Annotated in this window: 48 protein-coding genes (1 of these 48 only partly in view); 24 read left to right on the top strand and 24 right to left on the bottom strand. The window is 43.1% G+C overall.

From position 1 onward, the window contains the following. Window positions 1-151 precede the first annotated feature (151 nt). Window positions 152-4381, bottom strand: a complete 4230-nt coding sequence (locus H6F98_RS25915; protein WP_192221591.1) for a Hachiman antiphage defense system protein HamA — start codon at window positions 4379-4381, stop codon at window positions 152-154. A gap of 490 nt (window positions 4382-4871) precedes the next feature. Between H6F98_RS25915 and H6F98_RS25910 the strand changes: the two genes are divergently transcribed. Together H6F98_RS25910 and H6F98_RS25905 are read left to right on the top strand one after the other, a co-directional pair. Beyond that, window positions 4872-5228 carry a hypothetical protein gene (locus tag H6F98_RS25910; protein WP_192221590.1) on the top strand — a complete coding sequence of 119 codons (357 nt, stop codon included), beginning with the start codon at window positions 4872-4874 and terminating at the stop codon, window positions 5226-5228. A 1-nt stretch (window position 5229) separates the two neighbouring features. Beyond that, window positions 5230-6957: an SUMF1/EgtB/PvdO family nonheme iron enzyme gene (locus tag H6F98_RS25905; RefSeq protein ID WP_192221589.1), complete on the top strand. Its 1728-nt coding sequence runs from the start codon at window positions 5230-5232 to the stop codon at window positions 6955-6957. Between the two features lie 41 nt (window positions 6958-6998). On the opposite strand, the gene H6F98_RS25900 is transcribed toward H6F98_RS25905, so the two are convergent. From H6F98_RS25900 to H6F98_RS25880, 5 genes are all read right to left on the bottom strand, one after another. Then, the gene (locus tag H6F98_RS25900) at window positions 6999-8333 is read right to left on the bottom strand and encodes a DUF4041 domain-containing protein (RefSeq protein WP_192221588.1); all 1335 of its coding nucleotides are present in this window, start codon (window positions 8331-8333) and stop codon (window positions 6999-7001) included. Window positions 8334-8743: 410 nt separating this feature from the next. Further along, window positions 8744-9217, bottom strand: a complete 474-nt coding sequence (locus H6F98_RS25895) for a tetratricopeptide repeat protein (RefSeq protein ID WP_192221587.1) — start codon at window positions 9215-9217, stop codon at window positions 8744-8746. Window positions 9218-9485: 268 nt separating this feature from the next. Continuing rightward, window positions 9486-9734, bottom strand: a complete 249-nt coding sequence (locus H6F98_RS25890) for a hypothetical protein (RefSeq protein ID WP_192221586.1) — start codon at window positions 9732-9734, stop codon at window positions 9486-9488. Then, entirely contained in the window at window positions 9688-10203 is a 516-nt protein-coding gene (locus tag H6F98_RS25885) for a hypothetical protein (protein ID WP_192221585.1), read from the bottom strand. Before H6F98_RS25885 ends, H6F98_RS25890 begins: the two co-directional genes overlap by 47 nt. Then, window positions 10142-10516 (bottom strand): PadR family transcriptional regulator, encoded by a 375-nt coding sequence (locus tag H6F98_RS25880; RefSeq protein ID WP_192221584.1) that lies wholly within the window; start codon window positions 10514-10516, stop codon window positions 10142-10144. Before H6F98_RS25880 ends, H6F98_RS25885 begins: the two co-directional genes overlap by 62 nt. A gap of 516 nt (window positions 10517-11032) precedes the next feature. On the opposite strand from H6F98_RS25880, the gene H6F98_RS25875 reads away from it, so the two are divergent. Continuing rightward, on the top strand, window positions 11033-11197 hold the full coding sequence (locus H6F98_RS25875) for a hypothetical protein (RefSeq protein ID WP_192221583.1): 165 nt from the start codon (window positions 11033-11035) through the stop codon (window positions 11195-11197). A gap of 664 nt (window positions 11198-11861) precedes the next feature. Continuing rightward, complete coding sequence (locus H6F98_RS25870; RefSeq protein ID WP_192221582.1) at window positions 11862-13622, top strand: nucleotidyltransferase domain-containing protein; 1761 nt, start codon at window positions 11862-11864, stop codon at window positions 13620-13622. Between the two features lie 240 nt (window positions 13623-13862). Here the strand turns inward: H6F98_RS25870 and H6F98_RS25865 are convergent, their stop codons facing one another. The 4 genes from H6F98_RS25865 to H6F98_RS25850 form a co-directional block, all read right to left on the bottom strand. Next, window positions 13863-14378, bottom strand: coding sequence for a TniQ family protein (locus tag H6F98_RS25865; protein WP_192221581.1), 516 nt, complete (start codon window positions 14376-14378; stop codon window positions 13863-13865). A 14-nt stretch (window positions 14379-14392) separates the two neighbouring features. Next, window positions 14393-15313, bottom strand: coding sequence for an ATP-binding protein (locus tag H6F98_RS25860; RefSeq protein ID WP_192221580.1), 921 nt, complete (start codon window positions 15311-15313; stop codon window positions 14393-14395). A gap of 6 nt (window positions 15314-15319) precedes the next feature. Next, on the bottom strand, window positions 15320-17227 hold the full coding sequence (locus H6F98_RS25855) for a Mu transposase C-terminal domain-containing protein (RefSeq protein ID WP_206759678.1): 1908 nt from the start codon (window positions 17225-17227) through the stop codon (window positions 15320-15322). 194 nt (window positions 17228-17421) lie between these two features. Continuing rightward, on the bottom strand, window positions 17422-18234 hold the full coding sequence (locus H6F98_RS25850) for a phospholipase D-like domain-containing protein (protein WP_192221578.1): 813 nt from the start codon (window positions 18232-18234) through the stop codon (window positions 17422-17424). Between the two features lie 585 nt (window positions 18235-18819). On the opposite strand from H6F98_RS25850, the gene H6F98_RS25845 reads away from it, so the two are divergent. The 6 genes from H6F98_RS25845 to H6F98_RS25820 all read left to right on the top strand — a co-directional run bounded on the left by H6F98_RS25845 (window position 18820) and on the right by H6F98_RS25820 (window position 25907). After that, window positions 18820-19227, top strand: a complete 408-nt coding sequence (locus H6F98_RS25845) for a hypothetical protein (protein ID WP_192221577.1) — start codon at window positions 18820-18822, stop codon at window positions 19225-19227. Between the two features lie 291 nt (window positions 19228-19518). Beyond that, on the top strand, window positions 19519-20682 hold the full coding sequence (locus H6F98_RS25840) for a cysteine desulfurase family protein (RefSeq protein WP_192221576.1): 1164 nt from the start codon (window positions 19519-19521) through the stop codon (window positions 20680-20682). A 30-nt stretch (window positions 20683-20712) separates the two neighbouring features. Beyond that, window positions 20713-21444: a DUF1995 family protein gene (locus H6F98_RS25835; RefSeq protein ID WP_192221575.1), complete on the top strand. Its 732-nt coding sequence runs from the start codon at window positions 20713-20715 to the stop codon at window positions 21442-21444. 154 nt (window positions 21445-21598) lie between these two features. Further along, window positions 21599-22324, top strand: a complete 726-nt coding sequence (locus tag H6F98_RS25830; protein WP_192221574.1) for a cyanoexosortase B system-associated protein — start codon at window positions 21599-21601, stop codon at window positions 22322-22324. A gap of 121 nt (window positions 22325-22445) precedes the next feature. Continuing rightward, the gene (locus H6F98_RS25825) at window positions 22446-23678 is read left to right on the top strand and encodes a polysaccharide biosynthesis/export family protein (RefSeq protein WP_192221573.1); all 1233 of its coding nucleotides are present in this window, start codon (window positions 22446-22448) and stop codon (window positions 23676-23678) included. 36 nt (window positions 23679-23714) lie between these two features. Continuing rightward, on the top strand, window positions 23715-25907 hold the full coding sequence (locus H6F98_RS25820) for a P-loop NTPase (protein WP_192221572.1): 2193 nt from the start codon (window positions 23715-23717) through the stop codon (window positions 25905-25907). A gap of 5 nt (window positions 25908-25912) precedes the next feature. Here the strand turns inward: H6F98_RS25820 and H6F98_RS25815 are convergent, their stop codons facing one another. Both H6F98_RS25815 and H6F98_RS25810 read right to left on the bottom strand, forming a co-directional pair. Then, window positions 25913-26992 (bottom strand): WG repeat-containing protein, encoded by a 1080-nt coding sequence (locus tag H6F98_RS25815; RefSeq protein WP_192221571.1) that lies wholly within the window; start codon window positions 26990-26992, stop codon window positions 25913-25915. Between the two features lie 72 nt (window positions 26993-27064). Beyond that, a complete protein-coding gene (locus tag H6F98_RS25810; protein WP_192221570.1) occupies window positions 27065-28024 on the bottom strand; it encodes a hypothetical protein in 960 nt (319 codons plus the stop codon). A 301-nt stretch (window positions 28025-28325) separates the two neighbouring features. Between H6F98_RS25810 and H6F98_RS25805 the strand changes: the two genes are divergently transcribed. From H6F98_RS25805 to H6F98_RS25780, 6 genes are all read left to right on the top strand, one after another. Next, window positions 28326-29231: a glycosyltransferase family 2 protein gene (locus H6F98_RS25805; RefSeq protein ID WP_192221569.1), complete on the top strand. Its 906-nt coding sequence runs from the start codon at window positions 28326-28328 to the stop codon at window positions 29229-29231. A 190-nt stretch (window positions 29232-29421) separates the two neighbouring features. Then, window positions 29422-30576 carry a glycosyltransferase family 4 protein gene (locus H6F98_RS25800; RefSeq protein ID WP_192221568.1) on the top strand — a complete coding sequence of 385 codons (1155 nt, stop codon included), beginning with the start codon at window positions 29422-29424 and terminating at the stop codon, window positions 30574-30576. Between the two features lie 56 nt (window positions 30577-30632). Further along, the gene (locus H6F98_RS25795) at window positions 30633-31709 is read left to right on the top strand and encodes an NAD-dependent epimerase/dehydratase family protein (RefSeq protein ID WP_192221567.1); all 1077 of its coding nucleotides are present in this window, start codon (window positions 30633-30635) and stop codon (window positions 31707-31709) included. Further along, window positions 31709-32572, top strand: coding sequence for a WecB/TagA/CpsF family glycosyltransferase (locus H6F98_RS25790; protein ID WP_242058696.1), 864 nt, complete (start codon window positions 31709-31711; stop codon window positions 32570-32572). The genes H6F98_RS25795 and H6F98_RS25790 overlap by 1 nt, the downstream gene beginning before the upstream one ends. Window positions 32573-33115: 543 nt before the next feature. Beyond that, window positions 33116-33532, top strand: coding sequence for a hypothetical protein (locus H6F98_RS25785; RefSeq protein ID WP_192221566.1), 417 nt, complete (start codon window positions 33116-33118; stop codon window positions 33530-33532). A gap of 164 nt (window positions 33533-33696) precedes the next feature. Next, on the top strand, window positions 33697-34569 hold the full coding sequence (locus H6F98_RS25780) for an S-methyl-5'-thioadenosine phosphorylase (protein ID WP_192221565.1): 873 nt from the start codon (window positions 33697-33699) through the stop codon (window positions 34567-34569). A gap of 92 nt (window positions 34570-34661) precedes the next feature. Here H6F98_RS25780 and H6F98_RS25775 read toward each other — a convergent pair whose 3' ends face one another. The 4 genes from H6F98_RS25775 to H6F98_RS25745 form a co-directional block, all read right to left on the bottom strand. After that, on the bottom strand, window positions 34662-36419 hold the full coding sequence (locus H6F98_RS25775; protein ID WP_192221564.1) for a GMC oxidoreductase: 1758 nt from the start codon (window positions 36417-36419) through the stop codon (window positions 34662-34664). A gap of 498 nt (window positions 36420-36917) precedes the next feature. Continuing rightward, a complete protein-coding gene (locus tag H6F98_RS33740) occupies window positions 36918-40217 on the bottom strand; it encodes a response regulator (RefSeq protein WP_242058695.1) in 3300 nt (1099 codons plus the stop codon). Next, window positions 40210-40608, bottom strand: coding sequence for a response regulator (locus H6F98_RS25750; protein WP_192221563.1), 399 nt, complete (start codon window positions 40606-40608; stop codon window positions 40210-40212). Before H6F98_RS25750 ends, H6F98_RS33740 begins: the two co-directional genes overlap by 8 nt. Further along, window positions 40601-46636, bottom strand: coding sequence for a trifunctional serine/threonine-protein kinase/ATP-binding protein/sensor histidine kinase (locus tag H6F98_RS25745; RefSeq protein ID WP_192221562.1), 6036 nt, complete (start codon window positions 46634-46636; stop codon window positions 40601-40603). The genes H6F98_RS25750 and H6F98_RS25745 overlap by 8 nt, the downstream gene beginning before the upstream one ends. A gap of 49 nt (window positions 46637-46685) precedes the next feature. Between H6F98_RS25745 and H6F98_RS25740 the strand changes: the two genes are divergently transcribed. Beyond that, window positions 46686-47555, top strand: a complete 870-nt coding sequence (locus tag H6F98_RS25740; protein WP_242058694.1) for a dienelactone hydrolase family protein — start codon at window positions 46686-46688, stop codon at window positions 47553-47555. Window positions 47556-47649: 94 nt separating this feature from the next. On the opposite strand, the gene H6F98_RS25735 is transcribed toward H6F98_RS25740, so the two are convergent. Beyond that, window positions 47650-48498, bottom strand: coding sequence for an alpha/beta fold hydrolase (locus tag H6F98_RS25735; RefSeq protein ID WP_192221561.1), 849 nt, complete (start codon window positions 48496-48498; stop codon window positions 47650-47652). A 154-nt stretch (window positions 48499-48652) separates the two neighbouring features. On the opposite strand from H6F98_RS25735, the gene H6F98_RS25730 reads away from it, so the two are divergent. Beyond that, entirely contained in the window at window positions 48653-49084 is a 432-nt protein-coding gene (locus H6F98_RS25730; RefSeq protein WP_192221560.1) for a hypothetical protein, read from the top strand. 257 nt (window positions 49085-49341) lie between these two features. Next, on the top strand, window positions 49342-50058 hold the full coding sequence (locus H6F98_RS25725) for an SAM-dependent methyltransferase (RefSeq protein ID WP_192221559.1): 717 nt from the start codon (window positions 49342-49344) through the stop codon (window positions 50056-50058). A 222-nt stretch (window positions 50059-50280) separates the two neighbouring features. Here H6F98_RS25725 and H6F98_RS25720 read toward each other — a convergent pair whose 3' ends face one another. From H6F98_RS25720 to purS, 7 genes are all read right to left on the bottom strand, one after another. Next, window positions 50281-50499 carry a hypothetical protein gene (locus tag H6F98_RS25720; RefSeq protein WP_192221558.1) on the bottom strand — a complete coding sequence of 73 codons (219 nt, stop codon included), beginning with the start codon at window positions 50497-50499 and terminating at the stop codon, window positions 50281-50283. A 416-nt stretch (window positions 50500-50915) separates the two neighbouring features. Next, complete coding sequence (locus tag H6F98_RS25715; RefSeq protein ID WP_192221557.1) at window positions 50916-51860, bottom strand: SH3 domain-containing protein; 945 nt, start codon at window positions 51858-51860, stop codon at window positions 50916-50918. Window positions 51861-52084: 224 nt separating this feature from the next. After that, the gene (locus H6F98_RS25710; protein ID WP_192221556.1) at window positions 52085-52384 is read right to left on the bottom strand and encodes a hypothetical protein; all 300 of its coding nucleotides are present in this window, start codon (window positions 52382-52384) and stop codon (window positions 52085-52087) included. Between the two features lie 293 nt (window positions 52385-52677). Next, window positions 52678-52911 carry a hypothetical protein gene (locus tag H6F98_RS25705; protein ID WP_192221555.1) on the bottom strand — a complete coding sequence of 78 codons (234 nt, stop codon included), beginning with the start codon at window positions 52909-52911 and terminating at the stop codon, window positions 52678-52680. Window positions 52912-53214: 303 nt separating this feature from the next. Beyond that, window positions 53215-53940 (bottom strand): TVP38/TMEM64 family protein, encoded by a 726-nt coding sequence (locus H6F98_RS25700; protein ID WP_192221554.1) that lies wholly within the window; start codon window positions 53938-53940, stop codon window positions 53215-53217. 29 nt (window positions 53941-53969) lie between these two features. Then, entirely contained in the window at window positions 53970-54689 is a 720-nt protein-coding gene (gene purQ / locus H6F98_RS25695; protein ID WP_192221553.1) for a phosphoribosylformylglycinamidine synthase subunit PurQ, read from the bottom strand. A gap of 2 nt (window positions 54690-54691) precedes the next feature. Continuing rightward, window positions 54692-54967, bottom strand: a complete 276-nt coding sequence (gene purS, locus H6F98_RS25690) for a phosphoribosylformylglycinamidine synthase subunit PurS (protein ID WP_192221552.1) — start codon at window positions 54965-54967, stop codon at window positions 54692-54694. Window positions 54968-55063: 96 nt separating this feature from the next. On the opposite strand from purS, the gene H6F98_RS25685 reads away from it, so the two are divergent. The 5 genes from H6F98_RS25685 to H6F98_RS25665 form a co-directional block, all read left to right on the top strand. Beyond that, complete coding sequence (locus tag H6F98_RS25685; protein WP_192221551.1) at window positions 55064-55483, top strand: Fur family transcriptional regulator; 420 nt, start codon at window positions 55064-55066, stop codon at window positions 55481-55483. Between the two features lie 154 nt (window positions 55484-55637). Beyond that, complete coding sequence (locus H6F98_RS25680) at window positions 55638-56003, top strand: LapA family protein (RefSeq protein ID WP_192221550.1); 366 nt, start codon at window positions 55638-55640, stop codon at window positions 56001-56003. 92 nt (window positions 56004-56095) lie between these two features. Beyond that, complete coding sequence (locus H6F98_RS25675) at window positions 56096-57013, top strand: segregation/condensation protein A (RefSeq protein WP_192221549.1); 918 nt, start codon at window positions 56096-56098, stop codon at window positions 57011-57013. 10 nt (window positions 57014-57023) lie between these two features. Next, window positions 57024-57272: a hypothetical protein gene (locus H6F98_RS25670; protein ID WP_192221548.1), complete on the top strand. Its 249-nt coding sequence runs from the start codon at window positions 57024-57026 to the stop codon at window positions 57270-57272. Window positions 57273-57505: 233 nt separating this feature from the next. Next, window positions 57506-57671, top strand: partial view of a sugar phosphate nucleotidyltransferase gene (locus H6F98_RS25665; RefSeq protein ID WP_192221547.1) — the 5' end (the start) only. The gene runs 995 nt beyond the window's last position; 166 of the gene's 1161 nt are visible here — the first part of the coding sequence; it begins with the start codon at window positions 57506-57508; its stop codon lies off the right edge, out of view.

The following is a 57671-nucleotide window of genomic DNA, read 5'->3' as shown; positions in this document are numbered from 1 at the left end:
TTTTCTCACAGTAAAAATTAGATAACTATGTAGGTAGAGTTTTTTCTTGGCGCACTTCACAATTTACAAAAATATTTTTTGGAATAGCAAATCAACCGTAAAGTCCCAACAACATAGATCTGTACCGATGCAGTGAAACCTCTCAACTTGTTCAATAGGCTTGAATTTTGACGAACTTTTGCTGTGGCTTAAATTCAGTAACAATCAAATCAGACATTTTTCGATTAAGTTGCTTCAGCCTATCTATATCGAGTCCTTCTAACTGCCAAAACTGACTGTAGTCATAAGTCGTTAGCAATAGTTGATCCTCATAGTTAATAACAATTAATTCTTCCAATTCAATTGGAGATTCAGTTCTTTGATAAACCTCATGAATAATTTCATTTAAAGAAAGCGAAAACGTTCTTGAATTCGTTTGCAATGCTCCTTTTCTACGTTGAATACTCTCAAAACAATCTATTATTCTGAGAGTCTTACTATCTTCATTGTCAAAAAGAGCAATCCATTGAGCAAGATCTAAATCGAATAACCATTCCTTAAATAAAGAGTACTCTACTGTAGAGTGTTCGCTTCGGTAAACCTTACTTAGATTAATCGCTATTTGACGATCATATGCGCCTAAGCTAATTGCATATACTGCGGCGGCATCCGGTACGCCATGTGTAATAAAAGAAGATAGATTGTAAAAAATATTAGGAAGCTTTGCTTCACCAAGGTAAAAGTCTAAATGTCTAACTAATGAATTAGTTCCCCATGCAAAAGCGTAGCTAACTTTTTCAAGTTGGCGGACAACAGCTTCAGTTTTTCCATCAAAATGAGTATTGGCTAAGTCTTGATAATCCTTCCCTTGAATCCAATCGATAAGAGCATCTGCGTTTCTATCATTTAAATCTTTAGAAATTTCAGGAATACCTTTAAATACAGCATAAGTGGTCTTCCAAAAGTTAGCTGATAATTCATCGCACGTAGAGTAACTATCCATAGAATTGCATAATTCTTGAGCGTAAGAGTTAATAATCTCATTACTTTGGACACTTAGCCCAGTGAAATTAAAAAGTTTTCTCTTAGAGAATTCAGGAATTCTACTTCTAATTGCTATTGCTTTTGCTATAATTGCATTTTTAAAGGATATCAACTCATTTTCAAAATCTAATACTTGAACATTACAAAGCAACTTGTTAAAAATTAGTTCTAACTTTTCGTCTTTTACTTCATCTATGCAGGTTTCTAGAATCCAAGCTAATAATTGAGAATCCAATGTTGCAAGAATTCTTTCTTTGCTCTTATTCGCATTTGTTTTTTTCCCTTTCAACCACTTATCATAGGGTTCGACTGCTTGCCTCAATTGGCTCGTTGAAGCAAGCGCCCAATTATCAAGAAAATCATTTGTTGTTTCGAGAGAAAGTAATCTTGACTCAACTAATTGCCTCAGCCCTGACGCGATAAAACTCTCTGACTTTTCCTTATCTAATTCACTCTGAACCCGTAATAAATCCTTATTATCACAGAAAATAATATGCCCTTCAGTTTCGCAGCCAGCCCGACCAGCGCGACCCACGGCATTCGCGTACTGTGTCATACTAGTGGTGCCATACAACGATAAAGAATGTACAATGACATTCTTTATTGGCAAATTAACACCTTGAGATAAGGTGGTTGTAGAGACAATCAATGAGAGAACATTGTCTCGAACTCCATTTTCAATTAGTTTTCGGATATTTGCAGGTAAGTCACCGTGGTGGTAACAGAAGCCTAGCTTAATTGATTGAGAAAGGAGATGAGTCTTACCAAGAATGCTGGTACAAGCAGCAGCAATTTTATCTCTTTCAGGATTAAGAGGTAGAGATTTACTAGCTAGTAATGCAATTAAACAGTGTACAATCTCTTCAACTAGATGCTTTGTTGTTGTAAAAACCAGAGTGGGTCCAGTTTCTGTGTAATAAAGAGCTAGCCTTGCTGCAACTTCTATGTTTAGTATACGCTTTCCGTTTCTATTTCTAAAGCTAATGTCTCCTTTTTTAAAAGGAAGAGGAACGAAAAAATTTTCAAAAGGATATTCATTAGGTTGCGGAAAGTATTGTACCTGCGCTTTTTTGCTGAACCAGGACAAGCACCCTAATCTTTGTCTTGTAGGTCTCCAATCGATCTGAGTAACACTGTCTTCGCTACCAGACACCCATTTAGCAAAATCGGATGGATTGTTAATTACAGCAGAGATACATATAATCTTGACTTGATTTTTCTCAGCAATATAAAGAAGCCGTGAGTAAATCAGTTCAGCAGTTAGACTTCTAGGACTTGGAGACGCGGAATCATGAGCTTCATCAATAATAATTAAGGAAAGTTTATTCTTGAACTCATCGCTGTTGCGGATAAGAAGATCTAGTTTTTCTGGTGTTAGAACAAAAACCTGGTTGTCCTTTAGAATGTCCTCTTCCAAGTGGCTAAAATCATAGCCTCCATATAAGATAGAAACCCCTATACCGACTCTAGTTAAGCTTTTTGACAGGCTATCTTCAACTTCACATGCTAAGGCTCTTGTTGGAACAACATAAACACAGGTTCTATTTGAATCGTCTTTTAGTGCTTGATAAATTGCTAGCTCAACAGTTTTTGTTTTTCCAGCGCTAGTTGGCATTGCAATGACTAAAGATTTTTCCCCTAATAAATTCTCTTTTAATGCCTTCTGCTGCGATTTCCATAAGGTTTGCATAGGAAACTTCCCAAGTGTGCTAAGAAAGCGTAAATAAAGTTTCCATTCCTCATCAAACTCGCTCAAACTAGATTTCACTAACTTATGAGTAGAGGAATTGATAATGCTACAAAAATATTTACTCAGAGAAGTTAAAAGGATAGAAGAACTATAGTCGCTAACTGTGGCATATTGTTTAGCTGCTAACTGAGAAAATTTTATAATGTTTTCTAAATAATCGTCATTTCCTGTTCTTAAGTACTGTATAAATACTGCAAAACTTTTAGCAGTTAACAAATCGCCAATACTATAAACTTTGTCAACAATCGCATCCATCCACTCCTCGTCTTCCAGTTGTTTATATTGCTCATCATCTAATTTTTGCTGCTGAAACTTTAGAAAGAAGTTTGCTAAAATATTTTGTAGTTTTGCAATATCACCAGTAAATAAATAAGTTATAAATGAACGAGGAACATTTGAGATTAATTCATCCTTAATCTCATCTCGGTTAAGTACTTTTTCAACCAAAACTTTTGCGTTTGCATTGTATCCAGCAATGCTGTATAGCAAGGCGCTCTCAATGATATTTTCACACGCTTTTTGGACTTGACCATCCTCAAGATTCAAGATTGCTAGCCTTTCATGGATAACTGCGGCTTCTTTAAGTGCTTTCTCTGCTTCATCCTCCCGCTCATCCATCAAATTCAAGCCTGATATTGACAGGTAATGTGCAGCTTGTTCAAGCTTACGCCGATCATAAACGTAATTAGCTCGCTGTTTAATCTTTAAATCAGAGGCTAAGGCTTCTGATGCTAACTGATTATGCTCATTCTTAAACGCTGGGTGGTTAAGTAGATTTCTGATGTCCTCTAGCTCATTCACTTCAATGGAAGGAAAACTCAGCTTGGTAGGTTCTATATTCTCTGATAAAGTCAGGTTTGTTTGGTGCAACTCCCAAAAAGGAACTAGAAAAGCATTAACTGTTAAAGGAGTAGCATACGTCTCTCCTATTTTATCAAAATAGTCATCTTTCCACTTCTCTTGTTCACTAACAATAAATGCGTAATATTTTGTATGATATGAGTAAGTGTAGGTGTTGAGAAAATTTTTAACTGAAATTGCTTGTTTGTACTTGCCTTTCTCATTTAAGGCATTAATAATAAAATCGAATAAAGTAGGAAATGATTTCTGTGTGTCTAGTAACCCCTTACTAGCATTTATTACCGCTTGACTAGGATTTTGATAGTTTTTAGCCTCTAATACAAGTAAGGCTTTTGGTGTACCATCACTTTTAAATTGGAAGCCCAATAAATCATCTCCGTGCATTGCTAATTTTCTATTTGGGGCTAACCTAAGCTTAAAAATAGGAATTTGATAGTCAGTACAGCTTAAAATATAAGCAGTAGCAATAGCCTCACCTATCGTTCCACGCCATACATTGGAGTTATCCCTAGTTAATCTCCGTAACTCTTGAAGCGTTGAATCTAGCCCATTTTCTTTAAGCTTCTCAATTTCATCAATGATGCTACGCGGATGACGGCAAAAGTATGGAATGAGAATCTTTAAATGTCCAATAAATGCTTCAACACTTTCTGGTGTAGTTGTATGTTTCTCAAAATTGCTATAGTCTGATGACCTACCGATAATAACAGTTAAGTTACTTGTAAACCTTTGAAGAAAATCTGTCATATTAAGTCGTCTATCTAGTAAAGAGTATCTATAATCTGCTTAAGGACTATCGGTAAAGGATTGTCCTGCCATGCTCCCAACGGGTTCACTGATTGAAAAGAAACTCCCAGATCTTGAGCAAACTGTACTTGAGCCAGCCAAAACGCTTCCAGATTTTCTTTACAAGTACAGCAGTTGATAGCGATTGGTTATAGGCATGACGTGAATGCCTCATAGAGGGTCTTTATCGAAGCTAACTGAATAGCCACTGCCTTGCATATGGTACATTTACGGAATTTTAGTCAGCTAAATGGCGGAGATTAAGTGTTTTTATCGTCTTTGTGATAAACCTCAGACAGTAATTGGAAGAGTGTCTCAAGTGATGTGTTTTACTTTGCAGTAATCTTTCGTATAAAACACTATCGTTTATTCTCCACATTTAGCAGTGCGAGTACATTTAGAAACAATACAATGAGGGAGACCAGTTTTAAGTGCAAGTGACAGAATGTTCATGACAGACGAACCCATCTGGATAGTAACTCGCGATGATGTTGCAGACGAAACTATTGAGGGAGCAAAGGGCTGGGGACAAGAGTTAGCTGAGAAAGTTTCGGTATTGAAGTCCAAAGCTATTGATCCTGAGAAGCTTAAGCAGGAGTGGAGCCGAACGATGCAAGTGGTGGGACAATTGGTTCAGCAAGCAGAACAAGAAGCTGGTGGAAACTTCGGGATGCAGTTGGATGAGGTGACGTTAGCTGTAGAGATTAATGGCAAGGGTCAAGTAAATCTACTGGGAGCTTGCAGTAGTGAAATGAACGGGAAAGGGGCAATTACCCTAAAGTTCAAGAGAGCTGAACCGAAGAAGTGAAATGGCGAATAATTTCGCGCTTGTCATAGGAGTCAACCATTACGAACATCTTCACCAGGCACGATATTTAAACTATGCGGTGGGCGATGCTGAGCGCATCAAAGAGTTTTTGTGCAATCAAGCAGGCTTTAAGCCTGATAATGTGTTGCTTTGTTCCGATAATTCAGAACCTATTAGTTCTAGACAAATTCCAACCCGCCCAAATCGCTCTAACTTGCGACGCTTATTGCTTGATGAAATCCAAAGTGCTAAAGGAGCGGACAATTTTTGGTTCTTCTTTAGTGGACATGGAATGATTGGCAGCGATAACCACGATTACCTCATGCCACGAGATGGTTATGGCAGAGATTTAGAGGGAACGGCAATTCCTGTTGATTTTGTGATTCGCTGTTTAATGAACTGCCAAGCCAAAAATGTGGTAATGATTCTGGATATGTGCCGTTGCTCAGATGGAAGCAAGGGCTTTGGCGACGTGGGAGCTTACACAGCAGAAAAAGCCAAGCAACAAGGAATCATTACAATTTTTTCGTGTAGTCGAGGGGAGGAATCTTATGAAATTCCAGAGCTAAAACAGGGTGCATTCACCTATGCATTATTAGAAGGGTTAACTAATCATGGAACACCAGGAGCTTTGGAGCAATACCTGCAACATCGTGTGCCAGAGCTTAATCGTTATTATGGAAAACCTCATCAGTTTCCACAGATTAGTTTGAATTCTGTATACAAATATGATTTCCCTTTGTTGCCAAATTTGAGTGACCAAGTACGTTTAATAGACACGGGATTTCTCCAAGAAGATCTATTTAGTCAGTCTGTTCCCACGCAAAATGCAAAAAATGCTGGACATTTACTGAATCAGAAATTAGTTGAACCATTGCTTCTTGGTGCTGCAATATTTGATTTTAAAGTTGTAACGCTTGATCCTCGCGGTTACGAAAACAATTGTTATCAAGGGCAAGCTCAGTATTTTATTGAAAATCTTGACAATAGAGCGACGTTAGAAATGGTATACATTCCAGGAGGAACCTTTCTTATGGGTTCCTCAGAAATGGGACGTGGAGGACAGCGATACTCAAGTGAGAGACCTCAACATTCAGTAGCAGTCAAACCATTTTTAATAAGCAAGTACCCTATTACACAAGCACACTGGAGAGAAGTTGCTTCTTTGCCTGAAGTCCATCGAAACCTTAATCTTCGTCCATCACGTCCTGGAGGCAAAAGTCACCCTGTTACCCAAGTTTCCTGGCATGATGCGGTTGAGTTTTGCTGTCGCTTATCTCAAAAAACAGGTCACGAGTATCGTCTCCCCACCGAAGCTGAGTGGGAATATGCCTGTCGTGCTGGAACTACAACCCCTTTTCACTTTGGCGAAACCATTAACTCCTATCTAGCTAACTACGACGGTCGTTACCCCTATGGTGGAGAAGGCAGAGGAACTTATCGTAAAAAAACTAGTTCAGTAGGCACCTCTGAATCAGCTAATGCCTTTGGACTATTCGATATGCACGGTAACGTTTGGGAATGGTGTTTAGATCATTGGCATGAGAATTATGATGATGCACCTATAACGGGAGAAGCTTGGATAGATGACAGTAATAATCAAAAGCGTCTAATACGAGGAGGTTCGTGGTTTAATGAACCCTTTCTATGTCGCTCTGCTTCCCGTTGGTATGGCGATATCAACCAAAAGTCTCACAATATTGGTTTCAGAATTATTCGTTCTTTATAGCTTATTTAAAGTTAAACAGATTGTTGATTTTGTTCCTATTTTTAAGCTATTTCACCCTCTTCTTCTACATAGGTATCGGTTGAGTTTGTCTGAGAATCACTTTTTCGCTCAGCAGCTTGGGTTCTACGGTATTCAAGAGCTTGAGGCACTTTTTCAAATTTTTCAATCGTTAAACCTCCAGCCTCCCTTTTAATTTTTTGTACAACTTGCTCAATTTCATCTAATCTAACCTTAAAAAACTCTCTTTTTTCATTAACTATATTTACTCTTTTGTGATTAAAGTGCTGATGTAAATACTCTACTGTTTCTGAAGCATCTTCTGAATAAAGTTTAAACTGAACATCAAAAGGAAATGGAACGGAAGGATTCATTGTTCTGACATATCCATCTGGGTTACTACTCTTAGTCATAAATATTCTATAGATGTCTCGTCCAATAGAGCCAATATTTGAAATTACATAAATGTGACCAGCTTTATGTCTTTTTAAATCGGAATTAGCTTTTTCTTTATTGATTTTAGCTTTAGAAAGTTCCTCCTGTAAATATTTAATTCTACGGTTATAGTCAGCTAGCTGTGTCCCTACAGCTTGTTCCATTTCTTGACGAAATTTGGCAATATCTTCCTCATATTTCTTCTCTATTTGTTCAGCTTCTTCAACCTCTCGCATTGCTTTTTCAAAGTTAAGACGATCTTTCTCCTCCCGCTTCATCTGTTCTCGAATTTCACGCTCTTTTTGTTTCTCTTCTTGTTGTTTCTCTTCTAACTCATACTTAAGATATAGCTCTTTTATCTTTAGCTTTAAATACTCTAGCGAAATTTCACAACGAGTTATATCTGACAGTTTGTTTAATTTGTTGAAGATATTGGTAATCTTCTTTTCTAAAGTAGAGACATTATTGTACTTGACTTCTCTTATCGCATAGTCGCATTGAGTTTCAAAAGCTACTTTTATTAAGTTAAGGAGACTTTTTGTCATTTTATCTCCTTTCCTTTGACTGCCATCCAATTTCAACTTGACGTTACTAATAAATGCCTTGCCAGACTTCCGCATCCTTTCCTGGTCTAACTTTATATTTTTTAGATGAATTACATACTCACTAGATTGAATAAAATCAAATTTTGGTTCATAATAATCTATAGCATGAAGATAAACTTTTGCATCAAGCTCGCGCAACTCCTGGTGAAGATTAGTGATTTGAGTATTTAAAAATTCCTGTTGCCTTTCAAGATCTGCAATATCTAAATCCAATTGCCTTTCTCGCTCTTCTTTAGAAGAGAGACTTTCATACCTACGCAAAGCCTTCTGTAACTTATCCTGCTTACGCTGTTGTATTTGTATCCAGTAACCACAAAAGATTAATAATGTAGCTAACAAGAGTGTTAGGAACATACACCTCAGTATTTATACTTAAGTATCTTAAAACTAGTTTAGAGGATATTTAAGAAGGCAAGGCAATATAACCTTAGCTAATCAGCAAATCTTTGTGCCGTTTGGTTTTAGCTATGTATAAGTCTAAGCAGTGCCACTCTGAATCGTGCCTATCTAATTCATGTCAATCAGAAAAATGCCAATTTAATTGATGTTGGTATAAATAGTACTAAACTGTTTTGAGCTAACCAAAAACGTGTTACTGTGGGAACCATAGATCAGCATTTTGAGTGATTCACAAACAAACTTAATATAAAAGGTAATTGATTGAAGTTTCCAAGATTCTAAGATGGAACTGGCTTACAAAATATTTCTAAGCCAATACCAAAAGCAATAATTAATTGCTGGTTGTCTTCTTACGAGGACTTTTTACTAAGTTTTAACAACAAAGCTTCTCGATTTTGTCGAGCCAGTTCATAAGTGGAGTCAAGTAGTAACGCTTGTTCATAAGATGAAAGCGCTTGCTGGTTTTCACCCAATTTTTTTAGAGCGTCACCGCGACTGTTCCAAAATTTAGCTTGGTTACGGTCAATGTCGATTGCTTGTTTGAAATAATCGAGAGCTTCACGATTTCTCTCTAGTCTGAGTAAATCAGAACCTTTTTGGTAAAGAGCTTCTGCTTTACTTGAAACACTTCCAGGACACGACTCAGACTGTAAGCGAATTAGGCATCTTATCTCTGGGATAGTTAAGCTAATAGGGATTGCCACTATCGCAACAATTAGGCTAGCTATGGCAATTAGCTCTTTTGGTTCTTTTGGTTCTTTCGGAGGTAATTGCTTAGGTTTATTGTAAAATGGTTTATTGGGGTGATTGAGAGACTTTGACATCTTGAAATATCTCCTAAAAATTTAAGGCAAGGAACAGACCTACTTGGTCAGCCTGTAGAACTCCCAGGTAGGTTTTGTTTTCCAATTCAATGCTGAGTTTAGCCCTAGAGAATAGAGCCTAGTTCAGTAAAAGCACACAGACCTGTTGATGAGTTGCTATTACTAGCTTCTCGAAACGGCTAGCTAAGGACGTGGTGGATATCTCCTCTATGATTCATCCTTAACTGTTTTCAAAGACAAAGAAAGACAGACTTTCCTATTGCAGAAGTTATTTATTGATGTTCTGACTCCTGAGAAGCCAGAGGTTATCCCACTGGATTTGGATATCAGCCGTAAGGAGTTCTAGCCAATATTGGATAGCCTTGAGCCAGATAAACCAATGAGGTTTTTTTGCCTTTCTTAACCGCCGAAGTTTTGTGGTTACATCGTTGCGCTGTTCTTCGGGAAAAAAGGAGAACAGTTGGTTAAGCTTACTGGTTGAGGACGACTGCTTCAGCCCCAGCACCATCCACATCATCAGCTTCGACACCATGCACAGTAACATCCACAGTATTATCACTAGCATCATCACCAGTGAAATCCATTGTGGCTGCCCCACTGCGAGATACAGCATCAGCCACAGCATCAGCCCTAGCCCCATCACTGAAGTCAGTTTCGTGAACCGTATTACCATCTGCATCAGTATCAGCCTCAGTTCCAGGCAGAGCCTCAGTTCCAGCCATAGCCTGTGTTCTAGTATCAGCATCAGCACCAGGGCTTGTACCGACCCCATCCTTCGCGTTAATGCCAGCCCTAATACTACGTTTGATACTAGCCCTAGCCTCGTTGCCAACAACCTCTCTAGCCTCCCTGCCAACTCCCGCTGTAGCACCACTTGCAATTTTCCCGTCATCTCGTTGTTGGGTAAATCCATCCAAGACATACTCAGACTCCTTCCCAAGCGGTTGAGTTTTGCATAGCCCCAGCGCGTGCAGCGAGTGAGGCACGATACTGTTGGATATCACGCAGCGAGGTTGCACCCAGAGCTGTCACTTTGTAGTATTTTCTTCTTGCTCCCCCTGAGACTTCCTGCTCGTCACCCCAGCGCCAAGAAATCAATCCTTTCTTTTCCAATCTGTTTAAAGCAGGATACAAACTACCGAAGCTTAGCTCTGTTGCTCTATCTAGATTCAGTTCATCGAGAATTTCTAATCCGTAGAGTTCGCGTGCCCCCAAACCTGTGAGAATATCCTCGTCTATGGCTGAGAGCTTTACGGCTGGTTTTTCCTCTTCCTTTTTAGGTTTAGAGTTCCATCCCATTTCTGACTCCTCTAGTACTAAGTTTTTTCATGGTACTATAAAAACATAGAATACTAGAAAAATAATCTGAGGGAAGGGTTTCTAGCCAAGAATTTAAACGGGGAGGGTCAACCGCTGGTAGCAGTGGTTGGTTTAACCGGATTAAAGAGTTTAGCTTTTCGTTGCAAACCTAAGCAGCTCCAGTGGGGTCATGCTCTTTGCAGTAATCAGCAAAGGAGGTATACGAATTGACTGAGGAAGAAATCGCTATTGTAGAGGGTGCAGTTTAATTTTTTTTTGATATTTGTTTTTATCGTTCTCAATTTGAGTTTGAGATACAACCGTGATTGTCAACTAGATAATGTGAGGCTGGATGATTCGTTCTCTGCCACCGTTCATTCTCCACCTCCAGAGCGTGTGCTCACTCCTACGTTAAGATGTGATTGAGCGGTAGCTGAATAGGGTTGTTATGAGCTAAGTCCAAGCTAAACTGCAAGCCGATATCTGGGTAAATGCTACCTGGGACGAATACTTCAGGTGAGCAACGATTCAGTCTACGAAAAAGCCAAAGCCTACTACTATAACGGACGCATAAGGATTAACAGGCTTCGTTTGGTAATGCTTATTAGCAAGGCTGAACTGATTGCTCAAGTTTCTCAGTTTCAGCAAGCAATCTATCCTTGCCATGCCCTCTCGCTTTGATTAATCGTTGTAGGTGAAATCTCATCTTGACCCAGATAAAAAAAACTGTGGCTCTCAAAGTAGATGTAGTTTAATCAAATAACCAAAATCTCTATCTTAAGGATAATTTTCGAGTGTTATGCCATCTAATCTAAGCTTAAACCAAATCCTAAATAAGAACTATGAAACTGATCACAAGAACCTCCTCTTAGAACAGTACAAAATGTATGTAGAGATGCATGACAGGATTAGCGCAAGAAGGAATCAAGTTAATAGCTTTTTTATTTCCCTTCTGTCTGGGTTGCTAGCTATTTTTTCTATAGCTAGCAACCAGGGACATATTCTTAGTTCCCCTATGGTTGGGCTAGTAGTAGGTTTTTTGGGTTCCATTTTATGTATCTTATGGAATTTTAATATTCGGTCCTATAGAAGATTAGTTGAGCGAAAAATCCAGGTAATTTTAGAAATGGAAGAGTTTTTGCCATTTTATTGTTACAACAAAGAGAGTTTTTTAAGGGAACAGGATTTAACCGGAAGGACTTATCTAAGACCTACAAGCATTGAACAGTATGTTTCAGTTGTTTTTGGAATTGTTTACATAGTATTGATGTTTTATTCATTGTTTGATCTCAAATAAATCTGTCTTACTCTCTCATTTGTTCAAAGGAATGATTACCCACCCAAAATGGCAGGAGAATTAGTTACGCAAATTATAAATATTTTAAAGAGTTGGGCTAAAAAGCACAATACTAAGCAACTTAGTAAGTTTTATCTTTTTGGTAGTCTCATCAACGGAAGTGGCAATCAATTTCTTCCAGACGAAAGCGATATAGACTTAATTGTTATTCTCCAAGATTTGGGTCCTTTAAATAGAGCTAAAATATGCCAGAAACTTCAAAAAGCTAAACATGAGCTTGAAGAACTTTTACTATCAATCCTCAAACGAAAAAGCAAAAGCAAATCTAACGCGCTCGTTAGTTTAGTTTTAGTGACTAGCAATGAAGTGATTTGGGATATACATAAATCACAAAAAATAAAATTTTTTCGAGATAACAAATTTTTAAATCTCCTAGATGAAAGTGATACATCAATCCCCATAGAGATTGATATTCCCATAGGACTTGATAATAGAGAAGGCCTATCATATATCATTCAAGCTCTTGAAGAAGCTCAAAAATATAGAAATAAGTATCTTTCTATTAATCCTAATAAATCTAAAGAGTATAAAGAAAAAGATATTTTTCCTAAAGATTTAGCGCGTAGTGCTGCTCAGGTTCGCTCTTTTGATATAAAAAATGAAAAGAAGAAGTTTGATATCAACTTAGGGAATAGTTACCTGATATCCTTACTCGAGCAAAAGGCTCGTACAAAAAGTGATGAATGGTCTAAGTTAAACAGTAAAGTTGGAGAACGATATGGTCGCAGCAGACAAAATCCTGCCCTGAACGATTTTGATTTATTACTTCTTCATGAATTACTGTTTGATAAAGCATATAAATTGCTGAAGCAAAACTATTCAACTAACCTAAGTAAAGGTGGGCATCCTGCAAGAGCTAAGGGTGATCTACCTGCTCCTCCTGCTGCTAAAGCGCAGAGTAAGAAAACATTAGAGACAAAAACAAAATCCGAATCTTTGACTGTAGCCCGTAAGTATGAGAAAACAACATTAGTAGATCCAGCAAAGCTAGCTACCGCAAAAAAGAAGTCAACATCCCGAAAAACTCCTGTTTCAAAAACTAGCACGACTCGCAATTCTTGGACAGTGAAAGATCCTAAAAATTGGGTCATGTTGAATAATAATTTTTTCCTAAGAAAGTCATTTGAAACTCAACAAGATCAAAGTCTTGTTCTTCAACTGTTACCAACGGATATGGAGCAAGTCGCCGAGTTAAAGTCCCTTCATTCACGAGAGCCTTATAATAGAAATCCGATTGCCTACGCAGATCAGTATGAAGCTTGCATTATGCAAGTGTCGTCCGTGCTACCTGAATCGAGCGAAGGAAAAACTATATTTAAGATTACGCTTACGCCAACTCAGCAATCGCAAAATAGTGGCTTTCCAATGGAGATGAGCTATTACAACTACAGTGCAGACTACAGTGAAGACGCAATTGCTAGATTACGTGCCCGTAGGATACTCTTGGGGGAACCACTTCCCACAGACCTCGAACCGTGGTTTTCTACTACTCAAGTCGAGAAAGAGATTTTTTCTGAATTGTGGGTAAAGCTGCAAACACAACCAAGGTTTTTTTTGCCAAAAGCATGGTTAGCAGCAGTGTATTGCCTGAAGATGAACAGAATTGTTGACGATGTCTTAGAGTTAGAATTGGGTCCAATCAAGAATAAGGTGATGCGTGTCCGATTTCGGGGGAGGAGAAGGCAAGCCTATGCCAATCAGAATCCTAGCATCATCAAATTTGAAGGAAGCTGTGCTCTCGGTGAATAAACAACTTGTATCTTGCTATAAAGATTGCAATGTTCTTCAAGCTTCTAACCTTCATTAAAGACTGGTTTGTTAGTGCTGAGCAATAACAGCGTTTATCTGACTTGATGCATCTATGACGAACATCACGCGATTAAGAACAGACACTTCATCACAACTTAAGAATACAGTAAGTGAGCATTTATACTAGATTCAAACACCAGGTTTTCACCCCTTTATGGACTAGAAAATGTTTAAGTACCACTAATCATAGGGTTTCTGCCGCTTTGCCATCGAGCTAAACTTCATACCACAGCGCTGACAGTTACCCTCTTTCCACTCAAAAGGCAGTGATATTTTCTCATCACAGGCAGGACATCTCGATATCAGCCGCAGTTGGTGTTTCTCACACCCTTCCGTTGACTGGAACTGCCACTCGATCCGGTGATAGGGAGCTTCACGGTAACATACAGCACATAGGCGAGTTGAGCGATGTACCATTGCCACACCATTTGGCGGACACAAGGCTTCAAGCTTGTTGACTTCTACACCAATTAGCTTGCTTATCGCCTCCAATTCTTTCTGAGTCGGACGCGGATTGAAGCGAAACTTCTCCCAGCGAGATAGAGCTGTACCAATTCCTGCTGCCTTGCTCAAACTACTAGGAGCAGATACGCTGATAATTTCCTGACGGCGAAATCGTCCGAAGTAGTGGCTGATGCTTTCTCCTTCAAACGGCTCTAGATACCAAGGTGGATGTTGGGGGGCTTCAGTTTCCATAAACAACGACACAATCAGGCTCTAAGCTGAGATGCATTAATGGGTGATCTTCTCGTTGCCAGTATCAGATCGAGACTAGACGAATTCAACTGAGTATTAGGATTCTCCAACAGGTAAATTGCGATTTGGCGAAGGCAGTCGTAAAGCGGTTCAGCTTGTCCATTACACTTGTTATAAAGAAAGTTACAGAACCCAGGAATGGATGCTAAATTGAGTTGTCGCTCCAAAGGCACAAGAACTTGCTCCTCCCAACTGGCAACCAGTTGAACTGTCTCTTTCTTGGAGAAAGAAACGAATTCATGACTATCTAGGAACGTATTGTAGATATCCGCATATCTCCTACTTTGGCGATTGAGAATCTCATCTAAGTACAATGAACCTGCCGGAATTACGGCAACCTTTAGATGGCGAACAATCTCAACCAGCTCATTGAAAGATTTGTAGGGCAGATAATGAGCATTCCCAAGAATGAGTAACTTCACACCATATGCTTTGAGCGTCCCCGAAGTGCGCGAACGCAAATCTCTCAGGGAACCGACTCCAGCCAGAGGATGCCCCAACGTTGTGAGTATTGACAGGAATAAGTCAGTTGGGGCACCGTATTGCTTAACTTCTGCATAGACCACTGGCATGGGAATGGCTTGCAAACCCCCCCGTCGTCTTGCCTCCTTCATTCGATAAAATTGACAAGCTTTCTGCAAATCTGCACCATTGAGCGCTTTAATATAGCCGCTGCATCTGGCATCTCGTTGTTTGTCAAACCACTTAAACAAAGCTTCATCTCGTTGAACAGGGCAATAGATGTCGCTATTACGAATATGCTCAACCTCTGATTGCTGTTCGGGCAATCGTTTAGAGTCAACAGTGCCCTTCGCTTGAGGCGATTGCTGTAATTGGTTATCGATTGGCTGTGAAGCTGGGTTAGGTTGTGCCATCTCGAATTACCAGTTCTCCTCCATCAGTTGATTCCAGTCGTAGGCAACAATCTTTGTTGGTGGGGTGTACTCGGTAGATGAGTCATCTAATGGCTCTACAGCTATGGGATGAGCCTGTTCCACAGTTGATTCTGATGCCACTGGTGGTACTGGCGTATCACCAACAGTAGCATTTTGAGGAAATAGTTCAAGCACCTTTGATTGATTAGTCTCCTGCTCATGCCGTTTTTGAGCCTTCTTACGGCGCTGCCGCTTGGATTTACGCTTCTCCTCCACAAATTCATACAAGTCCAGACGCTCGTTCAAGATTGAACTATTGTCAATTTCCTTAGCTTGCTCACGCAATTTCTGCTTGCGCCACTTCAACTCCTCCAAAGACATCTGCTTTTCTTTGGCATCTCTAGCAAGAACAACTCCAATAAACTCTCCAGGTTGACCGTCTTTTGGGCGAGTGTAGGCAAGAAGGACAAGGATATTACGTTGGTCGTATCTTAAGGAAATCGGCTCACCCTGATAGTCCACTAAGCAATCTGCTCGGTAAATCAAACCCTCAAACCTGACACAACCATACTTTTCCACCTTACGATGAGCCACCTTCATCAAGCAGATGTCTAGGTCACGTTCATTTACCACTTCTGGCTCTACCAGCAATCCTGAGTGCCATCGTTGGGTTCGCTTTTGGTTTGCCACCCTCGGATAATCATGTTGGTTGTAGTGATCAACGAAGTACCTCACCAACCTCTTCTCTAACTCATCCAGTGTTAGAGAGGCGTGTTTCTCACAATTGTCAGGACGCTTTGCCACCCTTGAGCCTGTATAACCGGGAAGCAGTGATAAAACTTCTTTGTTGATTTTGTCGAAAATCGACTCAATTAGTCCACCTGCTGAGGGAAACGCCCGTAGACGGCGCTGGAAATCTAGCTGCATTGAGATTTGTTTCAAGTGATGGGACTTGAACTCCTTTGCACGGTCAGTTACCCAATACTCTGGGATTCCGTAAACATTCCATTTTTCCTGGAGTTCGTACTCTGGTTCATATTGCTTGGGCAGAATTGCATGACGCAACGCTAGACCTACCTCATGCGAGCCTGCTGCTTCAAATCCCAGGTGAAAGCCTGCAATACAGCCAGAATAGCTGTCCATTATTAGCGTTATGTAGGGACGACCAATAACCTCTTCACCTTTATCGTCTAACTGAAAAATCACCTCACCCTGCTCGTCAACCAGAAAGACATCAAGTTTCGTGTGGTCACACTGCCAAATTTGATTACTGTGAGTGATTTCTAAAATCCCTTCAGTGGTTTGGATTATCTGCCCTTCAGCCGGAGAACCCGGATGACGAACCTTCTTGTTTTCTTGAGCCAGATGAAAATTAATTACTTTGTAGACAGTCGGATGGGATGGATATTTTCCCACCACAAGGTCTTCTAATACCTCTGGGTAATCCTTGAAGCGCTCAGCATATTTTTTCTGTCGCAGTGCTTCTCCCTTGGATGCAAGAGCCATCAGATGCACATGAACTTGGTTGTGATTCATCCGAGAACCAGCTTTCTGCCCCCAGATATGCGTACCAATAATAAATTTGAACCACTGCTCAGAAATGCGAAACTGCCCTTTGTCCTTGCGACCAACCGCAAAAGTGGCAACTCCCTCAGTCTCTAGTCTCTTTACGATCCGTTTGATAGTGCGAGGGGATTTTCCAAGCTTTTCAGTCGCCTCTTGAATTGCTTTCCTCCGAACTGCTCTATCGGGAGCTTGCAAAATAGCATCAATTAAATCAATCTTTTGTTGAACTTCCAGTGAAACATCGTTTAAGAGCATCAATGGCTTGTCTGGAGCCTGGTCTTTCTCCAGCTCTGGAATGAGGGCTTCCTCTTGGGGAGTGGAAAAAGTATCCGAGTTTACAGACTGCATAGACATATTTATTACCCCCCGTCAGCCATTTGATAAAAAGTGACATCATTTACTTTAAAAGTATAAAGGTAACTTTAGAATTTATGACACCATTTGATTTAAAAATGACAAAAAATCTTAGAAAGAAAAAAATCGCCTGAAACCAGGCTGTAAAATGGTTTCAGGCTTTTTATAAGCGAAATTCAAAGTGGACACTAATTTTTTAAACTGGACAATAATTCTTTAATGGACATATGGATTTTGAATAATCCCTGCCACATATAGTTAAACTCTGACGTAAATGCTTTAGCCAGTTCAGTGTTATCTAAAACAACAACCATATTGTTAGGATTACCCCGACTTTCAAGACTATTAAAGTCTCCATGCAGGTCAGAGGTAGTTAAGTTAGAACTAGTTATGATGGTGTTTTTTCCATCTACAACGATGAACTTGTGGTGCATTAGTCCACTACCTTTGGTAGCACCACCAGATGTATCATCCCTTATCTCGATACCACTTTCACGCAATAAAGATATAGCATCAGCTGGATATCGCTTCAACTCCTCAAAAGCCGATTTATCATGCTGATTCATTTTTGCAATTTCTTCTGGCGTGTAGTCAGCTAAGGCTTTGTTGTACTTATTGTCAATCAGCAGTCTGACTTTGACCCCAGCTAAATGTTGAGCGATTAGTGCTTTAGCCACATTAGGCAGTCTAAACTCCATAACTGCCAGATCTAAGGTAGAGTCTGCCTGGTTGATAGCATCAATAATTTGTTGCTCCAAATTATCTCCCTTGCGCTTCAAGTGTCGATAAGGGTCTTCATAAAGGGAGGCTTGATTGTGGTTGAAATAAACTTTTACAGCAGGGTCTTGGGGTAGAGGTTGAAGCAGTTCGGTTTCTGGCGCAGGTCTAAGGCTGTAGACCAGTAGGAACCCACAGATTATCAATATGACGAACAGGGTTACTCTTGTTACATACCGATACTTGCGACGCAAGGCAGTAAGAGAATTCGTTCCCAATTTCATGATTGTGTGGTGGTGATGCTATGAGTGTGAGTTTCACCAATCAGCAAACCAATTGATGTTGTCTATCAGTCTTCCCTTTGATAGATGTAAGAGCTATGTAGATATTGCGGAACTTAATCAGGGGAGTCTGATGACCCTAAGTAATTACACGGCAAAGTAATCGAGACATTCAGCTAGTGCAGTGTGGCGGAAATAACTATCCAGTTGAAAAAGGTTAAAAAGCTTACCTTACAAGCAATACTCATAAAAGCCTTCTTGCACTAGGTTGGTTATTGTCAGCCGTTTGTGACCTAAAACCAGCTTGCAGACAACATCTAGCAGATGGAGAAGACTAAAATTGCTCAAGATCTACCTAAGTCAGGGAAAGTCAAGGCACAGTTATTTCTGATGAAACAATCCAACTGCTGTATGAGATTATTAATTGCCCAATTCTAGAGAACAATTCTCAATGCAGCGCTCTTGAATTAACATGAATTGCAAGCGGACTTGTGTTCGCACCTTGTTCAACTGCCTTAGTTACGGGAATTGATTGCAGGGTAGCAATGGATTGTGAGGTTGTGAGGCGACAACCCATCTTACTGTTTTATGTCGAGAAGAAAGAAGATATTTTCGTGTGGTCATAAAGGGTACGGTCAAATCTGCCATCGGTGCGCGAATGAGGCAGAACGCGATCGCATCCTTCAACATGATCGAGTGCGGGAAGAAAAACGACAGCAAAAACAGGCATGGGATTCTACCTTTGCCCAAGACCCAATCAATTTAAAAAATCTTCCGACTCATGTAGTAGTCAAAGCCCGTACAATCATTGCTGGCTTACAAAGCAACAAGAATTATCGAGAATATGGCGGTAAGCGACTCCGTCACAACCGCTGGATTATCAGTATTCCCGTTACCCGCAACTACCGGATGATCTGCCACGACTGCGGTAATCTTTTGCTACCCTACGCCGTCTTATCTCACGAAGACTACAACGTCGATAAACCGGGCGGTTAGCCCTCAAAAAAGAAGCAGGTCACTATTTATAGCAGAAAGCCGTCAGCTATCAGCTTTTTTGTTTTCCTTGCTCTCTCTCGCTTGTTTCACACACCTCCCGCTGTACCGCATCTCGAAGAGAAAACCGTTACATATAGAGCATCATTGAAAGCCTAGACAGCTTTGGGATAATTGCGACGCTCGATCCTAGGTAGGATGTAACAGTGAAGCAAAACTAAGGACAGACTATGCCAGGGCGAAGAGATTATATCCTGAGAATAGGAACAGCTAGTTGCTGATGCTTGATCACTCATGCAAATTTATCTAGATTACAGCGCGACAACACCGCCGCGCCAAGAAGTCATTACTGCTATGCAAGATGTTCTCACGGCATCGTGGGGCAATCCGTCCAGCTTGCATGAGTGGGGGCAGCGGGCAGCAACACTGGTGGAACGGGCGAGAATGCAGGTGGCTAGCCTAATCAATGCATTGGCCGAGTCAATTATCTTTACCTCTGGGGGCACGGAGGCGGATAATTTGGCAATTTTGGGTGTTGCCCAACACTACAGGACACCTCAGCATATTGTGATTTCTAGTGTTGAGCATTCAGCGATCGCTGAGCCAGTACGCTTATTGGAACAGTGGGGTTGGGACGTGACACGGTTACCTGTCAACCTCCACGGACGGGTTAATCCTATTGACTTAGAAAACGCACTACGACCAAACACGGTTTTAGTGTCGGTGATTTATGGTCAAAGTGAAGTAGGTACGCTGCAACCGATTCACACTCTCGGTCAGATTGCGCGTGCTCATGGTGTCCTCTTTCACACAGATGCTGTGCAGGTTGCAGGACGCTTACCGATTGATGTCCAGCAGCTACCTGTAGATTTGCTCTCGATTTCCAGCCATAAGATTTATGGGCCCCAAGGCGCAGGTGCGCTTTATGTCCGTCCGGATGTCGAGTTGGTACCGATGATGTTGGGGGGAGGGCAAGAATTACGACTGCGTTCTGGCACACAAGCAGTACCTGCGATCGCAGGTTTTGGTGTAGCGGCAGAACTCGCGGCGGCAGAACTCGCAACAGAGACACCACGTTTAATTGGGCTACGAGAGCGATTATTTGAGCAATTAGCGGATACGCGGAATTTGATACCTACAGGCGATCGCTTGCACCGTTTGCCTCATCATGTCAGCTTCTCAGTCGTTGGTGGTGGTCAAAACGTTACAGGGAAAACGCTGGTGCGTCAACTAAACCTCGCGGGTGTAGGCATCAGTGCGGGTTCTGCCTGTCACAGTGGCAAACTCAGTCCTAGCCCGATTTTGCTAGCGATGGGCTACAGTGACGCAATTGCCCTTGGGGGCATTCGCCTAACTCTAGGACGTGAAACCACAGCCGCTGATGTAGACTGGACGGCGATGGTAATCAAGCAGGTTTTAGAACGCCTGATGCCTCTACAATTAGTTGCGAGTCGTTAGTGCTTTCCTCCTCCACCTCATTTGTAAAAAATGGCTCAATTCCCAAACTCTTTAGAAGAAGCGATCGCTCAATCTCGCGAAGCAACCCTTGCTGCCCTTGAAGCAGGCTGCACCCGGCTATCTGTCAATTTGCAGTTTACTGAACTCAAGCAGATGCCAGTTGCCCTACAATTTCTCCCTGTCTTTGAACAGTTGGGCATTCAGCCAAAAATCCTCTTTGCCGACACAGGCGCCGCTGCCCTTGCCCGTCGTGACTGGACAGATGTCTCGTTTCAAATTGACGACGTTGGCACCTCTCGCACGCCTGTAGAAAAAAAGATTCTGCCAGAAGACGAGGCGTTTTTACTGGTTGCCCCTTCAGCCGTGGAAGTTGCCCAAGTCGAGAAAATGGCTAACCTAGCTGGCGATCGCCCTTTTATTCTGCTCAATCCCCAACTCGAAGATGTTTCTATCATTGGCATTGGCTATGCTGCCCGTCAACTGCGTGATCGATTCTTAGGCACGATTGAGTCCTGCTATTACCTCCGACCTCTTCAGGGTGCCGCTGTTTTGCGTTCTTACCCCTCGTTGTGGCAAGTCTGGTTAGAAACTAATGACGAATATCAGCTCATTGCCGAAGTGCCTCAAAGACCAGCAGGAGAAGAACTTGACCGAATCCTTGCCGAAGCTACCAGCACTGGCACTACGGATGAAGCTGTAGCGCCCAAAAAACCAGGATTCCTGACGAATCTCCAGCGTTTCTTAAATGCCCTAAGCCGATAAACAAAAGGGATAGGCTAGAGTACGGACAATTGAGTCATAAAAAGCACTGTTCCACAGTCATCGGATGACTCTGTTTGAACACGCATTCGTCCGCACTCCCCCCTCCTCGCTCCGGCAGGTGGAGGAGCTTCATGAAACTATGCTGCTTTAGGCTATGAAATCTATCACGATTAAGTCTGTGCGATCGCCTTTTATCCTCAGATTCGCAGTACTGATTTTTTTGTTAGTCCTAGCAGGAATTGGCGCAGTACCCGGTTACTGGACGGGAAATTGGTCTTGGGCAACTCTGCCACAAGTGACTAATCTCAAGGAAATTAGAGAACTCAGGCAGACAGGATTAGAACTCCCTGGTTGGAAAACCATCGAACAAAAAACAGTGGTGATTGGCGGTCATCAATGGTCTGTTCAACAAATTGAGCAAGATAACTCAAAACCAATTGGTTTATTACTGCTTCCCCAAAGTGACCACAAGTCGCAACCACAGGTCGAGTGGATGGATATTGATGGATTAGTGAAATGGCAGACGGATTCTTACACCAAAGTCCAGTTTGAGGTTGAGAAGTCACTGTCGGACAAGTCTGCTGGAACACCCAAACCGACAACCCCATCTGCTAAAGTTGAAGCGCGTTTCTTCCGGGCTTGGACTCAACGGCGAACTGTCGCAGTACTGCAATGGTATGCCTGGTCAGGAGGAGGTAACCCTGCTCCTAGTCATTGGTTCTTTGCTGACCAACTCGCCCAGTTGCGTCGAAATCGAGTTCCGTGGGTTGGAGTTTGCCTCCAGATTCCGATTGAACCGTTAGGGGATATCGAAGCCTCCCGACCCTTCGCGGAATCTTTGGGTAAGATTGTGCAGTCCGCGTTGATGCAGGTCATTTAGTGGTTGTTGGTTGTTGGTTGTTGGTTGTTAGTAGCGATGTTCTTTGTGAAATTAGTTGTAATCAAAGGTATGACTCCTCAACAAACCTTCTACCCTCTGCCTTCTGCCTTTTGCGATAGCTATGCGTAGTGGTCGAAACAAGAAATGGTACTACAGAAAAGCGATCGCCTTTTCAAGCATGGTCGCTTTAGTGTTAGGTCAAACGAGTGTCTTGGCTGGAGCTGTATTGGGTCAATCTGTATCAGGTATCAAAACTCCAAAAACTTACGCCCAGTTACCCAGTTTTTCTCCCCCTAACCCAGTTCCTGTACCACCCTTCGCTAACCCCGATCAACCGTTACCACCTGTGGGTTATCCAGGGCAACCGTCGAATATTACTCCACCCGACCAATTTAGCCGCTATCGTTTGGGAGTAGGAGATGCGATCGCGGTTAGTGTACCACGATTCCCTGACCTGAGCTTTCAGAGCAACGTTGATTTAGACGGTAATATCGTCGTCCCTCTTGTGGGGACGCTACAAGTAGCAGGACTTACCCTAGAACAAGTCCAAACGAAGATTCAAGCGGGCTTGAACAGGTTTGTGATTGACCCTCAGGTGATTGTCTCACTTGCTGCCTTGCGTGCTGCCCAAGTCACAATCACGGGTGAAGTGCTACGACCTGGATATTATCCACTACAACCTGGTTCTCAACTTTCAGCGGCTTTACTAGCAGCCGGTGGCACGACAACATCGGCTGACTTGCGAACAATTGTGGTACGGCGTCGCTCACTGGCTGATAATTCCTTTGTTGAACAACAAATTGACTTGTTCACACCTCTGCAAAATGGAACCAGCTTACCGAATTTACGCCTCCAAGACGGTGATGCGGTGATCGTGTCCAAGCTAGAAGTTGGTAATACCAGTGATTATGACCGGAGCTTGGTTTCTCGTTCTAGCGTTGCTCAACAGCAAATCAACGTCCGAGTCTTGAGCTACGCTGGTAGAGGAATTGGCAATCTTACGCTACCAAATGGGAGTACATTTGTTGATGCTTTAGCCGCGATCGCTCCTAACCCCGATAATGCCAATCTAGGACGCATTGCACTGATTCGTTTTGACCCAGAACAAGGCAAAGCGGTCACTCAAGAACTAAATGGGAAACGTGCTTTGAGGGGTGACGTTTCGCAAAATGTACCACTCCAGAATAACGATGTAATCGTTGTCGGTCGTAACTTCATTAGTCGAATTACCTATGCGCTTAGTAACTTTACTCAACCATTCCGAGATATTCTAGGCTTCCTACTGTTTTTTGACTCTTTAAGAGAGAGTGCAACAAATCTCTTTGAACCTGGCTCGGATGATAATGACGATTAACAGGACTAACGCGACTACAAAAGCGATCGCACTGCCATGACTCCCCCCTTTGTTAAACGTTATCTCATTGCTCTCGATCAACATAAGTTGATTGCAGTTGCCAGTTTTGCCGTCATTGTTGGGGTATCAGGAGTTGTCGCCATTCAGCCACCTCCCTCGCCTACTTACAAAGCAGAAGGGACTCTCGCGTACAACACGCCAGCCACATCGTTTTCAACAACAGGGGTGCAGATTCAAGAACAGGGGAGACAACTGACACCACAGATTCTCCTGGCAGATAACGTGGTGAATGCGGCGGCAGTGCAGGCACGGGTTAAGCCACAAGACATCATCCGGAAGCTGAAGCTGAAGTTGCCAGAAGAAGGCAAGAAAGATGATGCACCTGTAGCACCTGTCATTGAGATCGAATACATCGCTGATAATCAAACCACAGCAAAAACCGTCTTGGACGTGCTAATGCAGAAGATGGTCGAACAAAGCCGTTTGATCAACTCAGCACGGGTCCGAGCGATTACTGGATCGGTAGAAAAACGCTTACCTGAGGCACAAAAAGCCCTGAGAAACGCTGAACAGCAGCTAGAACGCTATGATCGCACGGAAGGTCCGGCTCTATTTGCTGCCCAAGATGGCACCTTAGTGAAGGAAATTACCGATAGCCAACAACAGCAGCGACAGCTTCAAATCACACTCTCCAGCGTTGATGCACAAATCAACAGTCTAGTCAACAAGCTGGGCTTAACTCCTGACCAAGCCTATACCTCTTCTGCTCTGAGTGCTGACCCAATTATCGCCAAGCTCCGAGCGCAGCTTCTACAAGCAGAGACGCAGCTAGAAATTCTCAGCCGGGATTTGCGCCCCGAACACCCGCAGATGGTTGCCTTACTTAGACAGAAAGAGGCGTATGAAACCCTGCTACGGGAGCGAGCGACTGAAGTCTTAGGAGGTAATGGTGTAGCGGCACCGTTACCCGGTAAAATCCGGCAAGATAGTAGCCTCGACCCAGCACGGCAGCAACTCGCCAATGCACTGAGCGGTTTACAAACCCAGCGAGATGCACTTCAACAGCAACTGCAAGCCACAACGAAAACAGAGCAACAACTCCGAGAACAGTATCAAGGCTTACCGAATAAACAGCTAGAGCGGGGACGACTAGCTCAGCAGGTTCAGCTACAACAGGATTTTTACAACAAGTTGCTGGCGGGACTAGCCGATGCTAAAGCCGCTGAGACGGAGGCAGTCAGTAGTCTCAGTATTGCCCAGGCTCCACAAGTGAGTATTGAGCAAGAGAAAGTAACAAATCCAGCAGTGACGCTAGGAGCAGGTACCTTTATCGCTGTATTAGTTGCTGGTGGGTTAATTCTGCTGCTAGCAACCTTGGATAATACGTTCCATACACCAGAAGAGATACGGCAATCCCTGGTGCAACGTGAAGTCCCCGTACTGGCAGAATTACCCCTTGTAATGTTTCTCGATCCAGAACAGGGTGATGCAGCGATTTTGGCGAAGCCTGATTCTCCGTATTTGGAGTTCTATGAGCGGTTCCGTAGTAACCTGCGGCGTGTTGAAAATAAATCTTTGAGGGTAGTGTTGCTAACCAGTACGGTTGAGCGGGAGGGAAAGTCAGTGAGTGCTTATAATTTAGCGATCGCATCGGCACAAGCGGGTAAGCGCACTCTATTAGTAGAGGCAGATTTGCGATCGCCTTCCCTATCAAAATCCCTCAAAGTCGTCTGTGATCCAAACGCGACAATTGAACCCCTACGCTACTACAGTGCCAAAAGTGACTGTATTCGCTTAGTCCCCAATATTGAGAATCTGTACATTATGCCCAGCCCTGGGTCTCAGCGACAAGCCGCAGCTATCCTTGAATCCAGCGAACTTCAACAGTTTTTAGAAGACGCTCGTGGTCGCTTTGATTTTGTCGTCATCGACACGCCAGCCCTCTCACGCTGCAATGATGCCTTATTAATTGAACCTCTAACTGATGGCATCGTAATCGTTACTCGACCAGGCTACACCCAGGAAAGCATACTTGCTGAAGCTGTTGAGGAATTAACAGAAGCTGAACTCCCCTTGTTGGGAGCCATTATTAACGGTGTAGATAAGCCTGTTCCTCTGACTACTACTAAAGAGAAAGAGATCACAGCAGAGTATCAGGAAACAACCACCATTGAACAAGAAGAACTCGAAAAAGACGATAACATCAAGACCGGAGCAATGCGATTCTGAGCAATCTAATTAGTGGGATTCCAAATGTAATTTCCCTGAGTGTCGATATAACCGTACCTGTCAGCAATCTGTACTGTGGCTAGCCCATTATCGAAGTTGAAAGCCTGATCAAATTTTGGCTCAACTACAATTGAACCGGATTCATCAATGTAACCGTACTTGCCACCAATTACTACTACAGCTAGACCTTCAGAGAAATTTCCCACCTGCTCAAACTTTGGTAAAATAACTGTTGTTCCTTTTGTGTCAATGTATCCCCACTGATTACCAATTTGTACGCCTGCAAAACCGTTGGAGAAATCAAACGCCTTTTCAAACTGTGGCGGAATGATAACTTTACCAGAGTTATCGATGTACCCCCATTGTTTCCCAATTTGTACGGCGGCTAGCTCCTGTGAAAAAATACCTGCCTGATTAAACTGGGGTGAAATAGTCATCTTTCCGGATTGATTGATGTAGCCCCACTTGCCGTTAATCAAGACAGCCGCTAATCCTATACCTGTTGGTGTACCCCCGCTTACACTAAAGCGTAAAGCTTTATCAAATTGTGGCTTGATTACAACTGAGCCAGAAGTATCAATATAACCCCACTTTCCATTAAGCTTGACTGCGGCTAATCCGTTCGAGAACTCCGAGGCATCTTCAAATTGTGGCGATACAACTATGTTGCCTTGAGTGTCGATATAGCCACTCTTTCCACCAATCCCTACCTCCGCTCGTCCTTCAGAAAAGCGATAAGCCCAATCAAACTGCGGCTGGACAATCATCTTTCCTAAGGAATCAATGTAGCCAAATTTGTTGTTAATGACGACAACAGCTAGCCCTTGAGAAAAAGAGGACGCGACATCGAACTTTGGCTCAATTACAACCTTTCCTGTGGAAGCCATATAACCATACAAGCCATTCTGCTGAACTAGAAACAGAGGCTTAGGTTCTTGCGTTTGCTCTAACCCAGAATCTGATAGTTGTAAGAGTGGTTCAGGGATTGTTGAGGCTAAGGCTAACGTTTGTGGGAAAGATGCGATCGCACCAACCAAAGCAACACTCAGTAAACAAGAAATGGAGCTTTCCGTCTTTAGTTTCATTGAAAATTGAGTCTAGTCTAAATGAGTCGTAAAGCGAGATTCCCGACTTGTCAAAGAAGTCGGGAATCTGAACTACTTACTAAAAATTAGCTTCTTACTATATTTAGACAAACGACGAACCGCTTTGTTTTTATAAACATTTAGGAGACTTAGATAATCCTCTACTTTTAGCCAAAAATCAGCGGTGGCTCCGGTATATCCCCGCTCTCGCTGAATAAACTGCCGCCGACAAAAGCTCATTGGATCTGAGTAGGCTTTGGACGTTGACAACATTGGCTTTGGGCCACACCAGTGAATGACAATTGCTTCGTCATCTTGCACGACAGGCCCAGTTTCCTTGACAGGAAAACGCTTTTTCAGTTCCTCCTGCTCAAAATCTGGAACAATTAGTTGCATGTTTGCCTGTCCAAGGCGGATTCTACCTTCATCAGCCGCCCGGAAAAGCATGAAATTCAAGAACCCCATCTCACCATACTTAAAGATTCCGGGATTCTTTTCTGTGAAATCTAGAATTTTACTATATTCGTCCAAACTGAAAATGTCTCTTGTGCCAAAAAAGGTGCCTGTACAAAAATAATCATTTTGATGAGCCTTCCAGTTAAAATCAGGAAAATGTTTTTCTATTTCTGAAACTTCAAAAAAGAACTCAGAAACAAATTCATCAGAATGACCGTAACAAGGACGATCAATAATGACATCAAAATCATTAAAATTCTTATGCCTCAGAACATTTCCCCAAACATTAGTATCAGCGTCTAAAACAAGGAAATGTTTCCAGGGACTTTCCCAAAATGCTATCATCTTAGTCTTTCCCCAGCCAAAACTTCTCTTCCTGAGAAACTCGTTAGTCACTGTATCGTGATTGAGAACACGAACACCATATTCCTTTTCCAAGGAACTGAGAGAAAAGGTTCCATCAACAATCAAACCAATCGGGACATCACCTAAAAAGTGCTTGATACTTGCACAGCAGCCTTTTGCAAATAAATAATCTTGGTAACAACAGGCAATAATGATGCCAAAATCTTCCATAATTGCTTATCCCTGTTTTTGACGTGATAATCTATAGTTTTATAACCTTGGATAGAGGTCTCTTAAAGCGAACTGTGGTAGTTTTTTACCGACTATGGTTGAAGCTCTTGTTATCTTTTGTGTAGCCTCTCGATAGATGTAGTTCTGGTAAGAGCAAAGTGTATCTGTCACTTGAGATGGCGGCTACGTTAACTTGAAAATATAGCTAACTAGTTAAACCTTTCTCATCTGTAGTTTAAGGGGCGTTGTATCTGAATGAACACTTTAACTTGTTGTGGCGAGAGGCAACACTTTTGAGCTAATGAACTACCAGCGCCTAGCAGTACTCTTAACTTGCTATAACCGTAAGCCAAAAACCCTGGCTAGTCTTCAGGCTCTGTTCAACCAGGAACTCAACGCCGAGGTGACGATTGACGTTTATCTAGTGGATGACGGCAGCACCGACGGGACAGCAACAGCCGTGAGTCAAGCCTATCCTCAGGTAAAAATTCTCCAGGGAAATGGCAGTCTGTTTTGGAATGGGGGAATGCGGCAAGCGTTTGCAGAAGCCCTCCAACAAGACTACGACTACTATCTCTGGCTCAATGATGACACCATCCTTTACCCAAACGCCTTAAGCACGCTTCTAGAAACATTTCAGGCGTTGCGTGTTCAGGGTGAGCAACGAGCAATTATTGCTGGCTCGACTTGCGATCCCGATACAAAAGCTCTCACCTACGGTGGTGTAGTGCGTAGGAGTCGCTGGCGACCGATTAAGTTTGACTTGGTAAAACCGGATGAACACGCTCAACCCTGCGACACCGTTAACGGTAACTGTGTTTTTATTCCTAGAGCAGTTGCTCAAGTGGTGGGTAACCTAGACCCAGCCTTCACCCACTACGCCGGAGATTACGATTATGGGTTACGTGCTCAAAAACAAGGATGTACCGTCTGGGTAGCTCCAGGATATGTAGGAACCTGTTCACAAAATTATCAACCTGGTAGTAAGGATAATTCACCCGTGAATCCCGGCGAGAGTTTCAAGAAGATTAGTCAACCCAAGGGTTTATCGGTTAGAGAGCAAATCCTTCATCCACTGGAGGAATGGAAGATTTTTTCCCAAAGACACGCAGGTTTTTTGTGGCCGATTTATTGGTTAATTCCCTATCGGCGATTGCTCTGGACTACACTGCGGCGTAGTCCTCAACGAGATCAAGTGAATGCATGAACGCTTGGTGCGATCGCGAAGTATCCCGTGAGGGTTATCGCGTAGTATCCCGCTCTTGGTTATCGCAAAGCAGCCCACTCTTGATTATCGCCGCTTGCAGAGGTGTTGCACTTTAGAAGGTTTACACTTCCTCTCATATCTCAAGACAAGCAGCTTTTAGGTAGGGTGTTAGTAATACAGGGTAAACTCAATGAACGATATTAATCAGCGGCGTGTTGCTTGGTTAGTTCCTTCGGTAGAACTGGGAGCTTACTGGCAACCTGTTTTAGAAGAGTTCACCAAGGTATTTCCAAACACCATCTTTTACACAGGTCTAGTTTGGCCTGGATTTAATCCTGAACTTCCTGGTGCAAATGTCATTAAATTAGTTGGGGAGATGAAATCCCTAGAACTCACCAAGACAGATGGTTATAGCCGTCGCCTCATGGTGGTTTCTCCCGGTATCGTTAGTCACTTACTTCAGTTCAAGCCTGATGTAATCTTTGCTCAGGCTTACTCCCTGTGGACTTTATTGGCATTGCTGTTAAAGCCGTGGGGAAAGTGGAAATTCATCATCATTTACGATGGTAGTTCCCCAAACTCAGACTTTCGTGATTCAACACTGCGTTCATTCTTCCGACGCGCCATGTCTCGCTACGCTGATGCCTTTGTTGCTAATAGCTACGGTGCCAAAGACTATTTAATTGACGGAGTTGGAGCGAAGCCAGAGAATGTCTTCACCAAAACCTATCTCGTACCCGATGCAGCAACGTTGCAGCAGAGTTTGAAAAATGATGAAATAGCTAAGCTACAGCTCAAGCATCCAGTTTTCCTGTATGTTGGACGAATCACACCCAGAAAGGGACTCAAATCGCTTTTAGAAGCCTGTTCTCTCCTGCAAACTCAAGGATATGAGGACTACTCATTAGTCGTCATCGGCACAGGAGAGCAACGAGAAGAACTGGAGGCGTTTATCAAAGAGCGTCATTTAGAAGCGCGTGTAACATGGGTAGGCTGGGTAGAATATGGGTGTTTGGGTGCTTACTTCCAGCAAGCTGATGTTTTTGTGTTTCCAACCTTTGAAGATATTTGGGGGATGGTAGCACTTGAGGCGATGGTTTTTGGCAAGCCTGTCTTGTGTTCCAAAGGAGCAGGAGCCGCAGAAATGATTGTAGAAGGGGAGAATGGTTATATTTTTGACCCCTATGACCCGGAAGATTTAGCGATCGCAATGCGCCGTTTTCTCGATCATCCAGAACTAATTGATTCTATGGGTAAACAGTCTCAGCAATTGATCAGCAAAAAAAATCCCTCATCCGCTGCCCAATCTTTTGTTGAAGTGATTTCTTATGTTGTGGGAAAGTAAATAATTATTTCCCACTCGATTAATTAGCTTGTTCTACAAGGTTTCAGGAGTAAAGTGTGAGTATCGTTGTTATTACTGGGTCTGCTGGTTTAATTGGTTCTGAGGCAACTGCGTTCTTTGCCCAACAAGGCTTTGATATAGTCGGAATTGACAATGATATGCGTCGCGTATTTTTTGGCGAAGACGCTTCGACGACATGGAACCGACAACGTTTAGAAAAAACGATCAAAAACCAATATTCTCATGTAGATGCAGATATCCGCGATACCGAAACCATTAACAAAATTTTTAAGCAGTACGGTTCAGATATTGCTTTAGTTATCCATACTGCCGCTCAGCCCTCTCATGATTGGGCAGCACGCGACCCAATTATGGATTTTACGGTTAATGCAAACGGAACACTGAATCTTCTACAGGCAACTCGCCAATACGCTCCTGAGTCTCCCTTTATCTTTACCTCTACCAACAAGGTATACGGAGATACACCGAACCATTTACCGTTAGTAGAACTAGACTCTCGCTGGGAAATCGACCCAAATCATACTTATAAATTAGGTATTCGGGAGGACATGTCGATTGATCAGACAACACACAGCTTATTTGGTGTCTCTAAAGTAGCGGCGGATGTACTGGTTCAGGAATACGGTAGATATTTTGGGTTGCGTACAGCTTGCTTTCGAGGTGGGTGTCTTACAGGACCTAATCATTCAGGAACCCAATTGCACGGTTTTTTAGCTTATTTAATGAAGTGTACCGTTACAGAAACGCCCTACACTGTGTATGGTTATAAAGGTAAGCAAGTTCGCGACAATATCCACAGTGCTGACCTAATTCAAGCCTTTTTTGAGTTTTTTAAAGCGCCACGGGTTGCCCAAGTCTATAACACAGGTGGTGGTCGCTACAGTAATTGTTCAATGTTAGAGGCAATAGACATCTGCCAGAAGATAGTAGGAAAGGAACTGAAAGGGATTTACTCTGAACAAAACCGCATTGGAGATCACATCTGGTGGATCAGCGATAACAGTAGGTTCACAGAGCATTATCCGAATTGGAAGTTACAATACAATGTCCCGCAAATTTTGCAGGAAATTTATGAGTTCAATGAAGAACGATGGACTAAAGAGGTACCTTGATGATGATCGACATAGCGAAGCAAGATATTCTTGATGCTAAAGCGAATGCGGTTGTTTCTATTGATGCAGGCAAACACAATGTGCTAGGCGTTCGAGTAGATGCAGTTGATTATGAGGCGGCTGTGAGCAAAATTATTACAGCGGCTCATCAACAAAAGAAACTGTCAGTTTCAGCTCTAGCTGTTCACGGAGTAATGACAGGGGTGCTTGATGAAACTCATCGTTATCGTCTCAATCGGATTGATATAGTTTGTCCAGATGGGCAGCCTGTACGTTGGGCATTAAACTTGCTCTATAAAGTAGGAATTCCCGATCGCGTTACAGGCCCGTTTTTGATGTTGCACGTTTGTGAGCGTGCCGCGAAAGAAGGACTACCAATTTATTTGTACGGTAGTCGTCCTGATGTCCTCGAAAGGCTTACTAAGAATCTTCGCGATCGCTTTCCTCAACTCATTATTGCAGGTTCTCAACCTTCCCGATTTCGGCAAGTTTCCGCTCAAGAAAAACAAGAAATTATTAAAGATATTCGAGATAGCGGTGCTGCAATAACCTTTGTCGGCTTGGGGTGTCCTCGGCAAGAGGTGTGGGCTTATGAATATGCTGACGAGTTATCCATGCCGACATTGGCAGTTGGTGCGGCATTTGATTTCCATGCTGGTAACTTGTCACTAGCGCCAGTCCTTTTGCAGAAGTTGGGACTCGAATGGTTTTATCGGCTGATGCAGGAACCGACACGCCTTTGGAAGCGTTACGTGTTCTTGAATCCGTTGTATGTATCGCTCTTTATCTTGCAATTTTTGAAAATAGTCTATTTTGACCCAACTCGCGCCACCCCTCCAGAGCAGGAAATGCGGTTTGGTTGAATGCTAAGTGATGTTAAAAAGATTGTTCAAAAGCAGCTAACTAAAGTTAGTGTGTCAAAGGCTTATATACATAACTCGTACAGCGTAACAAAACTAAGTATAGCAATCAGCAGTCAGCTTTCAGCAATCAGCTTTGGGTCAAATCGCCTCTAGCTAAGGAACGCTCTTCTCCCGTTAATGCCCTAACATTCGTGGCTACTGCTAGAATACCATTTCACTTTGAATAGCTACACATCGACCCCCACCCCCCTTGTAAAGCAGGGCTAATTTATTGTCGTTAAAGATTGGGGAAGATAGGGGAGATGAGGGAGATGAGCGAGATGGGCGAGTAATTTATACTCGCTTCTGAACCACTGGAATCTCACACTAATTGTTAGTAAAACCAAATAACTTTAGATAATTTCTTTAGCATTAAATAACTATAAAATCATTTTTATATTTAACACCCTTATAAAGTTTTAGCCCCGCAGATAGATGCATTGCATTAGATATGACCTCAAACTATAAAGCAGTTGATAAAACTATATTTTTGAGGAAATAGTCATGGCTAATGAAAAGGGTGTTAATCAAGAAACGCTGCCGAAAAAAGAAGTAGGTGCCGATGTTGATACCTATGACAGAGGTATTGTTCCAGCGGAAACCGCAGCGAGAAAAGAGAGAGAAGGGAGTGAATTTAAAACAAGTATAGACAAATCTGATGAAGCCGCTCCTAGTACAAATGATCAAACGGATTCAGAAAGTATTGATAGCACAGGTGGCTATACAGTAGATAAAGAAGGGCTTGTTAATAACTATGCCATTGAGCCGGAAATGTATGTTAACGAACCCGGAGATTTAAGAGGAAAAGAAGAAGACTTAGAGGCGGAACGGGTTGAGGAATTAGAAGAAGTAAACCAAGACAAGGATGGTGACCTTACTGTTGACGGTGATCAGCGTGGTAGAGGCCCAGGAATGGTTTAGTCTTAGCTGCTTTGCCTTTCATCAGTCAAGGAACTTCTAGAAAGAAACTATCATCAATTTGCGATCGCAAGGGCACGAAATCTCGTGCCCTTTTTCTTGCTCGTGTTAGCCTCTGTTTCCCGTTACAATAACTTGGCATTGCAGCAAGTTGAGGGCAAAGTAGGATGGCTCAGGCTCATATTGGAATTATCGGCGGTAGTGGGCTTTACAAAATGGAAGCCCTTAAAGATGTGGAAGAGGTGCAGATTGAGACACCGTTTGGTTCTCCCTCCGATGCCTTAATCGTGGGAACACTAGACGGAACATCAGTCGCATTCCTCGCCCGTCACGGTCGCAATCATCATCTCACACCCTCTGAATTACCCTTCCGGGCAAACATCCATGCGATGAAGCAGTTGGGTGTAGAGTATCTAATTTCAGCTTCAGCCGTTGGTTCCCTTAAGGAAGAAGCAAAACCTTTGGATATGGTAGTACCCGACCAATTTATTGATCGGACAAAGAATCGGGTTTCTACCTTTTTTGGAGAAGGAATTGTTGCTCACATTGCTTTCGCTGACCCAGTATGCAATAACTTGGCAGGAGTTGTTGCAGATGCGGTGGCTAGCTTAGAGTTACCTGATGTTACCTTGCATCGTGGTGGTACTTATGTCTGCATGGAGGGGCCAGCCTTTTCTACCAAAGCTGAATCCCATCTTTACCGGAGTTGGGGTGCAACAGTGATTGGAATGACGAATTTACCAGAGGCAAAACTGGCACGGGAAGCAGAAATTTCCTATGCAACATTAGCGCTGGTGACGGATTACGATTGCTGGCATCCAGACCATGACAGTGTAACGGTAGATATGGTGATTGCCAATCTGCACCGTAATGCAACTAATGCTCAGAAAGTGATTCAAGAAACCGTGCGACGTTTAGCTGACAATCCGCCCGTATCAGAAGCTCATTCAGCGTTGAAGTTCGCGATTTTGACGCAATTGGATAAGGTTCCGGCGGCAACGAAGGAGAAGTTGGGGTTGTTGTTGCAGAAGTATCTCTAAAAGAATCTCCTTAATGGCAAACTCCCCTCGCTTTTAAACGAGAGGAGTTTAAAACCAACTTGCAAAAGCAATTTAAGCTTTTAGTTCAGTGCTTACTTGACCACATTTTGCAGATCCAGCACTGGACCTTGAGCCATAACCTTTTTGACATGATCAGCTAACCGGATCGACATAGCAACTATAGTCAAGTTCGGATTGGCAAAGCTTCCTGTGGGGAAGACTGAGCTACCAGCCATGAACAAGTTTGAGACACCGTGAACCTGACAATTTGGATCAACAACGCCTTGTTTGGGGTCAACGTGCATCCGTGTCGTGCCCATGTGGTGGTGAGTACTGAGGGTGATAGGTACAGGCGAACCCTTATCACGAGCAATCTTAAAGGTTCCTAGTCCAGCACGAGCAATTTCTTCAGCAAAAATTTCTTGGGCACGCTTGATGCTATTGAGGTCGGTGTCAGTCCAGCGCCAGTATAGTTTGACTTTACGACAACCCAACCGATCTAGCTCAGTACCAAGGGTAACTCGATTATCTGGATCAGGAGCCTGTTCGGTTTGATGAGCAACCTCAAATACCCCAAATGTTTTCTCTGGATGAGGAAGATCAGACCAACCACCTAAGTCAAAGCCATAACCAGGCGCATCAAACAAGGACAGAAGCCAACCTAAACGGGGTTTTTTCCGCCATTCAAAGAACAGAAGATCGTCAAGCCCAGTTATCATCTTGCCTAGATGCTTGAAAAGATCATGAGGAATTTTCTTTTGTCGGGCTGCTTCCAGTAAAGCTTGAGCAGAACTTACAGCCTCTGATCTGTAATTTTTGCCATTCGGGAAAATTGCACGTAGAAGATTTATCTTGTGGCGGTTAGTTCTTGGAAACAGTGCAGCAGTGATGTTCAGCAATTTCTCACGGCGCAGGACTTCATCAGTTAGAGAAAGTTTTCCAATTACTGATGTGCCTTTCAACTCCCGCAGATCATACAAGGCTGTGGAATTAAAGATTTTTGGGCTTGAGGGATAAAGGAAACCACCACGAACCATTGGATGATCCATCAAAAACCGTCCAACCAAATCGTGCTGGTTGCCTAATCCATTCTTTTGAACCTTGTCTGAGAGCAGTAACAAACGTGCGTTTTCAATACCGCCCATCGATAGAATAAACTGCTTGGCAGAAACCCAAAACTGAGTGCCTTGTAGGCAGGCAACTCGCACCCGCTTTACGGTTTTAGCCTCGTCATCTGTTTCCAACTCTACCGCCGTAGAGTGAAGATATATAGTGATGTTGCTAGCTTGCTCCAGTTCTCTGCGGTAGTCATCGGGATAAATATCACGAGGACCACACTGGAACATCTTGGTGGTTATCCGATTTCCTGTAAATGGCAGGCGAGGCGAATTTTCATCCTCCCAATCCTCTGGAGCGTAGGCGTAGGGGCCCAGTTGACAGAAAGTCTGAGCACGCTCATAAAACGGATCGAGATGAGATTTATCAAAAGGCCAACCACTATAGGGTACGCCCTCCCGCTTTTCAAAATCGATTGAATCTAGAGGGACATACCTGACACCACGCCGATTGCCACCAATTTTAATATTCCAAGGGTAAGAGGTACCACCAAATTGGCGGTGACGCATATGGATTGCTCCAGGATATTGGTCACCAACGGTGTTACCCTCTGCTGCTGCCAAAGACTGGATTTCTGCATCCGGCTTAAGTCCACCGGTTTCTAGTAAGCAGACTCGAAAGTTCTGCCCCATCAATTCACGCGCCACAGCTATTCCTGCTGGCCCTGCTCCAACAATGCAAACGTCAGTTTCAATCGTTTGATCTGTGGGCAATGTACGTGCATCAATTAGCATAAAGAAGTTACCTCAGTTATTATTTTTTAGACATCTTTGAGCAGGGGAAAGGCACGCTGCTTTATCTAGGTTTTGAGTAAGCAAGAGCTAATGTCAGGTCTAGCTGAGCGGCAGCAAGCAATCTTTTTAGCTAACGGTTATAGATGCGCTTTAAATTCAATTTCCACTAGTTTTTATGTTTTAGAACTCAGTGAAATCACTGAACTTTAAATCTAGTCACCTACTCTAATATTTGGTTTCCAGATTATTAAGAAAATGTGTACTTGAATCTAACCCTTTCTACTTAGCTACAGGGGTTAATATAGCTGTGATTTTTTGTTGACCACTGATTTGTTCAGTGTGTTCTTGCAATTCAATAATAATAGAGTTGCCAAAGTTACGCCAATAGATAGATGCAAATTTACTGATTCTTTATACTCTGTAGGCATTTTAAGAAAAACTGACTCTGCCACGAGAAAATTATTGTTGTCCCATGAGTAGGGATTACGAAGGAGATTCTCAGTTTTCTTGCCCTTCGTTACTAACCTGTTTAATTAAGTCGATAACTCGCTCAAAATGAAAGTCATTTACCCAATCTGTTAAGGCATGACGCAGAGGAGCATGGTTAGAGGGGATTTGCTCAATTAGGTTAAAAATTTCGCAATCAGAACCTGTGATCGCCTCTTGATAGAGTTGTTTGACCCACTCAGCAGGCATTTGGGACAAGTAATCCTCAAGGGGGCGATCGCACAAATTTTTCTCAGCTTGGGGTTCACTCTCCGAACTCTTGCGTGCGGGTTCTTCATAGATGTAGCGCACCCCTAGGTATTTGGCTATTTTTCCAAAGATAGTCTCTTCTTGAAAAGGCTTGCTGATAAAGTCATCACATCCGGCGGCCAAAACAACAGTTCGGTCTTCCTCAAAGGCATTGGCAGTTAGGGCAATGATGATGGTTTGGGATTGGGGATTGGGGATTGGGGATTGTCGGTTCTCCGCATCTTTCCATGTTCCTCTCTCTTTTTCCCTCGATTTAATCTGACGGGTGGCTTCACATCCGTCCATCTCTGGCATCTGCACATCCATCAAAATTAGGTGAGGTTTCCAAGTCTCCCACAAAGCGATCGCTTCAAGCCCGTCCTTTGCTTCGCGCACCTCAAATCCCGTTGAGGTCAGGAGTTTGACGAGCAGGAGGCGACTCACTTTAACATCGTCAACCACCAAAATGCGATAGTTAGGCTGGTCAGGCGATAAACCAATAACACGACGAGGCTTCTGGGGTGTCTGTACTTCCTGGGACTGAGCAAGACAAAGTGGAACATCAAATTTAACAATTGTTCCTTTCCCCACAGTACTGCTAACGCTAACGTCTCCTCCCATCAGTTGCACGAACTGTCGCGTTAGGGGTAAACCCAATCCTGTTCCTTGCTGAGATTTTCGACCTGTCTCTGTTTGTTCAAAGGGTGCAAACAAAAGGTGCATTTCTTCAGGGGCAATGCCAGAACCAGTATCTTCTACGGCAAAGTCAAGACGGGAATTGGGAATTTCTTCACCATTCACCATTCCTGATTTGCCATTCGCCATTGCCACCCGCAACGTAACCTTACCTGCATCAGTAAATTTCATGGCATTGCCAAGAAGGTTAATTAAGATTTGACGCAACTTGCTTTCGTCTGTTTTGACGTATTGGGGAACGTCTGATGCCCGATCAAAAATTAGCTGGATGCCTTTAGATTGGGCTTTGAGTTGGAACATCTCTTTAAGAGTATCCAGCAGGTTGTACAGGTCAAAGTTCGTTTCCTTCAGCGTTACTTTGCCTGACTCAATTTTGGACATTGCCAAAATGCCGTTGATCAGTTCCAGTAAATGCTCACCACTGCGACTGATGATTTCCAAGTGTTCCTGTTCTTCGGTAGAGCGCGAGGGACTACGGTTCATCACTTGGGTAAAGCCGAGGATCGCGTTGAGAGGAGTACGCAGTTCATGACTCATCCTAGAGAGGAATTCGCTTTTGGCACGATTGGCGGCATCGGCGGCATAGGCAGACTCTTTGAGGGCATCTTCTGTTAGTTTGCGCTCCAACTCCGCTCCAGCTCTTGCTGCAAAAATCTTTAAAATGTGGAGACGTTCCGACGGAATGCCTCTACCGTCAGGAGCGGTGATCATTGGCTTAATATCCATCACTGCCAAATGACCTAATACCTTCCCGGAGGCGTTAGTTAATGGGATTCCAAAGTAGCTTTGTGCGCCTAATGTTACTAAATCTGGATCGTTAGGAAAGAGCGCTTGTACATGTTCGGGGTGGTAACACGTTGTTCCGTGTAGGACATCATGACAGGGAGTGTCAGCAATGGCGTACTCGAAGTTCTCACCAAAATCAGTGCCTGTCCAAAACGCTAGGGTACGCAGTCGGGTTTTCGCCTGATCGCTCCACTCGGTAACAAGGGCGTATCGGACATGCAGTAACTGAGCTAGATAGCGGACACAGGAGCGAAAGAATTCATTGCCAGTTTCTGAAGCTGTCCCTTCCACAATTAATTGCAATGCTTCTTCCCGTTGTTTGCGATCGGTAACGTCGGTTAGGGTACCTGTCCAAGTCACAGTACCATCCGGCAACGGTTCTCCTGGCAGCGAGTAACCTTGAATCCACCGGACTTGTCCATTGGTGTGATGGATGCGAAACTCCTCGAACCATGGCTGATGCTGCTTAGCCGACACCTTAATCGACTCCTCTAGGCGATCGCGATCGTCCGGAAGAATTTGATTCCACTGCAACGCAAAATCTTCTATCAACTGTTCTGCGGTATAGCCTAAGAGTTTGTAAGCGCCTTGGCTCATGAAGCAATACTTTTTCTCCCCTTGGGGACTCAGCATGAATTGATAAACCGCACCAGGCATCGTGTTCAGAATTTGGCGTAGCATGAACTCGCTTTTGTACAATGCCTCTTCTGTGTGCTTGCGCTTGGTGATATCCGATGCCGTGCCAGTTGTCCCGATGATATTTCCTTGGTCGTCCCGCAGGAGAATTGCATTAACCAGTAAGTAAAGCAGTCTGCCGTCTTTAGCGAGTTGCCTACTCTCATACTGGAATATTGACTCTTCATTAAGAAGGCGTTGGAACAACTCTAGATCTTTGGCAATTTGCTCAGGTGCCTCGAAATCAGCGAAGAGGCGATCGAGCATTTCATGGGGTTCGTAGCCATAAATTTGCTTAACAGCTTGGTTAACAAAGGTATAGCGACCCTCTACATCAACTGACCAAATCATGTCCTGGGACGCTTCGACCAATGCGCGATACTTTTTTTCGCTTGCAATCAGTTGTAAGTTTTTTTCTTCTAATTCCTGAGTCCGGCTTTTAACTAATTGTTCTAAATTCTGGTTGTAGGCTGCAAGTTTTAAATTTTGTTCTGCTAATTGTTTCTCTTGGAAATAACTGCGAACTGCTTCCTGGATGGTTAATCTTAAGTCTTCATCCTGCCAAGGTTTTGTGATATAACGATATAGATTACCCTGATTAATTGCATTTCCCACTGATTCAATGTTAGCTTGCCCAGTCAGCATTATTTTGATGGTTTTGGGCGCGATAATGTGGATACGCCTTAATAATTCATCCCCTTGCATTTTGGGCATTATGCAATCAGCAATGACCAGAGCAACTTCATAACTATCCGCTAGCAATTCTTCAACTAGCTCTAAAGCCTCTTCACCATCAACCGCTGTTTCAATGAGGTAGTCATTGCCAAATGATTTTCTTAACTGAATTTCAAGACTATCAAGTATTGTTGGTTCATCATCAACACAAATAATAGCAGGTTTAGTCATATTGTTCTATCCCAGAATTAATCGTTTCAATTAATTCCTCACTCTTCCAAGGTTTTTGCAAGCAAGCATGAAGCTGGGCTTCTTTTGTTACTCGCTCAATAGCGGCTTCATCAGCTTGACCTGTTAAGAGTATTTTAATAATCTTTGGAAATTTTTGATGGATATTAATGAGAAATTCATCGCCTCGAATACCTGGCATTAACCAGTCTGAGACAATCACGATAATCTCAATTTCGTTATCTTGAATTTCTTCGATGATTTCTAGGGCTTCGGCAGCACTTTCTGCAAACTCGTAGGCGTAAGTATCAGCAAATGCTTTTTGGAGTTGTATGCCTAGGCTCTCTAGGACTAAAACTTCATCGTCAACACATAAAATTGCTGCCTTAGACATTGGGACGTTCCTCTGCCACATTAATAGGTAGTGATAGAGTAAATGTAGTTTTTCCAGGCATGGACTCTACCTCAATAGTTCCTTGATGCTTATCAATAATCTTTTTAATAATATACAGTCCTAATCCACTTCCTTCACCAAGGCGCTTGGTTGTAAAAAATGGCTCAAAGATTTTCTGCTTAATCTCAGAGGGAATTCCCTGACCACTATCAGTAATGCTAACGAGAACGCTCTCTTTAGGTTGGGAAACATCAATCCTTAAAGTCCCTCTGTTATCCATAGCTTGCAGGGCGTTGTGAATAAGATTAGTCCAAACTTGATGAAGTTCGTCAGGATAACAGAGGATCGAGGGTGATGACTGATAGTTTTTAATCACGTCCAGACCCTGTTTAAGTTGGTTTTGATATAGGGTCAGTACGGTTTCGATTCCGTCAGTGATATTAGCTTTGACTTTTTCACCCGTAGCGTCGTAACGGGCGTAACTTTTTAAAGCAAACACGACTTTGGCGGCGCGGTCTGTAGCCGTGCTGAGGTTTTTTGTACTTTTTTGGACACTAGCAAGTTGATAAGCTGTATCTAATAAGATTTGACTTTCTGAGTCTTTTAATAAGGGTAATAAGGGTTCAATTTCCTCATAAATTCCCAAAGCAACTAAGATACTCGCAATTCCATCAGCATTTTTAATCGCTTGTTCTTCTAGCTGTCTTGTCAAGCCTCGTTTAAGTTGGCGTTTTTCTCTGGTAGATAGGGAGTTCTCTTGTAGGGTAGCGTTGTGGAGTAAGGTAAAGAAATCTTGCTGACGTTCGGGGGAGAGTTGTTGCAAAAACTTGGGTAACTGTTCGAGTTGTTCGGTAAAGAAATCAGCAATATTTTCGACAGAGGCGTGAATGACTCCTAGAGGAGTATTGATTTCATGGGCAACTCCGGCAATTAATTGTCCTAGTGCTGCCATTTTTTCCGATTGAATCAGTTCTTCTTGGGTAGCTTGAAGATGGTTAAGGGTATTTTTCAGTTCTTGGGTGCGTTCAGCAACTTGGATTTCTAAGGTGTGATTGTATTGGGCAATCAGTTTCTCCGCTTGTTTGCGTTCGGTGATGTCAGTAAAAGCCGCGATCGCATAAGCGACATTCCTATCTTCGTCATAAATAGGCGTTCCCCAAACTTCTATCGGGATTATCTTGTCAGATTGGCGGATTTCCATATCATCAATATTGGTACTCGCTCCTTCTAAGGCACAAAAGACTGGATCGCGTTGTGTCGGGTAGATTTGCCCACTGCCTGCAAGATAGAGTTGATAAGCCTCAGGCAATTGTTCAGGGTTGGTATTATCAATTACACCTTTGCCCAGTAATCGCTCAGCCTGAGAATTAACATAGTAAGCTTTCCCCTTAGCATCCGCCACAAACACACCGACAGGCATCGCTTCTAATAATTGAGTCAACCTCCTTTCACTTTGGCGGAGTTCTTTTTCGCGATCGAGTACCTCCCGGTAGAGTTTGGCATTTTCAATGGAGATGGCGGCTTGGGAGGATAAGAGTTTTAAAATTTCTAACCTATCAGAGGTAAAAGCTTCGGTGGTTAGATTATTTTCTAGGTAAACAATACTAGTGAGCTTGCCTTGATTGATAAGAGGAACACACAAAATGGACTTAGGTTGATGCTCTTTGATGTAGGGATCGTTAGTAAAGTTTCCCTCATTAGTGGCATCATTCAGGACAACACTTTCATAGGTACGAGCCACATAATTGATAAGGAGCAATGAAACAGAGTGACTCTTCTCAACAGGAATTGACTGCAATACGGTAATGCGATCGCTATCTATCGCACCTTCAGCTTCTATCAGCAGTTTTCCCTGACATTCCAAAATCAGGTATCCTTTTTGCGCCCCCGCATTCTCAATCAAAATCTTCATCAAGCTAGATAGCAATTTATCCAGCACGATTTCACCAGAAATCGCTTGGGACGCTTTCATCACTGTGGCTATATCTAGGGAGGAACCCGAACCCGTGGTTGTCAATCTTGTGGTCGTTTTGGCATCTTTAATTCCCAGAACAGTTGCAGCCAACAACTGAGGATATCGCCCCTCTAAATCTTTTACCTTAGCCGTAGCCCCCCATAGCTGATAGCAGTAACGTGCTTCTTGCATATAGGCTCTAGCACTCAGTTCTTTCCCTTTGCATAGATAGAACTTGGCAGCAAGTTCATAAGCGAGGGCGGCTTCATGAATGTATTCGGATTTTTTAGCAAGGGCGATCGCCTTATCGTAATAGTCCATTGCTAACGCATCTTTGCCAATAACTCGACATCGTTCGGCTTCTACTAAGTTATATCTGTGCAGTTGATTCATGGGAGCATGATGCGCCCATTTTTTCATTTTCTTCTGATTGGCTATAACCTTCCTCTTATGGTGTTTTTGTTCTGTCTTAGGTGCATTTGTATACAAAGCAAGCCGAGTTAAAGAATCATAGAAATAGCAGCAGGAAACAGTGAAGGTTCCGGTAGCACCGTCTAGATACTGCTCATTTTGAGCAGCATTTAATAATGCTTCAGAATACTGCTCGAATAGGTAACAGAGAATTAGCTTATTTAAGTAGACGTAACAAAGTGAGGTTCGGGAATTAGCTTGAATTAGTAGCGGCAAGAAAGTCTCTTCATCGCAGGCATCTCCAATTAGGCAGTAGGGATTTTCAGCCCGATCTAACAAGTTAAGAACAGCTTGATGAAATGGCTGATGCATATTCAAAGATTGTTCTTGCTTCAATTGCACCATCACCTCACTGTAGGCTGCCATTTGAGATTCAATCTCCAACAAATTCTTGCCACTCAGATAGGCATTGAAGCTATAGACGAGAACAGCATAAGCAGCATATTCCAAATCTCCAGTTTCCAATCCACTTTTGTAAGCCTCTAACAAAGGTAGCAATGTTTCTTTAATAGGTATTTTCCAAGAACCAATGAAGCCAACGGAGACAAACAACGCTTTTGTTTTGAATTCTTTAGCATTCAATCGCTCCACTAGCCTTAATGCTAATTGACCAAATTCATACGCTGATTCAATGTCTCCGACAACCCCACACAGAATTAGTCCATAGATAGCGTAGGCATAGATAGACTCAGCACAGTTACCGTGCTTCACAGACAGAATTACCTGCTTAAACGCAATTAAGGGCAGCAGTGTCGGTGCAGCAATAAAGGCTGGTGAAACTATCTTTGACAAAATACGCAGTGCTGCCAGTTTATAAGGATCGCTCATCTGGCGTAGATTTGCTAAGTCTGAGATACGTTTCCCTGCCAGAACTGACTTGGTTTCTAGCAATCCCATTAAGACATTTAGCTTGTTGGGCTTTTGGGGGAGTCTTACCCCCAACTGCCTCAAAAGTTCTACTCCCGTAGCAACTGCCTGTTCTAGCTTAGTTTGGGCAATCAGGGCGAGAATTTTTACTTCAATAACTTGCGCTTTGTCCAGAACTGTTTTTGCTTGATTTCGCACGATTTGAACAAATCGCTCCATCTGCTCAAAATCACCACTAAGGTAAGCCGCCTCTGAGGCTTCTACATACAGAGCTAATGCCAAGTCATACTGTGTCTGCCAGCCTTTTTCGCCCAACAATCTCATGCCGATTTGCAGGTAATTGAACGCTGGCTCATATGCCGCCGATGCCTTCGCTTTCTTACCTGCGATGAGATTCAACTGAGCCACTTCATCTTTTTGGTGCTGATTGGAGATGAAGTCAATCCCAAAATTCAGTTGATTAACAATATCAAAAATTTTCTCATCTCGCTGGTCAGAAAGAGTATTTTGTAGGAGTAGTTGTCCAATTTCCCAATGGATAATTGGCTTGTCCTGTTCCGAAATTAGAGAATAGGCGGCTTGCTGAATTCTGTCATGGATGAATTTGTAGTCAGGTAATTGGAAAGGGGTTGTTGGTAATTGGATGTTGGGGGATTCTTCCTGAATGAGAGCTAATTCTAAATCTCCCCGATTACCCAGAGGCATCACTAAGCTTTCAGCAACGGCTGCATACAAGTCATTTACTGTTTCTCGCAGTGATTTTTGATAAGTCGTCGCCAACATTTTTAAGTCAAACTGATTGCCCATACAGGCTGCTAGCTTTAACATTTGCTGTGTATTCTCTGGCAGCTTCTGAATCTTGAAGGTCATCAGTTCAACAACGTTATCAGTGAAACCCCGCGCTTGAATCTGCTCTAAATCCCACTGCCATCCTCCTTGACTTCCTCCCTTCCCAACCGGAGGTATACTCATGAGGGACTGAGGCGAGTTAAACTCTAACAACTTTTCTGTATAAAGAGATTTGAGAAACTCATTCATAAAGAAGGGATTGCCACCCGTTTTAAAAAGCACTAACTTGGCAAGGGGTTTGGCTCTCTCTTCAGAGCAATTGAGCGTATCTATAATAAGTTCAATGATAGTAGGCAAGTCCAACGGTGCTAGGAAAATCCCCTCGACAATTGCCCCAGTTTTGGCAATCTCCTCGATTGTTAACATTAAGGGATGAGCCGCAGAAACTTCATTGTCCCGATACGCGCCAATTAAAAATAGTCCGGGGTGCGAAGCATTCATCAGCCGTTGCATTAGTTTTAGGGAGGCACCATCTGCCCACTGTAAGTCGTCCAGAAATATCGCTAAGGGATGTCCAGAATTGGTAAAGACTTGAATGAAGTTCTGAAATACTAAATTAAAGCGGTTCTGGGCTTCCATCGAGCCTAGTTCTGGTACAGCAGGTTGCTTACCGAGAATTAATTCCACTTCAGGAATGACATCAATAATGACTTGACTATTGATTCCTAAGGCAGCTAAAATTCTCTCTCGCCAAGTATTAAGCTGCCCTTCACTCTCTGTTAATAGCTGTTTGACTAATTCTTGAAAGGCGCTGACGATAGCACTGTAGGGAATGTTACGCTGATACTGGTCAAATTTTCCTGAAATGAAATAGCCACGTTTTTCGGTAATGGGTTTATAGAGTTCCTGCACTAAAGCTGACTTGCCGATGCCCGAATAACCAGAAACCAGCATCAATTCACTTTTGTCCGAAATTACTCGTTCAAAAGCAGTTATTAACCTATCAATTTCTTGTTTTCTTCCATAAAGTTTTTGCGGGATTTGAAATTTCTCAGAAATATCTTGAGTACCAAGAGGAAAGGGTTCAATCTTGCCAGTTGTCTGTAAGTGGGTTAAACATTTCTCTAAATCTGCTTTGATTCCCCAAGCACTTTGATACCGCTCCTCTGCCGTCTTTGCCATCAGTTTCATCACAATATCTGATACAGCTTGAGGAATTTCCCTATCTTCTGCTCTCAACAAATGGGGTGGCACTGGCTGTTTAGCAATATGGCAATGCACTAACTCCAACTCATCACTGGTTTCAAAAGGCAACTGTCCTACGAGTAGTTCATAAAACGTGACACCCAGCGAGTAGAAGTCTGTGCGGTAATCTAGAGAACGATTCATCCGCCCCGTTTGTTCGGGCGACATATAAGCTAAGGTACCTTCTAAAACATTGGGATTTTTCAAAGTGGTATTTTCACGGTTCAATTGAGTGGAAATCCCAAAGTCGATGATTTTGATTTGTCCGGTTTCTGGATTAAAGACGATGTTGGAGGGGTTAATATCTTTGTGGATAATATTGCTGCTGTGAATATTACCCAAAATCTCAACTATCTTAATGGCGATATTGAGGAATTTTGGTAGGGGCACGACAGGTCTTTTCCCTACAGGTTCATTCATTAATTGCTTTAAGGATGATGCGCCAAAATCCTCAAGAATGATGACTAAAGTCCTCTGATAGGGTTCCAAACCATAAGCCTTGACCACACCTTCCAGATTTAGATTATGGGTGATTTCATATTCCTGCCTATACAGGGTGAGTTCATTAGGAGTGGGATAGTCTTCTTTAAGTACCTTGAGGATAACGGCTTTGTTGTCCTGTTCTCGGATACCTCGATAGACCAATGAGTTGGCACTTTCATAGATTTGGACAAGAATCTGGTAGTCAGGAAAGGAAATCATAGAGTTGCTGAGAAGCCTATACCCTACTGTACTCAGTTGGTGTAGGAGTATGTCACAATTTGATATCCCTGGTTGGGGCTGTATTCATGGCTTGTCCAACCATTATTCTGTAGGTTGCGATCGCAAGATAATGAAATCACTGCTCGGTGTTTTATTGGCTCCCGCTATTGTTTTGTTAGGAGCAACACAAGCCTTCGCGGCTATCAAAACAGAAGTTGTTGAATACAAACACGGCAACACTGTTCTCGAAGGCTATTTAGCATACGATGATGCTATTCAAGGCAAGCGTCCCGGTGTTCTCGTTGTCCATGAATGGAACGGCTTGGGGTCTTATGTCAAAGAACGGACAGAGCAATTAGCCGAACTTGGCTATGTTGCCTTTGCAATTGATATGTATGGCAAGGGAATTAGACCAAAGAATCGAGAAGAGTCAGCCGCACAAGCGGGTATCTATCGCTCTGATCGTCAATTAATGCGATCGCGTGCTAATGCGGGTCTAGTTGTGTTGCAACAAAACCCACTTACTGACTCGCAACGAATTGCTGCGATCGGTTACTGCTTCGGTGGTGGTACAGTCCTGGAATTAGCGCGTAGCGGTGCCAACATTGCAGGTGTTGTCAGCTTCCACGGCAACTTGGACACTCCTAACCCCAACGATGCCGAAAATATCAAGTCAAAGGTGCTAGTTTTACATGGCGCTGATGACCCAAGAGTGCCTGATGAACAAGTTACAGCGTTTGAGACAGAAATGCGTCAAGCTGATGTGGACTGGCAACTCATTGCTTATGGAGGTGCTGTGCATAGCTTTACCAACCCTGAAGCCGGGAACGACCCTTCCAAAGGCTCAGCTTACAATGAAGCCGCTGATAAGCGCTCATGGGAAGCGATGAAGCAGTTTTTTGTGGAACTATTTCAGTAGATAGTTAATTGATTTTCTGTGCCACAAGCGATCGCATCAGCAAAGCAAGCAAAATGCCCCTGAGTGCGATCGCAACATATTCTTTTTCATCATCTTATAAAGCTTGGCGACGCAGAAAGGGAAGAAGCACCTCGCTAACCTTTCCTGACCAATGCTCCTGAGGATAATGCCCCCCTTCTTCTAGTGTGACTAGTTCAGCATTCTTGAGGGTACTAGCAAACTGCTGCGCCTGAGCCAAGGGAAGCCAAGGGTCTTTCATTCCCCAAAAAATTAGGGTTGGTTTTTCCCAGTTGGCGTAACCGGATTCAATCTCTCCCATGGACGGCTTCATCTGAAGATTTTGGATTGTCGCTAGCAAACTGCGTCCTACATCTGAGCTTTTGAGAAAGGGTTTACGATAGATGTCCAAATATTTGTCTTCAATTTGGTAACGGCAACCCGCTTCTAGGGTTCGGTCAACTAAGAGTGGGTCTTGCGTCAAAACATCTCCAAGTAAAGGTAAACCCCACTGTTGCATCTTCCAAGGTAACTTCGCTGCTGAGGATAGAGGTGTATTGAGAATGGCAAGGCGTTCGATCTGGGTTGAGTGACGTAGCGCATACTGAAGCCCTATTGAGCCGAGAAATCCCTGAACGACCAAATAAAAGCGTTCAATTGCAAGTGTTTTAAGGAACTCTGCTAAAGCGTCGATGAAAGCATCGGGTGTGTAAGCAAAGTCTCGTTTATCTGGTTTAGCGGATAAGCCAGAACCAATCCAGTCAGGTGCGATCGCTCTAAACCCTCTTTCTGCTAAATCTGGCATCACCGCAGACCAACAATAACTCTGGGAAGGCAACCCGTGAAGCAGTAGCACTGGCAGCTTAGCACTTTCGCCAATTGGCTTCGCTTCCCGATAGAACCACTGCAACGACCCGACCTCTATGACTTGTTCACTAATTGCCACTTTTAGTTCTTAACCCTGTTTATCGTGGTTTGAGCTTACCGCTCACGGGGATATAAGAGCAAGCGTCTTAAGTTGCGAAAGCAGCAGTTCAATCCAAAAACTGCCTTTATAATTCAATCCAAACCCCTTAGTACGTTATAGGAGTTGTCTTGAGTTGAACGCAGCAGAACAGGCAAAAGGCTTAGAAGTCACCACAAAGATTGCTGCCGTGGTAAATCTTTTCAAGTCTGAGTTTCCCGATGCCAAGGCAGACTTGAAACCCTGGAAAAATGATCCAGATACTCAGGAGTTGGTCGATCCCGATTCTATTGATATTGGCTTTCACCTCCCTGGCTGGAGTAGAAAGTTCCAAAGCCGCAGCATCTTAGTACAAATTAGGCTTTTTGAAGACCCTTTGAATGGTTCGCGACGCGCCATTGGTATCGAAGCGGCAGGCTTTGACTATCGTGGCAAAGCATGGCGACTTTCTACAATTAATGATTGGCAGTTTGTTGGAGACTCTGAACCAGCAGCGGAAGTGAGGGAAAAGCTTAAGCATTTTTGTCGGCAAGTTTTTGAGCTATTCAATTCCAACAAGGAAATTTAAATGCATATCAGCTTAGATAGTTCTCGTTCACCTGTGTTTAAAACTACAAAAAAATATTTATGAAGCTGTAAGTATTAGTACATTGAGCCGTTAACCTTATTTTGCATCTTTTTGATATGAAGGCTTGAACACAATAAAAATAGTTTAAAATTGACAGCTTTGAAAATTTGTCAACACCAATTGGGTATAATCCACTGGGTAGATGCTCGATGAATTTTTGTTAATTAACTTGGTGGAAGTATTCACTCAACAGGTTTATGCTGACATCACCCAAGCCTCTAAAAGATGTATTCTATTGCCCAGAAGAATCTAATTTTTACTCTCACTGCTTAGAAAATTTAGTTCTAAATCAGTGTGATAGCCCTAAAGTTATTGTTGAATTTGGTTCCGGAGATGGAAGTCCAGTCATTAATTCCTTAATGAGAACAAGGTTTAACGGCACAATACATGGATATGAGTTGAATACTTTAGCCGGAAAAATTGCCGAGTCAAATATTCAGGAGTATGAACTCACTGATCGATACATAATTCATAATTCCTCATTCTTCGATGCCGCTTTACCCAGAGCCGAGTATCTTATCTCTAACCCGCCGTATCTGCCATCAATAGATGACAATATTTACCAACCTCTATTACATGGAGGTAGGGATGGTTCAGAAATGGCTAGAAAACTTTTAGCGATGGGTTATGAAAACTTACTACTTATGCTTTCTAGTTACTCGAATCCAGAAGGCTTAATTAACTATGCAATAGCAAAGGGCTATTCTGTTGCTAGTTTTCTCGTCTCGCCTTTGACGTTTGGCTATTATAGCTCGGAACCAAAAGTCAGGAATATGATAGAAGAGCTACGCAAAAACAGGATGGCTTTTTATTCAGGAAATATCTATCTTTTAGCTGGGGTGGTGTTTAAAAAGCAGTCTGAATCTAATACAGATTTATCGGCTGAGTTAATCCAGATAATGACATCTTTGTAAAAGATGATTTGGCAGTAAAGCTTAATTTATTAAAAGGCGATCGCATCTATAGCAATCCTGTTTTAGTTGTGAAATGTCAGCGCCTCAAATGCCCGACTTCTCCAAGGAATCGGGCATCTTCAGTGCTTTTTAAGGGGAATTTAGAGGGAGCGTCAATTTGTTACATTCTTTTTTCTATTTTCAAGACAGGTCTAATGAAAAGGAACAGTGAATCTAAAACATTCAGTTGTTTTTATCTAGTTCAGGAAAGTCATCTGAGTTAAAATCAGCAGGGAAAATAAAAATTTCTCTCCCTTCGAGTTTGGCATTACGGTACAGCTCAATAGCCTTTATCAAACGACAGTATTTGATAGGAATCCATCTGCCACTGTAATAGTAGATGACGACTCGACTCGTTATGTACTCATCCAGTGGGAGTGGGTTTTGCCACGGCAGAGGCACAGAATCCCTCCTAATATATAGTTCGATATCTACTTTTTACATAGCAGGTGCATCTCAAGAACCATCTTGAGTTAGTTGTATTTCTTATTGAGTTTGTATCTATTCAATTGTTGTTAATCTTGGGAAGCCGGGAAAACGGTATCGGGAGGATGTCACCTCTTCAGCCCCTAATCCCTTAATCCCTTAACTCCTTCTCAAGGGCTTTGGGAGAAGGGGAACTGGAATTTGGCTCCCCCTCGCTCAGGATGGGGAGAGGGGGCTAGGGGGTGAGGGCAGGAGAATGTTGCAAAACTGGCAGGCTCCTAACAGCATCACCATAGGTTTGTCTCCAGTTTTGAGCCTACTGAAATTTTATTTTTACTGCTTTTATCAGCAACTTTATCTTCAGGGCAATGAGAACAGCTATAAATTAGCAATTAGTCGCCGCCAGGTAAGTAAAGTAACTGCCATTGACCATTAACCTTGCCAAAAACAGCCTGGTATTCCAGAAGAGAGTAGGCATATCGGCTGGAAACATAGCCCTGCTTATTATTAGGCAGAATCACAGGTGTCCAGCTATTGATTGAGTCATAGAATCGACCTTGCTCTGTCAGTTCTTTGAGTTGTTGTTCTTGGACTGGGCGATTGAGTTTAACAACTTCATTGGACAGTAAGCCCACTATGGGGCTGTTAAAGTTGGGTTGCGCCCTTACATTGATATCATTTCCCACAACTACCACATGATTAATCTGATACTCCACTCCCAGCCCTGAGCTTAAGTTAGGGTACTGACGAGAAAACTCGTGCGCTACGTTGTTACAAACCCAAAGCCCTGTCGCAGGATCTACATTGGGACGATTTTGGCTAGCTTGTGGGAAACAACCAATGCTAACGGCTTTTTCCAGCAAACTCCAAAATTCCTCATTTGGGTTTTCTAGCTTTATATTCGCAACCTTTCTAGAGCCAAAGCCAATCCCAATCTCCTCATCAGGTAGAATTGACCGAACAAACTGAGCATTGCGATCGCGTATTGCTTGCCGTAGGCGTTGACGAAATTGTGCAAACTCACTTTCTGGTTTAACTTCGTCTATCAACCTAACGCGCTGATGCAGGAAATCATCAAGCTTGGCTGTACTAGCGACTACGGCTTGCTTAGGCTGAGTGGGTGGTGTTGTCTTTGTAGAATTCTCTCTAGCAGGTTTAGTAACTGCACTAAGAGAAGACGTTGCTTCTAGCTCTTGGGACGCTTGAGGTTGAATTGAAGTTGTCTGTACAAGCGTTTGCTCTTTTGGCGTACTCTGGCGAAAGACAGTAGCGAGACTCACACCAGTAACTGCTGAAAAGACAATAGCCCCAGCAACAAGTAAATGGAAGTTTTGCATAACTACTTCGGTACTGACTGCTTTGTTTGACTACACTTTTTAGGTCAGTGTTTCCACAAAGTCGCCTAATAGTTCGTGACGATTTTCGTCTGTAACGATAGATTGAATCGCAATACCGAATTGATAAGCTATTACGTGTTTAATTTATAAATAAACAGGTCAGTTTCCTTCTTCAAAAATGCTGGGAGTACTACAAGCTAAAGGACTCCCAGCAGACTGAAACTCTACTTTTCTTCCACGTACATTTCCGGCTCAATGGCAAAGTTATCAAGTCTTCCTGACTCGTCAATAACGTAGCCATCTGTTGTTCTAAGTCCGCTACCTTCTTCTTGTGCCTCTAAAGCCTCAACCTCATGGATGCTTTCTTCTGGGTCGTTATTAGAAGGAATTACTGCATCTGGGGCATTAACTGCCGTTGTCTGAGCCATTTGAACTCCAACATGATCCCCTGGTGCGCCTCTTCCCGGTTCGGCTTCTACGGGATCAGTTTGTGGTACTACGACTTTATCTGGTTCGCTACTCATAGGTTTTTCTCCAACTTGTTTATAGGCTTGACTGTAGCCTGTAATAACGCTCACAGACTAATTAAGCAGTCAAATCGTTGCTACGAAGATACCGCAGTTTGTATCGTGCTTAACTCTTTCGAGAGGATTAAATTGTGCAGCACAGTAGGAGGAGATTGATTGAATGGCGAAAAGAGAGATGAAGCATTAAATGCCTTTCCCAAGAGGAGAAGAAATCAGGAAGCGCCTATCAGTGTCAATGCCTTTGTCGCCCTAGATTCCTCGTTTGTCAGCAATTGGCTTTGTCGTTACAACTATTGTGTCTCTGATTCTTCTAGCTTAATTGCCAAGTCTATCAAGAATCGAGCGTAGCGGATTGTATCGGTTAACCCCCTCTCTGTGACTGGATAGCTGTAGCGGGGAAAACTTTCGTTAGGGTGCTGCCATCGCAGCCATAACTGTCTGTCAATGACTTTCGTGTTGATCAACCAGCCTCGGTATCGGATGGGTTTCAACTGCAAGCCGGTGTGAAAATTATCTAAAGTCACTGGCTGTTTGTCTCTAGTATGTTTAGTTTTTGTTCAGGTTTTAATCCTACCTAACCTCCGCTAAAACATAGATTGATTGCAGTTTCCAGCGTTGGGTTAATAATTTTTTTGTGGAATCTAATATTGAATTCGATAACACTTACTTAAAGGCGTTTGTCTTTGTTCAGTGCTATTTTTATTTAGTGACTTATTTTCAATATACTCTGAGTGTACCTGAATAATTTGAAATATTCCATATCTTTAAGGCTTGTAAAGAAGGCTCTTGCAGGAACCTGAGTGTATTGCCACACTCTCAACAGCTTTTCATTGGTTGCTGATGTCCTTTTGTTTGTCTTCTGATGAGGCAGGTGCTGGCGAGAGCGTTTTCTTAGCCAACTTAGTTGTATAGGTTACCGCACCAACTGTTGCACATAAACCAAAGATTTGCAGTGCCATTTTTCCAGGAGTATTGCCACCACTAGCTAAGTTAGCGCCTGCTGAACCAAGATACACATAAAGTGCAATGACTGGGAGCATTCCTAACCAGGAGAAAAAGAAGTAGTGCCAAAAGTTAATTTTAGTGAGGCTAAAACCGTAATTGAGAATATTGGAAGGAACAATTGGGGAAAGACGGGTTAAAAAGACAATCTTCCAGCCTTTTCTACCAACAGCTTTATCAAGTTCGGTAAATTGGGGACGTTTGGCAATCCACTTTTTTAAAGGTTTCCGGGCAACAGTGCGACCCAAGAGATAGCAGAGAGTTGTTCCCAAGATGTCGGCAATCGAGACAACAACAACTCCTTTAAGAAAGCCGAATAACGTGCCTGCCGCCAAAAAAAGAACTGCTGCTGGCAAACCAACAACAGTCGTAATTATGTAAATCAAAATGAATGCCGGCTTTGCCCAAGGTCCAAGCGAGATAAGCCAATGCTTGATATGAGTAAGCCAGTCCTGCAGAGGTAGCAAGCTGAAGGCAGCGATCGCGATCGCAATACCAATAACGGCAAGTAGCAGCCAAACTTTTTTCTTCGCGAGGAAGTGCCTAATCATTCTGTGTTCGACTGCGTTCGGAGTATTAGTTAACTAGCACTCATTGTAGACAAGGTTTTATTGGTGAGTGCAGCTAACAATCCCTCAAACAACTTTATGCCATCTGTACCACCCAACATGGCATCTGCTGCCCGTTCTGGGTGGGGCATCATCCCCAATATTTTACCTGTCGGGTCGCAAATTCCAGCAATGTTGTTGACTGAACCATTGGGGTTGCTCATGTCGTCTGTCGTACCCGTTGCTGTACAGTAGCGAAACAGGACTTGACCGTCATCTTCTAAGGCTTTGACGGTATCAGCATCGGCATAGTAGCGACCTTCACCGTGAGCAATAGGGAGGGTAATCAACTGCCCTTGTGAGTAAGCAGATGTCCAGGGAAGGTCAGTGCGTTCTACTTTGAGCGGAACGCGATCGCAAATAAAATGTAAATCGCGATTCCGAACCAGTGCGCCAGGTAACAGCCCCATTTCGGTTAACACCTGGAAGCCATTGCAGATACCTAGGATAAACTTCCCCTGCTTAGCGTGTTCCCTAACTTGCCCCATCACAGGCGAAAATTGAGCTAATGCTCCACAGCGGAGATAGTCTCCATAACTAAAACCACCCGGAATCACGACCACGTCTATGTCAGAAATATCCGTTTCCTCGTGCCAAACCATGCGGGTTGGTAAGTCGAGTAAACTTTGAGTAACATACGCCACATCGCGATCGCAATTGGACCCTGGAAAAACCACAACCCCAAACTTCATACCTACACCCCCATCAGTGTTGCCACTTCAACTAAATCAAACCGATAATTTTCGATCACTGGATTTGCCAACAATTGGTCACAGATGCGGTCAAGTTGCTCCCGTGCCTTTTCTTCATTGGCAGCCGTTATCATCAGCTCAATATACTTACCAATGCGTACCTGTTCCACATTTTCATAACCCAACTGCTTCAGCCCCGACTCGATCGCAACTCCTGCTGGATCTAAGACTGAAGGTCGAAGGGTAACATAGATCCGCGCTTGATACTTGAAAATCACTCTTCATCCCCCAAATTCAAACAAGCCCTGTTTAAAGTTTGAACTACTAAGTCCCCAAGACTTCAAAAAAATTGTAGGAGACTAAAAATAAAGTCCATGAAACTCCAACGCACGCGCTCCCAAGCTCGAATTCTAAACTTACTCAAAACTCTGAATCGTGCTGTTTCTGCCCAAGATATCTATGTTGAGTTACGCAACCTTGACCAGAGTATGGGTCTAGCTACAGTTTACCGCGCCCTGGAAGCCTTGAAACTTGAAGGGGTCGTACAAGTGCGGACACTGACCAATGGGGAATCCCTCTACAGTGGCGTGCAGCGTGATCAACACCACCTTACTTGCCTCAATTGTGGTGAATCGATACCTATTGATGAATGCCCAGTGCATCAGTTAGAGAATGAGTTGCAGGATTCTCACCAATTCAAGATTTATTACCACACCTTAGAATTTTTTGGATTATGCGATCGCTGTGCTGTGGCAAGTGATACCGAAACGGCCGATTCAACTACTCCTCAATAGTTCAGGAGTTTAGGAGTTCAGGAGAAGCTTAAAGTTTGGATAAGCTGTGGAAAAATCCATCAAAAATAAAAAATCAAACCTTTAAAAAGAGCGGATTCTTCATTTTTCCTCTTGTAAAATTAGCAAGCAACTGCAAGCCTATTGGATAAAGCTGATGCGACAGATTAATTTTTTGATTATTTTTGCTGTGTGTTTGGCTCTAGTTTTATTCAGCTTAGAAAACAGTGAACCTACAGCAATCCGAATTATTGAGGGCGTTCAGGTTCAAGCCCCCTTGTCTATTGAACTCATTTTTGCAATGGGAATTGGGGCAACTCTAGCTTGGATATTCAGCATCTGGACACGACTACAGCAGCAACTAGAGTCCCGCCGAGCGATGCGGCAGATTCGCTCCAAAGAGGAGCAAATTGAGAAGTTAGAGCAAGATGTTGAACGCTACAAGGCAGAAATTGAAGAGCAATTACCAGCGTTATCGGCATCTAGACCCCTGACAGAAGGGACACTGGCAGAGCAAGGTTAAGATTGATTAATCTCATCCTATGCTTCTTAAAGACCCACCCATGTCTCTTCCTCATCAAATATAGTGTGGCAGACTATTAGTGGCAGTACGTGATGACTGGAACACCTGCTCAAGAAGCGATCGCTCTTCTCATTGACTTGGCACAGCGAGGGGAAATTAACCCTTGGGATGTCCAGGTGATTGAGGTCATTGACCGCTATTTAAGTGAACTTGCCTTGGGAAATGATGCCGAACCCGGACACCGTGATACTGATTTATCTCAGTCGGGGCAAGCATTTTTGTGGGCATCAATGCTGGTTTTACTCAAAGCCGATACCCTCGGACGGATTGGAGAGCCGGACGAACCAGAACTCACTGAGATAGACGACCAAATCGATATGGTAGGCGAAATGCGCTTGCCACTGCATCTAGAACGACATCTACGCCGTCGTGCTGCCGCTCCGCCACCCAAAAGACGCCCTGTAACACTCCAAGAGCTGATCGATCAATTGCAGCAAATGGCAGCGCAACTGGATGAAACGCCCTTGCCTACTCGTGCCTTACGTCCCCGCGCTCAATCTCGTTCTCAAGCGGCAAAAGTGATCGCTCATTTGGCTCACGATGAAAACTTGACAGAAATTGCCACAAGACTCGAAGTCTTTCTCTCACGTCATTGGCAAGAGATCGCAGCGGGAAAAGATTGGCTGAATTTAGATCAGTTGTTAGAGTGGTGGACGTTGTCTCCCATAGCATTGGATGAAGCTGATTCTCTAGCCGCCCTGTCAGGAACCCTAGCAGGGAATGGTAACTCCGAACAGGATAGCCATGTGACTATAGGTGAAGCGATGTCCGAAGGGCTTTATATCCCGTCCCACGCTAACACTTCCCCCGAAGTGGCTGTTGAGGCAACTGAAGACGGAGCAAAAGACCGAGTTGGTGTCTTTTGGGCACTACTCCTGTTATCTGCTCAGTCCAAAGTAGAGTTATCCCAAGAAGAGTTTTACCAAGACTTAAAAATCCGTGCGCTGTAATGAATAGACAATGGGTGTTGATCTGGGATTAGGATTTGAAGCTTGGGCAAACTGTACTTTGAGGGAGAACTGTTCTTTAGTTCCCCGTACTGCAAAACGCAGAACTCGTTCGAGGGAAGGTGAGCGATCGCAAATCGGCAACCCGTTTATGTGCTATGCACAAGTAAAGGTATCCGTTTTGTGTCAAAGCTTTGCGAACACTGGTGTTCGCCTAGCCGTTCGCCATACGGTACTCTTCGGAGCAATTAGAGTTAACTAATCGTCTTGAAGAGGAGCTAGTAGAAACGAGTCTGAGCATTGCTCTTAACTCTCTGCTAGCGCTTGTTAGTTTACTCTCGCCGTTCTTGCAAGTCGGGGGATTAGAGCGACTATATCTCCTGATTATCAGGATAAGTCCATCAACCAATCCAACGCACTAGCGACGGACTGGTTAAAATCAGACTCAATCGACCAAACCAAAAATGTGTGGACTAGGTTAAGGAACAAAAATTCATGAAAGCCATGATTCTGGCGGCTGGTAAGGGAACTCGCGTGCGCCCCATCACCCACACCATTCCCAAACCCTTAATTCCCATCCTGCAAAAACCAGTGATGGAGTTTTTACTAGAACTATTGCGACAGCATGGTTTTGACCAAGTTGTTGTCAACGTCAGTCACC

The organism is Microcoleus sp. FACHB-SPT15 (genome assembly GCF_014849525.1).
Classification (GTDB): Bacteria; Cyanobacteriota; Cyanobacteriia; order Cyanobacteriales; family Coleofasciculaceae; genus Symplocastrum; species Symplocastrum torsivum.
This window is presented reverse-complemented; position numbering and strand designations above follow the sequence as displayed.

What these genes read in the sequence shown, in the direction of transcription:
- H6F98_RS25915 (WP_192221591.1), bottom strand. Translation starts at nt 4,381, where the DNA reads ATGACAGATTTTCTTCAAAGGTTTACAAGTAACTTAACTGTTATTATC.
- H6F98_RS25910 (WP_192221590.1), top strand. Translation starts at nt 4,872, where the DNA reads ATGACAGACGAACCCATCTGGATAGTAACTCGCGATGATGTTGCAGAC.
- H6F98_RS25905 (WP_192221589.1), top strand. Translation starts at nt 5,230, where the DNA reads ATGGCGAATAATTTCGCGCTTGTCATAGGAGTCAACCATTACGAACAT.
- H6F98_RS25895 (WP_192221587.1), bottom strand. Translation starts at nt 9,217, where the DNA reads ATGTCAAAGTCTCTCAATCACCCCAATAAACCATTTTACAATAAACCT.
- H6F98_RS25890 (WP_192221586.1), bottom strand. Translation starts at nt 9,734, where the DNA reads ATGATGTGGATGGTGCTGGGGCTGAAGCAGTCGTCCTCAACCAGTAAG.
- H6F98_RS25880 (WP_192221584.1), bottom strand. Translation starts at nt 10,516, where the DNA reads ATGGGATGGAACTCTAAACCTAAAAAGGAAGAGGAAAAACCAGCCGTA.
- H6F98_RS25870 (WP_192221582.1), top strand. Translation starts at nt 11,862, where the DNA reads ATGGCAGGAGAATTAGTTACGCAAATTATAAATATTTTAAAGAGTTGG.
- H6F98_RS25865 (WP_192221581.1), bottom strand. Translation starts at nt 14,378, where the DNA reads ATGGAAACTGAAGCCCCCCAACATCCACCTTGGTATCTAGAGCCGTTT.
- H6F98_RS25860 (WP_192221580.1), bottom strand. Translation starts at nt 15,313, where the DNA reads ATGGCACAACCTAACCCAGCTTCACAGCCAATCGATAACCAATTACAG.
- H6F98_RS25855 (WP_206759678.1), bottom strand. Translation starts at nt 17,227, where the DNA reads ATGCAGTCTGTAAACTCGGATACTTTTTCCACTCCCCAAGAGGAAGCC.
- H6F98_RS25850 (WP_192221578.1), bottom strand. Translation starts at nt 18,234, where the DNA reads ATGAAATTGGGAACGAATTCTCTTACTGCCTTGCGTCGCAAGTATCGG.
- H6F98_RS25845 (WP_192221577.1), top strand. Translation starts at nt 18,820, where the DNA reads ATGTCGAGAAGAAAGAAGATATTTTCGTGTGGTCATAAAGGGTACGGT.
- H6F98_RS25840 (WP_192221576.1), top strand. Translation starts at nt 19,519, where the DNA reads ATGCAAATTTATCTAGATTACAGCGCGACAACACCGCCGCGCCAAGAA.
- H6F98_RS25835 (WP_192221575.1), top strand. Translation starts at nt 20,713, where the DNA reads ATGGCTCAATTCCCAAACTCTTTAGAAGAAGCGATCGCTCAATCTCGC.
- H6F98_RS25830 (WP_192221574.1), top strand. Translation starts at nt 21,599, where the DNA reads ATGAAATCTATCACGATTAAGTCTGTGCGATCGCCTTTTATCCTCAGA.
- H6F98_RS25825 (WP_192221573.1), top strand. Translation starts at nt 22,446, where the DNA reads ATGCGTAGTGGTCGAAACAAGAAATGGTACTACAGAAAAGCGATCGCC.
- H6F98_RS25820 (WP_192221572.1), top strand. Translation starts at nt 23,715, where the DNA reads ATGACTCCCCCCTTTGTTAAACGTTATCTCATTGCTCTCGATCAACAT.
- H6F98_RS25815 (WP_192221571.1), bottom strand. Translation starts at nt 26,992, where the DNA reads ATGAAACTAAAGACGGAAAGCTCCATTTCTTGTTTACTGAGTGTTGCT.
- H6F98_RS25810 (WP_192221570.1), bottom strand. Translation starts at nt 28,024, where the DNA reads ATGGAAGATTTTGGCATCATTATTGCCTGTTGTTACCAAGATTATTTA.
- H6F98_RS25805 (WP_192221569.1), top strand. Translation starts at nt 28,326, where the DNA reads ATGAACTACCAGCGCCTAGCAGTACTCTTAACTTGCTATAACCGTAAG.
- H6F98_RS25800 (WP_192221568.1), top strand. Translation starts at nt 29,422, where the DNA reads ATGAACGATATTAATCAGCGGCGTGTTGCTTGGTTAGTTCCTTCGGTA.
- H6F98_RS25790 (WP_242058696.1), top strand. Translation starts at nt 31,709, where the DNA reads ATGATGATCGACATAGCGAAGCAAGATATTCTTGATGCTAAAGCGAAT.
- H6F98_RS25785 (WP_192221566.1), top strand. Translation starts at nt 33,116, where the DNA reads ATGGCTAATGAAAAGGGTGTTAATCAAGAAACGCTGCCGAAAAAAGAA.
- H6F98_RS25780 (WP_192221565.1), top strand. Translation starts at nt 33,697, where the DNA reads ATGGCTCAGGCTCATATTGGAATTATCGGCGGTAGTGGGCTTTACAAA.
- H6F98_RS25775 (WP_192221564.1), bottom strand. Translation starts at nt 36,419, where the DNA reads ATGCTAATTGATGCACGTACATTGCCCACAGATCAAACGATTGAAACT.
- H6F98_RS33740 (WP_242058695.1), bottom strand. Translation starts at nt 40,217, where the DNA reads ATGACTAAACCTGCTATTATTTGTGTTGATGATGAACCAACAATACTT.
- H6F98_RS25750 (WP_192221563.1), bottom strand. Translation starts at nt 40,608, where the DNA reads ATGTCTAAGGCAGCAATTTTATGTGTTGACGATGAAGTTTTAGTCCTA.
- H6F98_RS25745 (WP_192221562.1), bottom strand. Translation starts at nt 46,636, where the DNA reads ATGATTTCCTTTCCTGACTACCAGATTCTTGTCCAAATCTATGAAAGT.
- H6F98_RS25740 (WP_242058694.1), top strand. Translation starts at nt 46,686, where the DNA reads ATGTCACAATTTGATATCCCTGGTTGGGGCTGTATTCATGGCTTGTCC.
- H6F98_RS25725 (WP_192221559.1), top strand. Translation starts at nt 49,342, where the DNA reads ATGCTGACATCACCCAAGCCTCTAAAAGATGTATTCTATTGCCCAGAA.
- H6F98_RS25715 (WP_192221557.1), bottom strand. Translation starts at nt 51,860, where the DNA reads ATGCAAAACTTCCATTTACTTGTTGCTGGGGCTATTGTCTTTTCAGCA.
- H6F98_RS25710 (WP_192221556.1), bottom strand. Translation starts at nt 52,384, where the DNA reads ATGAGTAGCGAACCAGATAAAGTCGTAGTACCACAAACTGATCCCGTA.
- H6F98_RS25700 (WP_192221554.1), bottom strand. Translation starts at nt 53,940, where the DNA reads ATGATTAGGCACTTCCTCGCGAAGAAAAAAGTTTGGCTGCTACTTGCC.
- purQ (WP_192221553.1), bottom strand. Translation starts at nt 54,689, where the DNA reads ATGAAGTTTGGGGTTGTGGTTTTTCCAGGGTCCAATTGCGATCGCGAT.
- H6F98_RS25685 (WP_192221551.1), top strand. Translation starts at nt 55,064, where the DNA reads ATGAAACTCCAACGCACGCGCTCCCAAGCTCGAATTCTAAACTTACTC.
- H6F98_RS25680 (WP_192221550.1), top strand. Translation starts at nt 55,638, where the DNA reads ATGCGACAGATTAATTTTTTGATTATTTTTGCTGTGTGTTTGGCTCTA.
- H6F98_RS25675 (WP_192221549.1), top strand. Translation starts at nt 56,096, where the DNA reads ATGACTGGAACACCTGCTCAAGAAGCGATCGCTCTTCTCATTGACTTG.
- H6F98_RS25670 (WP_192221548.1), top strand. Translation starts at nt 57,024, where the DNA reads ATGGGTGTTGATCTGGGATTAGGATTTGAAGCTTGGGCAAACTGTACT.